The sequence below is a fragment of the Halobacillus sp. A1-3 genome (assembly GCF_050971765.1).
In the GTDB taxonomy this organism is placed as follows: Bacteria; Bacillota; Bacilli; order Bacillales; family Halobacillaceae; genus Halobacillus; species Halobacillus mangrovi_B.
The window spans coordinates 115,344-173,014 of sequence record NZ_JBPCEO010000004.1; the positions used below are offsets into that span (position 1 = coordinate 115,344).

54 protein-coding genes (2 of these 54 cut by a window edge) are annotated in these 57,671 nt (G+C 41.0%); 52 read left to right on the forward strand and 2 right to left on the reverse strand.

Annotation, left to right across the window (positions count from 1 at the left end):
• The 49 genes from dxr to mutL all read left to right on the forward strand — a co-directional run.
• Window positions 1-71, forward strand: the 3' end of a protein-coding gene (dxr, locus tag ACRYKC_RS08420) for a 1-deoxy-D-xylulose-5-phosphate reductoisomerase (RefSeq protein WP_433806293.1). Its footprint begins 1,075 nt before the window's first position; 71 of the gene's 1,146 nt are visible here — the last part of the coding sequence; the start codon falls outside the window, past its left edge; its stop codon occupies window positions 69-71.
• A gap of 16 nt (window positions 72-87) precedes the next feature.
• Window positions 88-1,344 carry an RIP metalloprotease RseP gene (gene rseP / locus ACRYKC_RS08425; RefSeq protein WP_433806294.1) on the forward strand — a complete coding sequence of 419 codons (1,257 nt, stop codon included), beginning with the start codon at window positions 88-90 and terminating at the stop codon, window positions 1,342-1,344.
• A gap of 91 nt (window positions 1,345-1,435) precedes the next feature.
• Window positions 1,436-3,139 carry a proline--tRNA ligase gene (locus tag ACRYKC_RS08430; protein ID WP_433806295.1) on the forward strand — a complete coding sequence of 568 codons (1,704 nt, stop codon included), beginning with the start codon at window positions 1,436-1,438 and terminating at the stop codon, window positions 3,137-3,139.
• A gap of 90 nt (window positions 3,140-3,229) precedes the next feature.
• On the forward strand, window positions 3,230-7,522 hold the full coding sequence (locus ACRYKC_RS08435; RefSeq protein ID WP_433806296.1) for a PolC-type DNA polymerase III: 4,293 nt from the start codon (window positions 3,230-3,232) through the stop codon (window positions 7,520-7,522).
• A gap of 378 nt (window positions 7,523-7,900) precedes the next feature.
• Window positions 7,901-8,374, forward strand: a complete 474-nt coding sequence (rimP, locus tag ACRYKC_RS08440) for a ribosome maturation factor RimP (RefSeq protein WP_433806297.1) — start codon at window positions 7,901-7,903, stop codon at window positions 8,372-8,374.
• Between the two features lie 14 nt (window positions 8,375-8,388).
• Window positions 8,389-9,495, forward strand: a complete 1,107-nt coding sequence (gene nusA, locus ACRYKC_RS08445; RefSeq protein WP_433806298.1) for a transcription termination factor NusA — start codon at window positions 8,389-8,391, stop codon at window positions 9,493-9,495.
• 15 nt (window positions 9,496-9,510) lie between these two features.
• On the forward strand, window positions 9,511-9,786 hold the full coding sequence (rnpM, locus tag ACRYKC_RS08450) for an RNase P modulator RnpM (protein ID WP_433806299.1): 276 nt from the start codon (window positions 9,511-9,513) through the stop codon (window positions 9,784-9,786).
• Complete coding sequence (locus ACRYKC_RS08455; protein WP_433806300.1) at window positions 9,783-10,097, forward strand: YlxQ family RNA-binding protein; 315 nt, start codon at window positions 9,783-9,785, stop codon at window positions 10,095-10,097. Before rnpM ends, ACRYKC_RS08455 begins: the two co-directional genes overlap by 4 nt.
• Before the next feature lie 4 nt (window positions 10,098-10,101).
• Window positions 10,102-12,162, forward strand: a complete 2,061-nt coding sequence (infB, locus tag ACRYKC_RS08460) for a translation initiation factor IF-2 (RefSeq protein WP_433806301.1) — start codon at window positions 10,102-10,104, stop codon at window positions 12,160-12,162.
• Window positions 12,159-12,437 (forward strand): DUF503 domain-containing protein, encoded by a 279-nt coding sequence (locus ACRYKC_RS08465; protein ID WP_433806302.1) that lies wholly within the window; start codon window positions 12,159-12,161, stop codon window positions 12,435-12,437. Before infB ends, ACRYKC_RS08465 begins: the two co-directional genes overlap by 4 nt.
• Window positions 12,438-12,598: 161 nt before the next feature.
• Window positions 12,599-12,952, forward strand: a complete 354-nt coding sequence (gene rbfA, locus ACRYKC_RS08470) for a 30S ribosome-binding factor RbfA (RefSeq protein WP_085029931.1) — start codon at window positions 12,599-12,601, stop codon at window positions 12,950-12,952.
• A gap of 72 nt (window positions 12,953-13,024) precedes the next feature.
• The gene (gene truB, locus ACRYKC_RS08475; protein ID WP_433806588.1) at window positions 13,025-13,921 is read left to right on the forward strand and encodes a tRNA pseudouridine(55) synthase TruB; all 897 of its coding nucleotides are present in this window, start codon (window positions 13,025-13,027) and stop codon (window positions 13,919-13,921) included.
• Between the two features lie 27 nt (window positions 13,922-13,948).
• Window positions 13,949-14,890, forward strand: a complete 942-nt coding sequence (gene ribF / locus ACRYKC_RS08480; RefSeq protein WP_433806303.1) for a riboflavin biosynthesis protein RibF — start codon at window positions 13,949-13,951, stop codon at window positions 14,888-14,890.
• Window positions 14,891-15,017: 127 nt separating this feature from the next.
• Window positions 15,018-15,287 (forward strand): 30S ribosomal protein S15, encoded by a 270-nt coding sequence (gene rpsO / locus ACRYKC_RS08485; RefSeq protein WP_433806304.1) that lies wholly within the window; start codon window positions 15,018-15,020, stop codon window positions 15,285-15,287.
• A gap of 120 nt (window positions 15,288-15,407) precedes the next feature.
• Window positions 15,408-17,531: a polyribonucleotide nucleotidyltransferase gene (pnp, locus tag ACRYKC_RS08490; protein ID WP_433806305.1), complete on the forward strand. Its 2,124-nt coding sequence runs from the start codon at window positions 15,408-15,410 to the stop codon at window positions 17,529-17,531.
• A gap of 141 nt (window positions 17,532-17,672) precedes the next feature.
• Window positions 17,673-18,599, forward strand: coding sequence for a polysaccharide deacetylase family protein (locus ACRYKC_RS08495; protein WP_433806306.1), 927 nt, complete (start codon window positions 17,673-17,675; stop codon window positions 18,597-18,599).
• A 15-nt stretch (window positions 18,600-18,614) separates the two neighbouring features.
• A complete protein-coding gene (locus tag ACRYKC_RS08500; RefSeq protein WP_433806307.1) occupies window positions 18,615-18,848 on the forward strand; it encodes a YlmC/YmxH family sporulation protein in 234 nt (77 codons plus the stop codon).
• Between the two features lie 113 nt (window positions 18,849-18,961).
• On the forward strand, window positions 18,962-19,861 hold the full coding sequence (gene dpaA / locus ACRYKC_RS08505; protein ID WP_433806308.1) for a dipicolinic acid synthetase subunit A: 900 nt from the start codon (window positions 18,962-18,964) through the stop codon (window positions 19,859-19,861).
• Window positions 19,854-20,450: a dipicolinate synthase subunit B gene (locus ACRYKC_RS08510; RefSeq protein ID WP_433806309.1), complete on the forward strand. Its 597-nt coding sequence runs from the start codon at window positions 19,854-19,856 to the stop codon at window positions 20,448-20,450. The genes dpaA and ACRYKC_RS08510 overlap by 8 nt, the downstream gene beginning before the upstream one ends.
• Before the next feature lie 104 nt (window positions 20,451-20,554).
• Window positions 20,555-21,601, forward strand: a complete 1,047-nt coding sequence (asd, locus tag ACRYKC_RS08515) for an aspartate-semialdehyde dehydrogenase (protein WP_433806310.1) — start codon at window positions 20,555-20,557, stop codon at window positions 21,599-21,601.
• Between the two features lie 25 nt (window positions 21,602-21,626).
• Entirely contained in the window at window positions 21,627-22,868 is a 1,242-nt protein-coding gene (gene dapG, locus ACRYKC_RS08520) for an aspartate kinase (protein ID WP_433806311.1), read from the forward strand.
• Window positions 22,865-23,737 carry a 4-hydroxy-tetrahydrodipicolinate synthase gene (gene dapA, locus ACRYKC_RS08525; RefSeq protein ID WP_433806312.1) on the forward strand — a complete coding sequence of 291 codons (873 nt, stop codon included), beginning with the start codon at window positions 22,865-22,867 and terminating at the stop codon, window positions 23,735-23,737. The genes dapG and dapA overlap by 4 nt, the downstream gene beginning before the upstream one ends.
• A gap of 186 nt (window positions 23,738-23,923) precedes the next feature.
• On the forward strand, window positions 23,924-24,658 hold the full coding sequence (locus ACRYKC_RS08530; protein ID WP_433806313.1) for a ClpP family protease: 735 nt from the start codon (window positions 23,924-23,926) through the stop codon (window positions 24,656-24,658).
• Window positions 24,655-24,858 (forward strand): YlzJ-like family protein, encoded by a 204-nt coding sequence (locus ACRYKC_RS08535; RefSeq protein WP_433806314.1) that lies wholly within the window; start codon window positions 24,655-24,657, stop codon window positions 24,856-24,858. The genes ACRYKC_RS08530 and ACRYKC_RS08535 overlap by 4 nt, the downstream gene beginning before the upstream one ends.
• Before the next feature lie 160 nt (window positions 24,859-25,018).
• Window positions 25,019-27,328 (forward strand): DNA translocase FtsK, encoded by a 2,310-nt coding sequence (locus ACRYKC_RS08540; protein ID WP_433806315.1) that lies wholly within the window; start codon window positions 25,019-25,021, stop codon window positions 27,326-27,328.
• A gap of 289 nt (window positions 27,329-27,617) precedes the next feature.
• The gene (locus ACRYKC_RS08545; protein ID WP_433806316.1) at window positions 27,618-28,343 is read left to right on the forward strand and encodes a GntR family transcriptional regulator; all 726 of its coding nucleotides are present in this window, start codon (window positions 27,618-27,620) and stop codon (window positions 28,341-28,343) included.
• A gap of 105 nt (window positions 28,344-28,448) precedes the next feature.
• Window positions 28,449-29,582, forward strand: coding sequence for a BMP family lipoprotein (locus tag ACRYKC_RS08550; protein WP_433806317.1), 1,134 nt, complete (start codon window positions 28,449-28,451; stop codon window positions 29,580-29,582).
• 154 nt (window positions 29,583-29,736) lie between these two features.
• Window positions 29,737-31,263 carry an ABC transporter ATP-binding protein gene (locus ACRYKC_RS08555; protein WP_433806318.1) on the forward strand — a complete coding sequence of 509 codons (1,527 nt, stop codon included), beginning with the start codon at window positions 29,737-29,739 and terminating at the stop codon, window positions 31,261-31,263.
• Window positions 31,264-32,310: an ABC transporter permease gene (locus ACRYKC_RS08560; RefSeq protein ID WP_433806319.1), complete on the forward strand. Its 1,047-nt coding sequence runs from the start codon at window positions 31,264-31,266 to the stop codon at window positions 32,308-32,310.
• The gene (locus ACRYKC_RS08565; RefSeq protein WP_433806320.1) at window positions 32,311-33,270 is read left to right on the forward strand and encodes an ABC transporter permease; all 960 of its coding nucleotides are present in this window, start codon (window positions 32,311-32,313) and stop codon (window positions 33,268-33,270) included.
• Window positions 33,271-33,411: 141 nt separating this feature from the next.
• Complete coding sequence (yfmF, locus tag ACRYKC_RS08570; protein ID WP_433806321.1) at window positions 33,412-34,695, forward strand: EF-P 5-aminopentanol modification-associated protein YfmF; 1,284 nt, start codon at window positions 33,412-33,414, stop codon at window positions 34,693-34,695.
• A 2-nt stretch (window positions 34,696-34,697) separates the two neighbouring features.
• Window positions 34,698-35,987, forward strand: coding sequence for an EF-P 5-aminopentanol modification-associated protein YfmH (gene yfmH / locus ACRYKC_RS08575; protein WP_433806322.1), 1,290 nt, complete (start codon window positions 34,698-34,700; stop codon window positions 35,985-35,987).
• A complete protein-coding gene (ymfI, locus tag ACRYKC_RS08580) occupies window positions 35,984-36,700 on the forward strand; it encodes an elongation factor P 5-aminopentanone reductase (RefSeq protein WP_433806323.1) in 717 nt (238 codons plus the stop codon). Before yfmH ends, ymfI begins: the two co-directional genes overlap by 4 nt.
• 71 nt (window positions 36,701-36,771) lie before the next feature.
• On the forward strand, window positions 36,772-37,032 hold the full coding sequence (locus ACRYKC_RS08585) for a DUF3243 domain-containing protein (protein WP_433806324.1): 261 nt from the start codon (window positions 36,772-36,774) through the stop codon (window positions 37,030-37,032).
• Window positions 37,033-37,224: 192 nt separating this feature from the next.
• Window positions 37,225-38,016 (forward strand): DUF3388 domain-containing protein, encoded by a 792-nt coding sequence (locus tag ACRYKC_RS08590; protein WP_433806325.1) that lies wholly within the window; start codon window positions 37,225-37,227, stop codon window positions 38,014-38,016.
• Between the two features lie 8 nt (window positions 38,017-38,024).
• A complete protein-coding gene (locus ACRYKC_RS08595; protein ID WP_433806326.1) occupies window positions 38,025-38,954 on the forward strand; it encodes a helix-turn-helix domain-containing protein in 930 nt (309 codons plus the stop codon).
• A 101-nt stretch (window positions 38,955-39,055) separates the two neighbouring features.
• The gene (gene pgsA / locus ACRYKC_RS08600) at window positions 39,056-39,634 is read left to right on the forward strand and encodes a CDP-diacylglycerol--glycerol-3-phosphate 3-phosphatidyltransferase (protein ID WP_433806327.1); all 579 of its coding nucleotides are present in this window, start codon (window positions 39,056-39,058) and stop codon (window positions 39,632-39,634) included.
• Window positions 39,631-40,878, forward strand: coding sequence for a competence/damage-inducible protein A (locus ACRYKC_RS08605; protein WP_433806328.1), 1,248 nt, complete (start codon window positions 39,631-39,633; stop codon window positions 40,876-40,878). The genes pgsA and ACRYKC_RS08605 overlap by 4 nt, the downstream gene beginning before the upstream one ends.
• Before the next feature lie 155 nt (window positions 40,879-41,033).
• Window positions 41,034-42,074 carry a recombinase RecA gene (gene recA / locus ACRYKC_RS08610; protein WP_433806329.1) on the forward strand — a complete coding sequence of 347 codons (1,041 nt, stop codon included), beginning with the start codon at window positions 41,034-41,036 and terminating at the stop codon, window positions 42,072-42,074.
• A 296-nt stretch (window positions 42,075-42,370) separates the two neighbouring features.
• On the forward strand, window positions 42,371-43,933 hold the full coding sequence (rny, locus tag ACRYKC_RS08615; RefSeq protein WP_433806330.1) for a ribonuclease Y: 1,563 nt from the start codon (window positions 42,371-42,373) through the stop codon (window positions 43,931-43,933).
• A gap of 94 nt (window positions 43,934-44,027) precedes the next feature.
• Window positions 44,028-44,825, forward strand: coding sequence for a TIGR00282 family metallophosphoesterase (locus ACRYKC_RS08620; RefSeq protein ID WP_433806331.1), 798 nt, complete (start codon window positions 44,028-44,030; stop codon window positions 44,823-44,825).
• Between the two features lie 110 nt (window positions 44,826-44,935).
• Window positions 44,936-45,196 (forward strand): stage V sporulation protein S, encoded by a 261-nt coding sequence (locus ACRYKC_RS08625; protein WP_008640081.1) that lies wholly within the window; start codon window positions 44,936-44,938, stop codon window positions 45,194-45,196.
• 250 nt (window positions 45,197-45,446) lie between these two features.
• Window positions 45,447-46,487, forward strand: a complete 1,041-nt coding sequence (tdh, locus tag ACRYKC_RS08630) for an L-threonine 3-dehydrogenase (protein WP_433806332.1) — start codon at window positions 45,447-45,449, stop codon at window positions 46,485-46,487.
• Window positions 46,488-46,508: 21 nt separating this feature from the next.
• On the forward strand, window positions 46,509-47,684 hold the full coding sequence (locus ACRYKC_RS08635) for a glycine C-acetyltransferase (RefSeq protein ID WP_433806333.1): 1,176 nt from the start codon (window positions 46,509-46,511) through the stop codon (window positions 47,682-47,684).
• Window positions 47,685-47,837: 153 nt separating this feature from the next.
• Window positions 47,838-49,409 carry a tRNA (N6-isopentenyl adenosine(37)-C2)-methylthiotransferase MiaB gene (gene miaB / locus ACRYKC_RS08640; protein WP_433806334.1) on the forward strand — a complete coding sequence of 524 codons (1,572 nt, stop codon included), beginning with the start codon at window positions 47,838-47,840 and terminating at the stop codon, window positions 49,407-49,409.
• 1 nt (window position 49,410) lies between these two features.
• Window positions 49,411-49,833 carry a YlbF/YmcA family competence regulator gene (locus tag ACRYKC_RS08645; RefSeq protein ID WP_433806335.1) on the forward strand — a complete coding sequence of 141 codons (423 nt, stop codon included), beginning with the start codon at window positions 49,411-49,413 and terminating at the stop codon, window positions 49,831-49,833.
• A 205-nt stretch (window positions 49,834-50,038) separates the two neighbouring features.
• Window positions 50,039-50,614, forward strand: coding sequence for an outer spore coat protein CotE (locus tag ACRYKC_RS08650; RefSeq protein WP_433806336.1), 576 nt, complete (start codon window positions 50,039-50,041; stop codon window positions 50,612-50,614).
• Window positions 50,615-50,767: 153 nt separating this feature from the next.
• Entirely contained in the window at window positions 50,768-53,347 is a 2,580-nt protein-coding gene (gene mutS, locus ACRYKC_RS08655; RefSeq protein ID WP_433806337.1) for a DNA mismatch repair protein MutS, read from the forward strand.
• Between the two features lie 21 nt (window positions 53,348-53,368).
• Window positions 53,369-55,222 carry a DNA mismatch repair endonuclease MutL gene (gene mutL, locus ACRYKC_RS08660; protein ID WP_433806338.1) on the forward strand — a complete coding sequence of 618 codons (1,854 nt, stop codon included), beginning with the start codon at window positions 53,369-53,371 and terminating at the stop codon, window positions 55,220-55,222.
• A 55-nt stretch (window positions 55,223-55,277) separates the two neighbouring features.
• Here the strand turns inward: mutL and ACRYKC_RS08665 are convergent, their stop codons facing one another.
• Window positions 55,278-55,490, reverse strand: coding sequence for a hypothetical protein (locus ACRYKC_RS08665; protein WP_433806339.1), 213 nt, complete (start codon window positions 55,488-55,490; stop codon window positions 55,278-55,280).
• A 182-nt stretch (window positions 55,491-55,672) separates the two neighbouring features.
• Window positions 55,673-56,032 (reverse strand): helix-turn-helix domain-containing protein, encoded by a 360-nt coding sequence (locus ACRYKC_RS08670; protein ID WP_433806340.1) that lies wholly within the window; start codon window positions 56,030-56,032, stop codon window positions 55,673-55,675.
• 188 nt (window positions 56,033-56,220) lie between these two features.
• On the opposite strand from ACRYKC_RS08670, the gene miaA reads away from it, so the two are divergent.
• From miaA to ACRYKC_RS08685, 3 genes are all read left to right on the forward strand, one after another.
• Window positions 56,221-57,153: a tRNA (adenosine(37)-N6)-dimethylallyltransferase MiaA gene (miaA, locus tag ACRYKC_RS08675; RefSeq protein WP_433806341.1), complete on the forward strand. Its 933-nt coding sequence runs from the start codon at window positions 56,221-56,223 to the stop codon at window positions 57,151-57,153.
• 45 nt (window positions 57,154-57,198) lie between these two features.
• The gene (gene hfq / locus ACRYKC_RS08680) at window positions 57,199-57,423 is read left to right on the forward strand and encodes an RNA chaperone Hfq (protein WP_085029892.1); all 225 of its coding nucleotides are present in this window, start codon (window positions 57,199-57,201) and stop codon (window positions 57,421-57,423) included.
• Between the two features lie 152 nt (window positions 57,424-57,575).
• Window positions 57,576-57,671 carry the 5' portion of an AAA family ATPase gene (locus ACRYKC_RS08685; RefSeq protein WP_433806589.1) on the forward strand. Its footprint extends 846 nt past the window's final position, so only the first 96 of its 942 coding nucleotides appear in the window; it begins with the start codon at window positions 57,576-57,578; its stop codon lies beyond the right edge, outside the window.

Here is a 57,671-nt window from a genome sequence, read left to right on the forward strand (position 1 = left end):
ACCCAGACTTGTCTACCATACTTTCTATTGATGAGGAAACTAGAAAACGCGTCCGTTTCCATTTAACCTAAAAGGAAGGTGCTTCATTTGACTACAGTGATTGCATTTATACTCATGTTCGGCCTTTTGGTGTTTGTCCATGAGTGGGGGCATCTCATTTTTGCCAAACGAGCAGGTATGCTTGCTCGTGAATTTGCAATTGGTTTCGGGCCAAAAATATTTGCTTTCACAAAAAATGAAACATTGTACACGATCCGATTGTTGCCGATTGGAGGCTATGTACGAGTAGCTGGAGAAGATCCAGAAATCATTGAACTGAAAGCAGGCCACCACATTGGATTAGAATTCAATGACGAAGGAAAAGTTAACCGCATTATTGTCAATAATAAGTCTAAACACCCCCATGCTCGTGTTATAGAAGTTGAGCGAGCAGATTTGGATCATAGACTCTTTATTGAAGGATATGAGATTGACGAAGATGAAAAGCTATTTTTTGAAGTTGATCCTAAAGCGATGTTCGTCATGGACGAAAAAGAAACACAAATTGCACCCTATGATCGACAGTTTGCATCGAAGTCTGTCCCTCAAAGAGCCATGCAGCTTTTTGCAGGACCCTTGATGAACTTTTTATTAGCTATTCTCTTATTTATGATATTAGGTTTTATTCAAGGTGTACCGGCTGATGAAGCCAAACTGGGCGAAATTCAAGAGAACTCTCCAGCTGAAAAATCTGGTCTGATGGCAGGAGATGAAGTAGTAGCTGTAGATGGAGAATCTGTCAGCTCCTGGGAAGAGTTCACGATGATCGTTCAGAAACACCCTAATGAAGAAATTACACTGACTGTCGACCGTAATGGTCAGACAGAACAAATTCAAGTGACACCAGCATCGATTGAAGATCGCGAGCGTACGATTGGCCAGGTCGGAGTTGCCCGTGCATTTGAAGATTCATTCGCCAAAAAGTTAACCTTCGGATTTACGCAAACTTATGAATGGTCAGCATTGATCCTTACGAACTTAGGTAAACTTGTTACTGGGCAGTTCTCATTAGACATGCTCTCTGGACCTGTCGGTATTTATGACGCAACAGATAAAGTCGTTCAGACAGGTTTAACGAACTTTATGATGTGGACGGCAATTTTGAGTATTAACTTAGGAATCGTCAATTTACTTCCTCTGCCAGCACTAGATGGTGGAAGATTATTATTTGTCGGTCTCGAGGGGGTACGAGGAAAGCCGATCGATCCACAAAAAGAAGGAATTGTTCATTTTATTGGCTTTGCATTACTTATGTTACTAATGCTCGTCGTTACTTGGAACGATATCCAACGATTATTCTTGTAAGATATTTGGGCTGGAAGCCGATTGAGACAACAGCTCTCCCTAGGCTTCCGGCTTGTTTTATTAAAAACTAAAAGAACTGAGGTGCTTGATTATGAAACAAAGTCAAATGCTAATTCCTACGTTGAAAGAAAATCCTGCCGATGCAGAAATAAAAAGTCACCAGCTCCTCGTTCGTGCTGGTTACATACGCCAAATTGCTTCAGGTATTTATAGCTTCCTGCCGATTGGAAGAAGAGTACTGAATAAAGTTGAAAATATTGTACGTGAAGAAATGGAGAAGATCGGTGCTCACGAAATGATTATGCCAGCACTTGAACCATCAGAATTGTGGAAAGAAACAGGCCGGTGGACAACGTTTGGTTCTGAATTGATGAGAATTAATGACCGACATCAGAGAGAATTTGCTTTAGGTGCTACTCATGAAGAAGTTATCACAAGCATTGTTCGTAACGAAGTGAAAAGCTATAAGCAGCTTCCACTAACGGTTTTCCAAATTCAAAATAAGTTCCGTGATGAAGCACGTCCGCGTTTCGGATTACTTCGTGGTAGGGAGTTTTTAATGAAAGATGCTTATTCATTTAATGATTCTTATGAAAGTCTTGATGAAACCTATCAAAAGATGTTCGATGCGTACTCAAACGTTTTCCGCCGCTGCGGATTGAACTTCCGTGCTGTTATTGCAGATTCCGGAGCAATGGGAGGAAAAGACACTCATGAGTTTATGGTGCTATCAGAGGTCGGAGAAGATGTAATAGCATACTCTGACACTTCACGTTATGCGGCAAACGTTGAGATGGCTCCTGTCGTAACCACATATGAAAAGTCATCAGAAGAACCAAAACCATTGGAAAAGGTTGAAACCCCAGATCAAAAAACTATGAAAGACGTAGCAGATTTCTTAGGTCATGAGCTGCATAAAGGTTTGAAATCTATTCTATTTAAAGTGGACGATCGTTTCGTAATGGTAGTCACACGAGGAGATCATGAAGTGAATGACGTTAAACTGAAAAATCTTTATGACGCAGACATGGTAGAATTGGCTACAGAAGAAGATTCAAGACGTTTGATCGGAGCAGGATTTGGTTCACTTGGACCAGTTAATGTACCAGACGAGGTCGATGTTGTAGCCGACTTTGCAGTTGAGGCCTTAGTGAATGTATCCTGTGGAGCAAATGAAGAAGGCTATCACTTTACTAATGCGACACCTGAAAGAGACTTTAAAGTTAATCAATACGCTGATCTACGGTTTATTCAAGAAGGAGATCCATCACCAGATGGAGAAGGAGAAATCGTCTTTGCCAGAGGTATTGAAGTTGGACATGTTTTCAAATTAGGAGAGTTTTATTCCGAAAGAATGAATGCCACTTTCCTCAACGATCAAGGAAAAGCGAAAACGATGATTATGGGATCTTATGGAATTGGAGTATCTAGGACATTGGCTGCGATTGTCGAGCAGTTCCATGATGAGCGTGGTATTACTTGGCCTGCAAATATTGCGCCTTTCCAAGTTCACCTGCTGTCTCTAAATCCGAAAAAAGCAGAACAGAAAGAGTTAGCAGATCAGTTATATGAAACATTGAAGCAAGCTGGTATTGATGTTTTATATGACGACCGTAAAGAAAGAGCTGGGGTGAAATTTGCTGATAGTGATCTATTCGGAGTCCCAATGCGAATTACTGTTGGAAAACGTGCTTCAGAAGGAATTGTCGAAGTAAAAGAACGTGCTACTGGAGATCAGAAAGATATAGACCAAAATGATATTGTAAAGTACGTTCGAGATTGGTACCAAGGCTAACTGTTTGTTCATAGATGAAATACCCTTGCTATAATAAAATAAGCAAGGGTATATTCATGACCAGGGATTGATTATAGAGGAGGAATCACATTGGGTGTAAGCAATCAGGAAAAAATGCATTATCTTTTGGAACAAATTCAGTTCCCCCAAGATCTGATTGAACCTCATTTTAAAGACAGCAGCATGAAAAAGCTAATAGTATTCAAGGAAAAGAAGTTGTGGCATTTCCATTTTCTCTTTCCAAAGCCGCTGCCGCCGTCTGTGTATGAGTTGTTTACAGCAAAGTTGACCTCTACGTTTCGTTCGATCGCAGAGGTCAACTGGACGATAGAAACAGATAAGAAAACATTGACTCCAGAGGAAATCGTTGAATATTGGCAAGGGTTTATTAAAACGATGACAAACTTAACCCCGAGCTACAAGGATTTACTCATGGAGCAAAAACCAGAAGTTAACGGAAATAAGATTATGTTAACTTGCAGAAACTTGGCAGAGAGTCACGCAGTCAAGAAGAAGTTAGAAGCACCTCTTCAGCAATTTTGTTCAAACGTAGGCTTGCCTGCACTGATGCTTTCCACTCAAGTGAAAGAAGAACAGGATCAGATTAAGAAGTTTCAGGAGGAAAGGCAAAAAGAGGATAAACTTCTTGTCCAACAAGCTGTGAAAGAGCAAGAAGAACGAGCGAAAGAAAAAGAAGATGATTCACCTAAAGGCCCCCTTGAAATTGGTTATAAAATTCAAGAGGATCCTGAGCCAATGGAGACAATTGAAGAAGAAGAACGTCGTAAGGTTGTTCAAGGGTACGTATTTGATGTTGAAGTAAAAGAACTGCGTTCCGGCAGGCATTTGCTTTTGTTAAAAGTAACGGATTATACCGACTCCTTCTCCATTAAGATGTTTTCTCGTGGTGATGATCATGCTGAGATGTTCAAGCATATGAAAAAAGGCATGTGGATCAAAGCCCGTGGCGGAATTCAAACGGATAACTTTACTAATGAACTTACAATGATGGCGAATGACATCAATGAAATTAAACCGAAGCTCCGCATGGATGAAGCCCCTGAGGGTGAAAGACGAATCGAACTTCACTCCCATACGACTATGAGCCAAATGGATGCGCCTGTTTCAGCGTCAAAACTGATCAGTAAAGCTGCCGAATGGGGTCATGAAGCCATCGCCATAACCGATCATGCAGTGGCTCAAGCCTATCCTGAAGCTCACTCTGCAGGGGAAAAGAACGGCATTAAGATAATTTATGGAGTTGAAGCAAATCTGGTTGATGACGGAGTGCCTATTGCGTACGAAGAGCAGGATAGAGTCTTAGAAGACGATGTTTATGTTGTATTCGACGTAGAAACCACTGGTTTGTCAGCAGTATATGATAAGATTATTGAGCTTGCGGCTGTAAAGGTAAAAGGTGGAGAAATTATAGATCGTTTTGAATCATTTGCTAATCCTCATCAGCCGTTATCTCAAACAACAATCGATCTTACTGGTATTACGGATGATATGGTAAAGGATGCTCCTGAGATTGAAGATGTATTAAAAGATTTCCATAGCTGGATGGAAAACGATATTCTTGTAGCTCACAACGCCAGCTTTGATATGGGGTTCTTGAATGCTGGTTTTCAAGCAATCGGTTATGAAAAATCTACGAACCCTGTTATTGATACTTTAGAATTAGCTCGGCTGCTAGTACCTGAGCTGAAGAATCATCGTTTAAATACACTTTGTAAGAAGTTTGATATCGAACTTACTCAGCACCACCGTGCGATTTATGATGCTGAAGCTACGGGGTATTTGTTATGGAAATTATTAAAGAAAGCTATTGAACGTGGCATTACGAACCATAAGAATCTTAATGATTACATGGGGGAAGGCAAAGCGTACCAGCGTTCGAGACCTTCCCACTGCACTCTATTAGCCGCGGATAGCACGGGGTTGAAAAATATTTACAAGTTAATCTCTGAGTCGCATGTGAATTATTTTTACAGAGTTCCAAGGATTCCGCGTTCACTTCTAAGTAAGCTTAGAGAAGGGATACTTGTTGGTTCCGGCTGCGATAAAGGTGAAGTATTTGAAACCATGATGCAAAAATCAGAGGAAGAAGCTGAAAAAGTTGCTGAATTCTATGATTATATCGAAATACAGCCTCCCGGAAATTATTATCATTTGATGGAAAAAGATCTAGTGCAAAATGAAGCGCAAATTTACGATATTTTAAAAAGATTAGTTGCCATGGGTGAACGGCTAGGTAAAACCGTCGTTGCTACAGGAAATACCCATTATGTAGAGAAGCACGAGCGTCAGTATCGTCAAATATTGATTTCCTCTCAGAATGGAAACCCGTTGAACCGGCAAACGTTACCTCAGGTTCATTTTAAAACGACAAATGAAATGATCGAAGAGCTATCTTTCCTTGGAAAGGATAAAGCGAAGGAGCTTGTGGTCACGAACACCCATAAGGTTGCTAATCAAATCGGTGCAGTGACACCGGTTAAAGAAGACCTCTTCACTCCTAATATTGAAGGTGCTGATCAGGAGATACGTGAGATGTCTTACAGCAAAGCGAAGAGTATTTATGGAGATCCGCTGCCGGAGCTTGTGGAAAAACGGTTGGAAAAAGAACTGGACAGTATTATAGGACATGGATTCGCGGTTATTTACCTGATCTCTCAAAAACTTGTAACGAAATCACTTGAAGATGGCTATTTAGTTGGTTCTCGAGGTTCAGTCGGTTCGTCTTTCGTCGCTACAATGACCGATATTACGGAAGTGAATCCGCTGCCTCCTCACTACGTTTGCCCATCCTGCCAATATCATGAGTTTTTTGATGATGGATCCGTAGGAAGCGGGTTTGACTTAAAAGAAAAAGAGTGCCCTGAATGCGGCACTGCGCTAAAAAAAGACGGGCAGGACATTCCGTTTGAAACTTTCCTGGGTTTTAAAGGGGATAAGGTTCCTGATATTGACTTGAACTTCTCAGGCGAATACCAGCCAAGAGCTCACAATTATACGAAGGCCTTGTTCGGAGAGGATAATGTCTTTCGTGCAGGAACCATTGGTACGATTGCGGAGAAGACGGCTTATGGTTATGTGAAAGGGTATGCCGGAGACAATCAGCTGCAATATAAAAATGCTGAAATTGACCGTTTGGTACAAGGTTGTACAGGAGTCAAGCGAACAACCGGTCAGCACCCTGGGGGCATTATTGTAGTTCCTGATGATATGGAGATCTTTGATTTCTCTCCGATTCAATTTCCGGCAGATGATACGAAATCAGAATGGCGTACTACGCACTTTGATTTTCATTCTATCCATGATAACTTGCTGAAACTTGATATTCTGGGACACGATGATCCTACTGTTATCCGTATGCTCCAAGACTTAAGTGGTATCGACCAAAAAGAGATTCCGGTTGACGACCCTGAAGTCATGAAGATCTTCAGTGGGCCAGAAGCTCTTGGAGTAACAGCTGATCAGATCATGTGTAAAACAGGGACCCTTGGCGTTCCTGAATTTGGGACACGGTTCGTAAGACAAATGCTTGAAGATACAAAACCAAGTACATTTGCTGAGCTTGTTATCATTTCAGGACTCTCTCACGGAACCGATGTATGGCTTGGAAATGCTGATCAATTAATTAATGATGGAATTTGTACGCTTCCGGAAGTAATCGGATGTCGTGACGATATTATGGTTTATCTTCTCCATAAAGGACTGGAACCTTCTCTAGCTTTTAAGATCATGGAATTTGTTCGTAAAGGTCGTGGCCTTCAGGATGAATGGATTGAAGAAATGAAAAAGCATGGAGTTCCGGATTGGTATATTGATTCATGTAAAAAGATCAAATATATGTTCCCGAAAGCTCACGCAGCTGCTTATGTCTTGATGGCCGTAAGGATAGCTTATTTCAAAGTCCATTATCCAATTTATTTTTACGCGGCTTACTTCACTGTTCGTGCTAGCGACTTTGAGCTTGAAACGATGGTGAAAGGCTCTGATGCGATCCGCAGTCGTTTAGAAGAGATTCAATCTAAGGGCCTTGATGCTACTCCTAAAGAAAAAAGTTTAATGACGGTCCTAGAACTTTCACTTGAGATGTGCGAACGTGGGTATAACTTTAAGAATGTTGACCTTTATGAATCCAGTGCTACGGACTTCCTTGTTGAGGGAAATGCACTCATTCCTCCTTTTAACGCAGTAGATGGGCTAGGTACGAACGCTGCCATTAACATTGTAAAAGCCCGTGAAGAAGGAGAATTTCTTTCCAAACAGGATTTAAGAGAGCGAAGCCGTATCTCAAAAACTGTACTGGAGTATCTTGATAATTTCGGCTGCCTTGAGGGAATGCCGGACGAAAACCAGCTCTCACTCTTTTAACCAAATGGTAAATTGTTATTTGAGTTTAGTCCCAATAATGAATAGGTATGACTCGTTACGTTTTTCATTTGTTGCATAATTAAAGCAACTATGGTATATTTTTTATGGTGACAAGAGCGATACGGAAGGCGGAAAGAGTGGGGCAACCCACTCTTTCGTCATATTCTACGCTGTATTTGGCAACGAAACTTTGATTCATGAGTGGCCTTTATGGCCTGAGGAACGAACCGCTATGATACTTGTCATAGCGGTTTCTCTTGGACTCTCAATAAAATGAAGATCCCTCTATAAGAAAAATACTTAAAATTAAATCCTTATCTGTATGTCATACTAAAACAACGATTAAATGGAGAAAATCGTAAAAAAGGAGGGAAGAGCATGAGTAATCATGTCGTTTCCGTTACGGAAAAGTTAGTTCAACCAATACTGGATGAAATGAATTTGGAACTTGTAGACGTTGAATACAAGAATGAAGGAAGTAACTGGTATTTACGCGTGTTTATTGACAAGCCAGGCGGAGTAGATATTGAAGAATGCGGTCAAGTGTCAGAACAGTTGAGTGAAAAGCTGGATGATGAAGATCCAATTGAAATTCCATACTTTTTGGAAGTCTCCTCTCCGGGAGCTGAGAGACCTCTAAAAAATCAGAAAGACTTTGAGAAATACGTAGGCGAATATGTATATATGAAGCTTTATGAGCCGGTTGATGGCGAGAAAGAATTTGAAGGTACGCTCGTTTCGTTCGAGAACGAGACGGCTGTTGTTGAGATAAAAATTAAAACACGTAAAAAACAATTAGAAGTTCCTTACAACAAAATTGCAAAAGCAAATCTAGCTGTCACGTTTAACTAAGGGGGAGAAAACTGTTGAGTAGTGAACTATTTGATGCCATGGATTATTTAGAAAAGGAAAAAGGCATCGACAAAAACTTGTTATTGGAAGCATTGGAAGCTGCATTGATTAGTGCTTACAAGAAAAACTTTAATTCGGCGACTAATGTACGGGTGGATATCAATGAAGACGAAGGAAGCATGAAGGTCTTTGCAAGAAAAACGATCGTAGAAGAGGTCATGGATCCTCAACAGGAGATTTCTTTGGAAGCTGCAAAAGAAGTTGATCCGAACTACGAAATCGAGGATGTTATTGAAGTAGAAGTAACACCGATGGACTTCGGAAGAATTGCTGCTCAAGCAGCAAAGCAAGTAGTAACTCAAAGGGTTCGGGAAGCTGAACGTGGAATTATTTATGGGGAGTATGTAGACCGCGAAGAAGATGTTATGACTGGAATTATCCAGCGTAAGGATCCAAGGTTTGTGTATGTAAACTTAGGAAAAATTGAAGCTAGGCTTCCTGAAGGTGAACAAATGCCTACAGAAACGTATGAAGTTCATGATCGTTTGAAAGTATTTGTTACAAAAGTTGAAAACAGTAATAAAGGTCCTCATATTTATGTGTCACGTACACACCCAGGGCTATTGAAGCGGTTATTTGAAATGGAAGTTCCTGAGATTTTTGATGGAACAGTAGAAGTGATGTCCGTGGCCCGTGAGGCGGGTGACCGTTCCAAGATTTCCGTATTTGCAGAGGACCAAGAGATCGATCCTGTAGGTTCATGTGTGGGACAGCGCGGTCAACGAGTGCAAGCGATCGTTAACGAATTAAAAGGTGAAAAGATCGATATCGTACAGTGGTCTGAGGATCCAGTTGAATACGTTTCTAATGCTTTGAGCCCATCAAAAGTGGTGGAAGTCCTAGTCAATGAGGAAGAAAAGGCCACTACAGTTATTGTTCCAGATTATCAATTATCATTGGCTATCGGTAAACGCGGACAGAATGCCCGTCTTGCCGCTAAGCTGACGGGCTGGAAAATCGATATCAAAAGTGAAAGCGAAGCCCGTGAGCAAGGCCTTCTAAATGAAGAGGAACCCATTGAGGAAGAGTATGAGTCTGACGAAGAATGGTCTGAAGAGTAAGGAGGGGGGAGAAAAATGTCCCGTTCTAAAAAGCAACCATTAAGAAAGTGTGTAGTTACTCAAGAAATGCTGCCTAAGAAACAATTAATCCGTGTCGTACGAAACAAAGAGGGAGAGGTTTTCGTAGATGAGACAGGGAAGAAAAATGGCAGAGGGGCTTACCTCACTAAAGATTTGGAAGTCATTGAAAAAGCTGAAAAACAACAGCTTCTTAATCGTCATCTGAATGCTCAGGTGGATACATCCATTTATGACGAGCTTAAGTCTAAAATTAAGGCAGAAAAAGCATGAGTGGGAGTTATTTAAATCTCATCGGTTTAGCGCTGAGAGCTGGAAAGTGTACGCTCGGAGAAGAAGCGATCGTCCGTGATATCCAAAAAAAGAAGGCTAAACTCGTACTCATTGCTGAAGACACAGGTAAACAAACAAAAAAGAAGCTAACAGATAAGTGTAGCTTTTATGATATACCTTGCTATATGGTTGATGATCGTGAAACGCTATCACAAGCCATCGGAAAGGCGGGGAGAGTCGCGATCGCAGTTCTTGACCAAGGATTTGCGAAAAAGTTGCAATCGCTACTCGATGAATCTATTCGGGGGTGAACATATGAGTAAATTACGCGTATATGAATATGCAAAGAAAAATGAACTAACAAGTAAACAAGTGATCAATAAATTGAATGAAATGAATGTTGAGGTATCCAACCATATGTCAACATTAGAAGAGGATGTAGCGACTAAATTGGACCAAGCATTCGGTAAAGGTAAGCAAACTTCTGAGAAATCACAGGCTAAGCCTAAAAAAGAAAACAAGCCTAAACAAAAGCAAAACAACTCAAAAAGTAAAAACCAAAAACAAAATCCAAAAAACACACAGAAGAACCAGCCTGCTCCAAAGAAACAGAAAAACCAAACACCAGAGAAGATCACTTATTCTGGTTCATTAACAGTGGGAGAGTTAGCTGAAAAACTGAACAAAGATTCTTCGGAGATCATTAAAAAACTCATGTTTCTTGGGGTTATGGCTACTAAAAACCAAGATCTTGATGCGGACTCCATTGAATTGATTTGTGAGGAGTTTGGCGTCGAAGTAGAAGAAGAAGTTGTTGTTGATGACACAGACATTGAAAACATGACCTTCGATGACGATCCTGAAGACTTGAAAGAACGACCAGCAGTTGTAACGATTATGGGCCACGTTGACCATGGTAAAACTACGCTTTTAGACCGGATTCGTGATACGAAGGTTACAGAAGGTGAAGCTGGTGGAATTACTCAGCACATTGGTGCGTACCAGGTTGAAGAAGATGGCAAGAAAATTACATTCCTTGATACTCCAGGACACGCAGCCTTCACTAGTATGCGTTCTCGCGGAGCACAGGTCACAGACATTGCTATCCTTGTAGTAGCGGCTGACGACGGAGTTATGCCTCAAACAAAAGAAGCAATCAGTCACGCAAAAGCAGCTGGAGTACCAATTATCGTTGCTGTCAATAAAATGGATAAAGAGGGTGCGAACCCAGATCGTGTCATGCAAGAATTGATGGAGTATGAATTAATTGCTGAAGATTACGGCGGGGAAACCATTTTTGTTAAAATGTCCGCTGTAAAAGGAGAAGGAATCGATGAGCTTCTTGAGATGATTGTATTAATATCAGAAATGGAAGAATTCAAAGCGAATCCTGATCGTCCTGCCTATGGTACTGTCATTGAAGCAGAACTAGACAAAGGACGTGGCCCAGTTGCCACGTTACTCGTTCAAAACGGTACGCTGAATGTCAGCGACTCCATAGTCGTAGGAAATACTTTTGGGCGTGTTCGTGCGATGGTAAATGACCTCGGACGCCGCGTGAAAGTAGCTGGACCGTCAACACCTGTAGAGATTACAGGACTCAATAATGTACCACAGGCTGGGGATCGTTTCTTAGTATTTGAAGATGAGAAGAAAGCTCGATCTGTAGGTGAGGCCCGTGCTCAAAAACAACTGGAGGAAAACCGTAGTGCTACGGCTAAAGTCAGCCTTGATGACCTGTTTGAACAAATCAAACAAGGAGATATTAAAGATATCAACTTGATTGTAAAAGCAGACGTACAAGGATCAGTTGAGGCTTTAGCAGGGTCTCTTGAAAAGATCGATGTGGAAGGTGTTAAAGTTAAAATCATCCACACTGGTGTAGGTGCGATTACAGAATCTGACGTTACTTTAGCTTCTGCTTCGAATGCTATAATCATTGGGTTTAACGTTCGACCAGATGGAAATGCTCGAAAAGCAGCGGAGTCAGAAGATGTAGAAATCCGTCTTCACAATATCATTTATAAAGTCATGGAAGAGATTGAAGCAGCTATGAAAGGAATGCTTGACCCAGAATATGAAGAGAAAATCATTGGTCAGGTTGAGGTTCGTGAAACCTTCAAAGTTTCTAAAATTGGTACCATCGCCGGTTCTTACGTTACAGAAGGCCGAGTAACTCGTAACGCTGGAATTCGCGTCATTCGTGAAGGTGTCGTGATTTATGAAGGTGAAATCGACGTTCTGAAACGTTTCAAAGACGATGTTAAAGAAGTTCAGCAGGGTTACGAGTGCGGAATTACGATTAAGAACTTCAATGATATTAAAATTGGAGATATTATTGAGCCATTTGAAATGCAGGAAGTTGAGCGTAAGTGATTCTCAGCGCAGAGGTGGAATGTATGATCTATGACGCCCAGTCGCTAAAAGAAAAACGCTCAGTTATTAAACGGGTGATTACGAGAATTCAAAACGATTTTAATGTATCTATTAGTGAATTAGACTATCAAAATTTATGGCAGCGTACGTGTTTCGGATTGGTGGTCGTTGCCAGTGATAAAGTCATAGCTGAACAAACCATTCAAAGAACACTGGCGTTCATTGATTCCTTTCCTGAACTTGAACGTACCGAGACAGTTTTAGAATGGCTATGATGGGATAAAGATGTTAAGTAAGAGCAAATAGAGCTGGACATTTTATGTCCGGCACCAGTGTCTGGCTTCGTCGCTTTGCGCTGCCGAGTTTGTATATCGGCTTATATAATAGTCTGCAGCGATGGGCTGGGCGCTTCTGCTTTTTAGAAGAGGTGAGAAACATGAATGATTTACGTGCTAATCGTGTCGGAGAGCAGATGAAAAAAGAGCTTAGTGATATCATCAGTAAAAAAATCAAAGATCCTCGTGTAGGCTTTGTCACAGTGACTGAAGTAAAAGTGACAGGTGACTTGCAACAGGCGAAGGTTTACATCTCTGTACTTGGTGATGATAAACAAAAACATGATACGCTTGTTGGTCTTGCAAAAGCTAAAGGTTTCATCCGTTCCGAAATTGGTCAGCGTATCCGCCTTCGTAAGACTCCTGAAATTATGTTCGAGTTTGATGAGGCGGTTGAAAGAGGAAATCGTATCGAGACGATTCTTCGTGACCTCAATGATACCGACACTGAATAGGATTAGAATCCGTGTCCATAGGGCACGGATTCTATCTGTGTTAAACTAATGATCAGTTTTGAGGTGAATGATATGGATGGTATTCTTCCTTTATGGAAACCTAAAGGGTTTACATCTCATGATTGTGTCAGTAAAACTCGAGGGATGTTAAGGACGAAAAAAGTGGGCCATACAGGAACTCTTGATCCAGATGTAGAAGGGGTTCTGCCACTTTGTGTAGGAAAGGCAACAAAAATTGTACCTTTCTTAACCGACACTGATAAAGTTTATGAAGCTACAGTCTCTCTCGGACATTCTACAACAACAGAGGATGCGACTGGGGAAATTGTTGATTTTAAAGAAGTGGATCGTAAGATTTCCATACATGAAGTAGAGAAATGCTTAGCTTCTTTTCAAGGTGAGGTTACTCAGGTCCCCCCTATGTACTCTGCGGTTAAGGTTAATGGAAAAAAACTGTATGAGTATGCACGAGAAGGAAAAGAAGTAGAACGACCAACTCGTCAAGTGATGATTAAAGAGATCGAATTAATGGATGAAGAAATTACTTTTCAAGATCCATCCGCTTCTTTCTCTATTCGTGTCGTATGTTCAAAGGGTACATATATACGTACATTGTGTGTTGATATAGGAAAGGCTTTAGGGTACCCTGCTCATATGTCTTTTCTTATCCGAACAAAAACTGGAGACATTTCAAAAGAAGATTGCTATACATTTGATGAGATCCAGAAAACTGTGGATGAAGGCAAACCCGATAGTTTGCTGTTACCGATTAGCAGAGGTTTAAATCATTTGAGCAGTTGGGAAATTGATGAAAAGATGAAGTCTTTAATTAAACATGGTCAGGTTCTCGAAACTCCAGACGAGATTTCCTACGCTCTATTTACAGTAAACTGCCAAGGTGAAGTCTTGGCAATTTATCAGAAACATCCTAACAAACCTGGATACATTAAACCCGTACGTGTGTTTTAATATTATGCAATAAAGCAGGTGAGTGAAGTGAAAACGTTCCGTCTATCGAGTAATTCGATAACTGAAGAGCTTAATCTTGATCCTAGCGTTACAGCTGTAGGGTTTTTCGACGGTATCCATAAGGGGCATCAGAAAGTTATTCAAACGGCCAAAGACAAAGCGGAGGAGTTAGAGCTGAAATGCGCTGTAATGACGTTTGACCCTCACCCTTCAGTCGTATTGAAAAAAAGTAAACAGCAAGCTTATTACATTACACCTTTATCCCAAAAAGAAGAACTACTAGAAAGAATAGGAGTAGATTACCTCTTTGTTGTTACTTTTGATACTTCCCTGGCCAACCTATCCCCCCAGCAATTTGTCGATGACTTTTTTGTAAGACTCAACGTCAGTCACGTTGTCGCTGGGTTTGATTTTAGCTATGGACATATGGGGAAAGGCAATATGTCTGATCTTCCTGAGTACGCAAAGGGGCGTTTTGGACAGACGGTGATTTCAAAAGTGGAAAAAGACGAAGAAAAGGTGAGCTCTACAAGAATCCGTAGTTTGTTGGATGACGGTGAGGTAGCTGAAGTCAATGAATTATTAGGGCGAAGTTATTCAGTTAAAGGCTCCGTGGTAAAAGGAGACCAACGAGGAAGAACCATCGGTTATCCAACAGCTAATATAGAAGTGAATGAAAACTATTATCTTCCTAAAGTTGGCGTCTATGCTGTGAGTGTCCAGTTTGATGGGGAAGTCTATTATGGAATGGCTAATTTAGGCTATAAACCAACATTTATTGAACAAGCGGATACGCCTTCCCTGGAGGTTCACTTATTTGATGTATCGCAAGACCTCTATGGCAGATCTATGACTGTTTACTTTCACCAGATGATTAGAGAAGAAAGAAAGTTTAGTGGGGTTGAAGAAGTAAAGCAGCAATTGGAAAAGGATGAAACTCATATTCGTGAATTTTTTCGCATAGGATAAAGGTTCCCCTTGCATTTTCCCTCTAAAAATTGTACGCTTTAATATGGAACCTTCGCTTGGCGGAACGAGACTCCGGCGTCCGCTAGGGGAAAGGGAATTCTAAATTTTATTAGGAGGTGTAGCTATAATGGCTATCACACAAGAACGTAAACAAGAATTAATTAATGAGTACAAAACTCATGAGAATGACACTGGTTCTCCAGAAGTACAGATCGCTGTACTAACTGAGCAAATCACTTCTTTGAATGAACACCTGCGTGCACACAAGCAGGATCACCATTCTCGTCGTGGATTGCTTAAAATGGTAGGTAAGCGTCGTAACCTATTGAACTACCTTCGTAATAAAGACATTACACGTTACCGTGAGTTAATTAAAAGCCTTGGCTTGCGTCGTTAATGTATGTGAAAAAGCGGGAGTATTCCCGCTTTTTCTGTATGTTTACATACATAAGGGTGTAAACTGAATATAGACCCTTGGATTGTACAAGAGAGTTATTTGAGAGGAGTTAGGTTCTTTATGGCAGAAGAAAAACAAGTGTTTTCAATTGATGTTGCCGGGCGCACATTTTCTGTTGAAATCGGTGAACTAGCTAAACAGGCAAATGGAGCAGCCCTTATTCATTATGGAGATACAACCGTCCTATCGACCGCTACCGGTTCGAAGGAACCAAAGGATTTGCCATTTTTTCCTTTGACAGTAAATTATGAAGAGCGTCTATACGCTGTAGGTAAAATTCCAGGTGGCTTTATTAAACGTGAAGGCCGTCCAAGCGATAAGGCGGTGCTTGCATCCCGTTTGATTGACCGTCCAATTCGTCCTTTATTCCCTGAAGGGTTCAGGAATGATGTCCAAGTGATTAGCTCAGTAATGAGTGTGGATCAAGATTGTTCTTCAGAAATGGCAGCAATGCTAGGATCTTCGATTTCATTAGGAGTTTCCGACATTCCTTTTGACGGGCCAATTGCAGGTGTGATTGTTGGACGAGTTGATGGAGAATTTGTAATCAACCCTACGATCGAGCAAGAGGAAAAAAGTGATATTGACTTAACGGTTGCAGGAACTAAAGATGCTATTAACATGGTGGAAGCTGGTGCTCAGGAAGTATCTGAAGCTGATATGCTTGAAGCCATTATGTTTGGTCACGAGGAAATTAAGCGTCTAGTTGCATTCCAAGAAGAAATCATTGAAGCAGTTGGTCGTGAAAAAATGGAAGTAAAACTGTTCGACCTTGATAAGGAATTGAAAGAGAAGGTTGAAGCTGAAGCTCTAGATACTATTGTCTCCGCAATTAAGACCGAAGAAAAGAAAGCTCGTGAAGCAGCAATTGATGAAGCGAAACAAGGAATTATCACTTCCTATGAAGAAATGGAAGCGGACGAGGAGACATTGAAGCAAGTAGGGGCGATTCTAGATGACATCGTCAAAGCTGAAGTTCGTCGACTCATAACAAAAGAGAACATTCGTCCAGATGGACGCGGCGTGGATGAAATTCGTCCATTAACGTCACGTGTAGGACTCCTTCCAAGGACGCATGGTTCTGGACTTTTCACACGAGGACAGACGCAGGCTCTAAGTGTTTGTACATTAGGAGCACTAGGAGATGTCCAAATCCTTGATGGATTAGACTTAGAGGAATCTAAGCGCTTTATGCACCACTACAATTTCCCGAAATTCTCTGTTGGGGAAACAGGCCCGATCCGTGGACCTGGACGTCGTGAAATTGGTCACGGAGCTTTAGGAGAACGTGCACTAGAAGTGGTTGTTCCATCTGAAACTGAGTTCCCATATACCATCCGTCTTGTATCTGAAGTATTGGAATCAAATGGATCTACATCACAAGCAAGTATTTGTGCAAGTACACTTGCTATGATGGATGCTGGAGTTCCAATTAAAGCTCCTGTTGCTGGTATTGCTATGGGTCTAGTCAAATCAGGTAATGATTACACGATCCTTACAGATATCCAAGGGATGGAAGATGCACTTGGAGACATGGACTTTAAAGTAGCGGGAACAGAAAAAGGCATTACTGCCCTTCAAATGGACATTAAGATTGAAGGTTTATCACGTGAAATTCTAGAAGAAGCTTTAGACCAAGCTAAAAAAGGCCGGATGGAAATCTTAGGTCACATGCTTGGGACACTGCCAGAAACGCGTAATGAACTTTCACGTTATGCACCAAAGATTATGACAATGAAGATCAACCCAGACAAGATTCGCGATGTTATCGGACCTAGCGGTAAACAAATCAATCAAATCATTGATGACACTGGGGTTAAGATTGACATTGAACAAGACGGAACAGTCTTTATCTCTTCAACTGACGCTGCTATGAATGCTTCTGCACAAAAGATAATTGAAGATATTGTACGAGAAGTAGAAGTTGGAGAAGTCTATGATGGCAAGGTGAAACGCATTGAGAAGTTTGGAGCTTTCGTTGAGCTGTTTAAAGGAAAAGAAGGTCTTGTTCATATTTCAGAGATGGCAGAAGAGCGTATCGGAAAAGTTGAAGATATTGTTTCCATCGGAGATTCGTTGAGAGTCAAGGTTAAGGAAATTGATAACCAGGGTCGTATCAACCTTTCTCGTAAAGCTGTCCTTATCGATGAAAAGAAGAAGGAAGAGGCGAATACTGAGCAATAATGGTACTTTCAGATCGATGCTGAGGTAAAGGATCGATCTGATCCTCAAGAAAAGAAACTGGCTTGCCAGTCTCTTTTTTTTGCCTGAAAATGGTCTACTGCCTTCGATCCACCCATACACTTTGCTTAGGGGTGGATTTCTATGAAGCTAAGAACAGTACTGATCATTTCAATGAGCTTTTTTTTCTTTTTAGGAATTGGACTTGCTTACCTGGTTCAAAAACCTGCCGATTTTACGGCAAGTCAAAATAAAGATCCTCTATACTTGAAAATCCTTGAAGAAAAGGACGAATATGAATGGGAAGCTCAAAATGCTCGCATTGATTCCGTGTGGAAGAAAACGCCGGGTATTGTAGGGCGAAAAGTTGATGTAGACGCATCTTATAAGAAGATGAAGAAAAAAGGAAACTTCGATGAAAATCTTTTCGTGTACAAGCTGATTCAACCTAAAGTATCCCTTAACGACCTTCCTGCCTCTCCAATTTACCGTGGACACCCCGATAAAGAAATGGTTGCCTTTTTAATTAACGTCTCCTGGGGAGAAGAGTATTTGCCTGGGATGATTGAAACGCTGGCCAAACACCAGGTCAAGGCTACTTTCTTTATAGACGGTGCGTTTGCTAATGACTTTACTGACCTTGTGCAAATCATTGAGGAACAAGGTCACACGCTAGGCAGTCATGGATACCAACACAAAGACATGGGGAAAATGTCCAAGTCCGAAGCTAAACTAAATCTTGAACAGGCAGATGAGATGTTATTTGCCCTCACTAAAACGAAAATTAAATACTTTGCCCCTCCGTCTGGTAGTTACAATCAGATGACAGTAGAAGCGGCTTCGGATTTAGGGATGGAAACCATTCTTTGGACTGTAGATACCATTGACTGGCAGAAGCCGACTAAAGAAGTACTCCTGCAACGAGTAATGAGTAAACTTCATAACGGGGCGACTATTCTGATGCATCCGACTGAAGTGACTGAATCAAGCTTGTCTGACTTAATCAAGCAAATTAAGAAAGAAGGGTATAGAATTGGTTCTCTTCCTATCTTATTAAGTGAAGAACGTTAATGAGGAGATGGGTGAATGAGACTAAAATCATTGGCCAAAAAAGAAGTCATTGATGTGGAGAGTGGTGCAAAGTTAGGTGTTCTCGGGAAAGCTGATTTAATCATAGAACCAGAAAGCGGACAAATAAAATCCCTTGTCATCCTGAACCATAGCCTTATGGGGATTGGTTCTATGAGGAAGGAAATGGTTATCAATTGGGAGCAAATCACAACCATTGGAGAAGATATCATTCTACTAAGAAAGACTTAGATCAACCACAGCGACTGCTGTGGTTTTTTATTTTGCTTTCAAAATCACTAACTGTGCTTTACGGCATAGGATACAAAGAGATATATGATCATAGAAAAAAGGAGACATCCGGCATGTTAACAGGTTATCACGTAGCAGTAATAGGGGGAGATGCCCGGCAAATCGAAATCATCCGTCGTCTTAACGAATGGAATGCCAACGTTTATTTAGCCGGTTTCGATCAACTGAACGAAAGCTTCACAGAAGCGATCGATCTGGATGTTGAATCCAAGCAAGTGGAGAAGTTAGATGCCATCATTCTTCCGGTAGCCGGGACGGATGATCAAGGAAGAATCGATGGGATATTTACCAATCGACTAATCCAGCTTGATGAAAGTTGGCTGAAAAACACCCCAGAGCATTGCACGATTTTTACTGGCATTACCAATCCATATTTAAATGAGTTGACCGATAAAGTTAACCGTACACTGATTCCTTTAATGGATCGTGACGATGTTGCTATTTATAATTCGATTCCCACTGTTGAAGGTACTTTATTATTAATTATTCAACACACTGATTTTACGATTCACGGTTCTCAAGTTATTATCCTTGGGCTAGGCCGTGTTGGAATGGGGCTTGCGAGAACATTTCATCAGCTTGGAGCAGAGGTTTCCGTCGGAGTTCGATCTACAAAAAGTGCAGCAAGAGTTTATGAAATGGGATTAACCCCGATCAATATGAATGACGTCAAAAATGAAAATATGGAATGCGATATTTTGATTAACACTGTTCCTCACTTAGTTGTCGACTCTTTAATCATTAAGCAGCTGCCTTCACATGCTTTAATAGTTGATTTAGCATCAAAACCTGGTGGAACGGATTTCAAATTTGCTGAGAAGCGGGGTATTAAAGCCATTCTTGCTCCAGGATTACCAGGCATTGTCGCTCCAAAAACTGCAGGTAGAATAATAGCTGATGTTGTTTCTCATTTATTGGTAAGCCAAGTTAGAAAGGAGACCGAAGATGAGTAAATTAAAAGGTAAAGTAGTAGGTTTTGGACTTACGGGATCCCATTGTACCTATGATGAAGTGTTTCCTGTGATGCAGGAACTGGTTGATATGGGGGCAAAAGTTATTCCAGTTTTGTCATATACCGTCCAAAAAACGGATACACGATTTGGTGATGCTGCTGATCATTTAGTAAGGATCAAAGAAATCACTGGTGAAGAACCGATCATGACGATTCCTGATGCTGAACCATTAGGTCCAAAACGACCGCTTGACTGTATGGTAATTGCACCGATGACAGGCAACTCAACGAGTAAATTTGCCAATGCTCTTACAGACTCACCTGTTCTGATGGCAGCTAAAGCTACTCTCCGAAATGGAAGTCCAGTTGTAGTAGCTGTTTCTACTAATGATGCTCTAGGGTTAAACGGAGTCAACATCATGAGGTTAATGGCTACAAAGAACATTTATTTCGTCCCACTTGGGCAGGATCATCCTTATAAAAAGCCAAATTCACTTGTTGCCGATATGACACTCATCCCTAAAACCATCGAGTCCGCTATTCAAGGAATTCAGTTACAACCTGTTCTAATTGAACGTTATCAAAGTTAATTCACTTTTTCATACCAGAAGATTGGCGAAGTATGATAGAATAACGAAAATAGTGACATATCTTACTATTCTAACAACAATCAGATGAGAAAGGGGATACTCAAATGAGTCAAAAAAACACTTATAACGTTGCTGTAGTCGGTGCTACAGGAGCTGTTGGGCAGAAAATGCTAGAAACTTTAGAAGATCGTAACTTTCCTATCAATGAATTGAAACTACTCTCCTCCAGTCGTTCCGCTGGTTCGAAATTGAGATTTAAGAGTCAGGAGCTTGTGGTGGAGGAAGCTACACCGGATAGCTTCGAAGGAATTGATATTGCTCTCTTTTCCGCTGGAGGATCTGTTTCTAAGAAGTTTGCTCCAGAGGCAGTAAAACGTGGCGCAGTAGTTATTGATAATACGAGTGCTTACCGTATGGCTCAGGATGTACCCCTGGTCGTTCCGGAAGTCAACGAAGCAGATATTCAAAACCATCAAGGAATTATCGCTAATCCGAACTGTTCTACAATCCAAATGGTTGCGGCTCTGGAACCTTTAAGAGATGCATTAGGACTTTCACGAGTGCTTGTATCTACTTATCAAGCAGTTTCAGGAGCAGGGAACGAGGCAGCAGATGAGCTTAGAGAGCAGTCTCAGGCATTTCTTGATGGAGAAGAATTGAATGCGAACATTCTCCCTGTTAAAGGAGATGAGAAGCATTATCCAATCGCATTCAATGCCCTTCCTCAAATCGATGTATTTCAAGAAAATGGATATACATTTGAGGAAATGAAAATGATTAATGAAACGAAAAAAATTATGCACATGCCAAATCTATCTGTTGCAGCCACTTGCGTTCGTCTGCCTTTCTTTACCTCTCACGCAGAGAGTGTTTATATCGAAGTAGAAAAAGATGGAGTTACTGTGGAAGAAGTGAAGCAATTGCTATCACAGGCACCTGGGATCGTTCTCGAAGATGATCCTGATAGTCAAAAGTATCCGACACCTCTTAGTTCAGCAGGCAAGAGAGATATATTTGTCGGCCGTGTCCGCAGAGATTTGGATAACGAACATGGATTCCATCTATGGGTAGTTTCAGATAATTTATTAAAGGGTGCTGCCTGGAATTCTGTCCAAATCGCAGAACGAATTATCGCAAATCAGTGGCTTTAATTTTACGATAAGCTGAGGTGGCCTAATGAAACTTCTTGTTCAAAAGTTTGGAGGAACCTCCGTCCGGGATACTGAAAGCAGATCTCGGGCGATTACTCATGTAAAAAAAGCTTTGAATGATGGTTACAAAGTCGTCGTCACTGTTTCTGCTATGGGAAGAAAAGGGAGTCCATATGCAACAGATACGCTGCTAGGGCTCATTGATTTTCCAAATATGAACGTCTCACCAAGAGAACAGGACCTCCTGATGTCCTGTGGTGAGACGATTTCATCTATTGTTTTTTCTCATGAGCTTTCAAAAGAAGGAATCCCTTCGGTATCGCTTACAGGAGCTCAAGCAGGTTTTCTAACTACAGATGATTTTACGAAGGCAAAGATAATTCATATGAATCCTTCAAGAATCCTTCAGGAGCTTGAAACGTATGATGTCGTCGTAGTTGCTGGTTTCCAGGGTCAGACACAAAAAGGAGAAACCACAACAATCGGCCGTGGAGGTAGTGATACGACAGCCGCTGCTTTAGGAGCAGCTCTGTCAGCCGAGTATATAGACATTTTCACTGATGTAGAGGGAATTATGACAGCGGACCCGCGATTAGTCGAGTCCGCACGTCCCCTCAATGTTATAACGTATAATGAAATTTGCAATTTGGCTTACCAGGGAGCGAAAGTGATTCATCCGCGTGCTGTAGAGATCGCAATGTACGCTAAAGTTCCGATAAGGGTGCGTTCCACCTATTCTGATCTGCCTGGTACCCTCGTTTCAGGAACGAAAGACGGCAATCTCGGAAAAGATATTTCCGACAGGACCGTTACAGGTATTGCACACATTTTAGGTCTAACTCAAATAAAGGTTCAGTCAAAAGAAGATCCTTCAAAACTGCAATCTGATGTATTTAAATCTATGGCATCTGCCAATATATCAGTCGACTTCATCAACATTTCTCCTAGTGGGGTCGTTTATACCATTGACTCTATATTTACTGAAAAGGCTACCCGCATTTTAAAAGACCTCGGATATGAACCTGAAATAAAAGAAGGATGTGCGAAAGTATCCACCGTAGGAGCAGGGATTACCGGATTACCTGGGGTAACCGCCACAATTGTTCAATCCTTAACCGACTCAGGAATACAAATTCTTCAATCAGCTGATTCACACACCACCATATGGGTGCTGATAAAGGAAACGGACCTTGTTCAGGCAGTTAACGCCCTTCATGATGCATTCAAATTGAATAAGGAAGTTCTGAAAGGGGAAACACTTAAATGAATTTCGGGAAAGTCTTAACAGCCATGGTTACCCCTTTTGACCACCATGGAAACGTCGATTTTAATAAGACGACGGTTTTAGTTGAGTATTTACTTGCCAATGGATCTGACGGTTTAGTGGTTACAGGAACAACAGGAGAATCCCCCACGCTTTTGGTGGAAGAAAAAGTGGCCTTATGGAAGCACGTTGTCAAAACGGTGAATGGTCGTGTGCCAGTTATTGCAGGTGCGGGAAGCAACAGTACGGAAGACTCCATCACACTTGCAAATAAAGCAGAGGATGCAGGGGTAGACGCAGTTATGCTCGTAGCCCCTTATTATAATAAACCTAGTCAAAAAGGTTTGTATGAACATTTTAGGACGATAGCCGCTTCCTTGCGGATACCAGTCATGATTTACAATGTACCTGGACGTTCGGTTGTTCGCATTGAATCTAAAACCATTATCGAGTTATCTAAAATTCCAAATGTTGTTTCTGTAAAAGAAGCCACAGGTGACCTCGACAGTATGGCGGAAATCATCCAGCAAACAGATGAGCATTTTAGCTTGTATAGCGGTGATGATAACCTCACTCTTCCAGCCTATGTGATCGGAGCAAACGGTATCGTATCTGTTTCCGCACACGTGATTGGAAATGAAATGCAGGAAATGCTTACTCTATATGAAGCAGGAAAAGTAAAAGAGGCCGCTATTCTCCATCGCAAATTACTCCCTATTTTCAACGGAATGTTCAGCGCTCCATCACCCACCCCGGTAAAAGCCGCCCTGAAATTGAAAGGTCTTGATACAGGAGGCGTACGTTTACCGCTCGTATCATTAACTGAAGATGAAGAAGCATTTATTCAAAACTTAATGGATGATCTATCATAAAGATTAACCGGTGATAACTCACCGGTTTTGTTTTTTTCCATTCTGGAACACACAATTTAGAGATCTTCCTTGCGGAGAAAGTGGCAAACTTCCTTGGACTGGTAATAAAGTGCTTTGGTAAATCTTTGTATGATACATCCTTCGCTGAGTCATACTACGATAAAAGAGCGAAAGGAGTTCTCACCTATGAAAGACGATTCTTCTCAAGGGCAAGATAAAGGACAAGAAAAAGATCCGTCAAAGTCCTCTTTAGTTGATAAGATTCAACAATTAGGACAAACAAATGTCCCACAGCCTGCAGATTCAAATATTCATGTATTACCTGTGATCGGACAAGTGGAGGGACACGTGCAGCTTCCTTCCCAAAACAAAACGACCAAATATGAACATCTCATTCCTCAACTGATCGCAATCGAGCAAAACCCTAAAATTGAAGGGTTAGTTGTCCTATTAAATACGGTTGGAGGAGATGTAGAGGCTGGATTGGCTATCTCTGAGATGATTGCTTCGCTTTCGAAGCCTACAGTATCCATCGTACTTGGAGGAGGACATTCGATAGGGGTTCCTATCGCTGTTTCAGCAGACTATTCATTCATCGTCGAAACAGCAACAATGACAATCCATCCAATCCGCATGACAGGGCTTGTTATAGGGGTACCCCAAACGTTCGAATATATGGATAAGATGCAAGAGCGTGTCGTCAATTTTGTAACAAGACATTCGGATGTAGAAGAAGAAAAGTTCAAAGAGCTTATGTTTGCAAAAGGGAATCTAACAAGAGATATAGGAACGAACGTCGTTGGTCAACAGGCTGTCGATCATGGATTGATCGATGCAGTTGGAGGCGTGAAGGAAGCGATGGAAAAATTAAACGAAATGATTAAAACAAACAAAGGTAATGAGAATCAGGTGGTCCAATGATTTTATATACCCCACTCAGTGAACATGATATATTTCCTTCTCAAGATAGTGGAGAAGTTACTTATCAACAGCACAAAAATTGTCCGATAAAATGCAGGGATATGGGGGATGGGCGAAAACAGATTGTTCAAGTCCTTTCTACAGATCCTTCACACTATATGGATCCTCAATTACAACCGGGACAATGGTTGGACTCGTAACACCTCAGTAAGCTGTGGTATAATAAAGATAACTGTCAGTCAGGATGTCGAGTTTGTTTTCTTCTGAATAGGAAGAGGCAATCGGCATCCTTCTGTTTTCAGTTCAACTATTGATCAGATTGATTGACTGTAATTCTTTATTACGGAGGTGTTTACTTATATGGCTAGAAAGCGCAAATCCAAGTCGAAGTCGAATAAGAAAAAGTCAGGATTCAAGGAGCAAGTGAAGTTTGAATTATTTGGACTTTTCTTTTTATTCATAGCTGTTTTCGGAAGCGGGGCTTCTGCCATAAGCGATGGCGCGATTCCAGGTGGTCTCGAACGATTGTGGCAGTTTTTATTTGGAGTCTGGTACTTTATTGCTTCAATTTTCTTTCTCGTACTTGGTATTTATCTAATGGTGAAAAGGAAATGGCCAACATTCCTACATAAGAAGCTTATTGGTATTTATATTATCATCACGGCCTTGCTCCTTTTTACACACTTAGAGACGCTATCGGAGGAGTTAGTTGCTGGAAATGGCTCTATTCTCGGCCTTACATGGGACAGAATCACGACTATGATGAGAGGGGAAACTTCTTTTTACAGCATAGGCGGAGGGCTTTCAGGAGCTGTTTTGCTTTCGATCACTTACTATCTCTTTTCAGGGGTAGGAGCGGCCATCGTCTCCTTTTTCCTCTTCATCGTTGGTATAATCTTTGTCAGTGAGTGGTCGATTGGAGAGTTGTTTTCCAAACTCGGAGTGAGATTTAAAGCACTTGGTAAAGAGCAGCTTGAACGAATGAAGGAGAAGAAAACACAACGAAGAAAAGACATAACAGAAGACGCAGAGGAAACGACTGTCCTCGAAATCAGCGATTCCACTGAACCAGAAGATTCATATGATACTGCAGAGCCGATCATTCAGGATTTCACTGACCATGCATACTCGAGCGAAGGACCACTTGGAATAACTTCTTCACAAAAGAGTGATGATAGTTCTAGTGATTCAGATGAGGAAACCAGCTTAGAGAAGTCGATGCCAACAGCTGAACTTGAGAACTTTGATTATCAACTCCCAGGGTTCGAATTATTGGATGAACCAACCTCAAGCCCTCAGAGTCAAGGGAGGTCTCACATTCAAGCGACCGTTAGAAAGCTTGAGAAGACGTTTCAAAGTTTCGGTGTAAAAGCAAAAGTCACAAAAGTTCACGTAGGACCCGCGGTTACGAAATACGAAGTTTATCCAGACGTAGGGGTAAAGGTTAGTAAAATCGTTAATTTGAATGACGATTTGGCACTTGCTTTAGCTGCAAAAGACATACGGATTGAAGCTCCGATTCCTGGGAAGTCTGCAGTAGGTATTGAAGTTCCAAATCAGGAAGTCTCAATGGTTTCGCTTAGGGAAGTGTTGGAAACAGGTAAATCAAATCCTGAATCTAAATTAAGCTTCGCCCTGGGTCGGGATATTTCCGGAGAGGCTGTAATGTCTGAACTGAACAAGATGCCACACCTTCTGGTTGCTGGTGCGACCGGAAGTGGTAAAAGTGTGTGTATCAATGGAATTATCACGAGTATTTTAATGCGCGCAAAGCCCCATGAAGTGAAAATGATGATGATAGATCCCAAAAAAGTCGAGTTGAACGTTTATAACGGTATTCCTCATCTTCTTGCCCCTGTGGTGACGGATCCAAAAAAAGCATCGCGTGCACTGAAAAAAGTCGTTTCAGAAATGGAGCGTAGATATGATCTATTTTCAGACACAGGGACAAGGAATATCGAAAGCTATAACGAGTACGTGAAGAAACATAATAAGGAAAATGAGGATACGCAGCCTCAGCTTCCTTATATTGTTGTATTAGTAGACGAGTTAGCTGACCTTATGATGGTAGCTTCTAACGAAGTGGAAGATGCGATCACTAGACTGGCACAAATGGCCCGAGCTGCTGGTATTCACTTGATAATTGCAACTCAAAGACCTTCAGTAGACGTAATCACAGGTGTTATTAAGGCAAATATTCCGTCAAGAATTGCCTTCAGTGTTTCCTCGCAGACAGATTCTAGAACTATTTTAGATTCTGGAGGAGCTGAGAAGCTTCTTGGGAGAGGGGACATGCTGTTTACTCCTGTTGGTGCTAACAAACCAACGCGCGTTCAGGGAGCCTTTTTGAGTGATGATGAGGTCGAAAGGGTCGTTAACTTCTGTGTTGAGCAACAGCGTGCACAATATCAGGAGGAAATGATTCCTGAGGAAGAAAGCGAAGTGAAGCAGGAAGTTGACGATGATCTATACCCAGAAGCTGTTCAAATGGTCATAGAAATGCAAAGCGCTAGTGTATCTATGATTCAGAGAAGGTTTCGGGTTGGGTACACAAGAGCAGCCAGATTGATCGATGCAATGGAGGATAATGGAATTGTAGGTCCATACGAAGGAAGTAAACCAAGGTCTGTTCTTGTATCTCAGGTTACAGAAGAGCAGTCTTCTGGTTAGTATCTGTATAGGGTTTTAATGATAGAGGCTACTGTTTGGGCAGTAGTCTCTTCTTTTTGAGTCTAAGTATCCATTTCATAATCCTTAGCCGTACGTTTCGGGGTCTCAGGTCCTTCTATTTGTAAATATTCCTGTAATACTTTTAACACTGTTGTAATAAAAAACAGAAAAATGTCCTAATTCTATTTATTTATTCACCGAATAGTGTTATATTATTCTCGAAATGTGATGTGTCGAACGTCAGATGTCAGATCTCTGATGATAGCTTAATAGAGTTGGAGTGAACGAAATGTCGATTAGACAAGATACTCGTCACCTATATTTACAGGTGATTGAGCAGATAAAACGTGATATTGAAAACGGTATCTATTTGGAAAAGCAGAAACTGCCTTCCGAATTTCAACTTTCAAAATCCCTAGGAGTTTCTAGAGCTACCCTAAGAGAGGCTTTGAGAATATTAGAGGAAGAAGGGGTAGTTACTCGTAGACATGGTGTAGGTACATTTGTAAACCCTAAACCACTGTTTACTTCTGGCATTGAAGAGCTTGATAGTGTTACCGGAATGATATTAAGTTCTGGAATGACGCCTGGATCACAGTATCTTTCTGCTGACCTAGTAGAGCCAACGGAAGAAGACAGAAGAAGGTTCTCTGATGAACATCTGCATAGGTTGGCAAAGCTTGAAAGGGTAAGGACAGCGGATGATCAGCCTGTTGTCTACTGTGTAGATAAAATTCCAGAAGGTCTCATCCCGCTTGATCATGTAAAAGAGGCCGATTCACTTTTTCAGATATTTGAAAGCTATACCGGGGAGACGATCAGCTATGCTGTCACCCATATTGAACCGATTGGCTACCACGAAAGAATTTCCCCTATCTTAAATTGCGAACCTGAGCAAGCCTTGCTTTTATTAAAGCAGATGCACTATACACAAGATGATGTTCCGGTCATTTTTTCAAATAACTATTTTCGGGCTGATAAATTCAGCTTTCATGTTTTAAGAAAAAGAGTGTAAGGGCTTACATTTGTGGGAGGATATTTTTAGGAGGTGAGGCCGGTCACATTAGAGGCGAATGGTTAGTTGCTGGAAACACCTGATATTCAACAAACTTAGGGGGTAATGGTTTTGTTAAAAAATCGTCGTTTTCTTTTAGTTTTTGCATTACTTTTAACTATTGGTTTGGTGTTAGGAGCTTGCGGATCTTCTGATGATGGAGGAGAAACAAGTGGAGGTTCAAATGATTCAGGCAACAACGATCAAAATGCTGAAGAGGGCGGTAACGGCGACTTTTCAGTAGCCATGGTAACAGACGTTGGTGGAGTGGATGACAAATCCTTCAACCAATCTGCATGGGAAGGGCTGCAAGCCTTCGGTGAGGAAAACGGCCTTAGCAAGGGAGAAGGATTCGATTACGCTCAATCAGAAAGTGATGCTGATTATACAACGAACCTAAACCGTTTAGTCCGTCAAGACTATAACTTAATTTTTGGAATTGGATACTTACTACAGCCGGCAATTGAAGAGGTTGCAGGTCAATACCCTGAAACTAACTTCGCGATTGTTGACTCTGTAGCAGAAGGCGATAATGTTGCCAGTATCACGTTTAAAGAACACCAGGGATCTTTCCTTGCTGGTGTTGCTGCTGCTAAGAAAACGAAATCCAATCAGGTTGGATTTGTCGGCGGAGTTGAAGGCGACTTGATTAAGAAGTTTGAATCAGGATTTGTGGCAGGTGTTAAGTCTGTGAATGCTGATATTCAAGTGGATGTCCAATATGCTGAAAGTTTTGCTGCTGCTGATAAAGGAAAATTGATCGCTTCTAATATGTATTCTAAAGGGATCGATGTCATTTACCATGCATCTGGTGCAACTGGTAACGGTGTATTTGCTCAAGCAAAAGACCTTAAAAAGAACAACCCTGATGAAAATGTTTGGGTAATCGGTGTAGACCGAGATCAATATGAAGAAGGTGCCATTGGTGATACAAACGTTACTCTTACTTCTATGGTCAAACGTGTAGACGTTGCGGTAAAAGACGTAGCGACACAGGCAATGAACGGAGAGTTCCCTGGTGGGGAAGTTCTTGAGTACGGTCTAGATGATGATGCGATCAGCATCGCTCGTACAAATGAAGAGGCTCTAAATGAAGATATTATTGGTGCGGTTGAAGAATGGAAGCAAAAAATCGTTAACGGTGATATCGATGTGCCAAGTACTAGAGAAGATCTTGATGGGTATTTAGACTCTCTATAAGTTTATTAGAAGGCTGGTACAAAGCCGGCCTTCTTTTACACTATAAGAAAATCATCAAATGAAGAGCTTATCTTCCGGCCCTCTTCATTTGATGATTTTTTCAAGAGTACGGATATATGGAAAAAGAAGACAACCAGGGGAGTGTGGGAGACGAATGGATTATGTGATTGAGATGCTCAATATTCGTAAGGAATTTCCGGGTATTGTGGCAAATGACAACATCAATCTTCAGGTGAAAAAGGGAGAAATTCATGCCTTGCTCGGGGAAAATGGAGCAGGGAAATCAACCTTGATGAACGTATTGTTTGGCCTCTATCAGCCGGAAAAAGGAGAAATAAGAGTTAGAGGTGAAAAAGCAAACATTACCGATCCTAATGTCGCAAACGCGCTAGGTATCGGGATGGTTCACCAACACTTTATGCTCGTGGATACGTTCACTGTTACAGAGAATATTGTTCTTGGAAGTGAACCCAAAAAAGGGATGACAGTCGATATTAAGCGAGCAGAGAAAGAAGTAAAAGAACTTTCTGAACGCTACGGATTAAATGTAGACCCGAGAGCAAAAATTCGTGATATCTCAGTTGGAATGCAACAAAGAGTGGAAATTTTGAAAACGCTGTACCGTGGTGCGGAAATCCTTATTTTTGATGAGCCTACCGCTGTCTTAACTCCACAAGAGATTAAAGAACTGATTGACATTATGAAAAGTTTAGTTAAAGAAGGAAAATCTATCATCCTGATTACTCATAAATTGAAGGAAATCATGGAAGTTTGTGATCGCTGTACAGTTATTCGTAAGGGGCAAGGCATTGGCACATTGGATGTAGCTGAAACGAATCCAACTGAACTTGCTTCTTTGATGGTCGGCCGCGAAGTCAGCTTCTCTACAGAGAAAACACCGGCAGTTCCTAAAGAAACCTACTTGACCATTAAAGACCTTCGTGTGAAGGATGTGCGGGGAGTGGAAATGGTTAAAGGGTTGAACCTTGAAGTGCGTGCGGGTGAAATCGTAGGGATTGCAGGTGTAGACGGAAATGGTCAGTCCGAACTGATTGAAGCAATTACAGGACTTAGAAAAACCGATTCAGGCACCATACAACTTCATGATAAGGTCATCACTAACTTGACTCCGAGAAAAGTTACCCAGGCAGGGGTTTCCCATATTCCTCAAGATCGCCATAAATTCGGTCTTGTGCTTGATTTTCCTATTGGGGAGAATATGGTGCTTCAAAGTTATTATCAGGAACCATTTTCTAAAAAAGGTGTAATGAACTTTAAAAACATCTATAAAAAAGCCAAGGAACTGATAGACGAATATGATGTGCGAACGCCAGACGTTTATACAAAGGCACGATCGCTGTCAGGAGGAAACCAGCAGAAGGCGATTATCGGACGAGAAGTAGATCGCTCTCCAGACTTGATTATTGCGGCTCAGCCTACACGTGGATTAGATGTAGGTGCTATTGAATTTATTCATAAAAAGCTGATTGAAGAACGTGATAAAGGCCGTGCAGTTCTTCTGCTTTCTTTTGAGCTGGAAGAAATCATGAATCTTAGTGACCGTATTGCTGTGATGTTTGATGGGAAAATTGTAGCTCAAGTGAAGCCTGAAGAAACCAATGAGCAAGACTTAGGTTTATTGATGGCTGGAAATACAGACCAGAAAGCAGGTGGCCAGTAGATGTTTGCCAATCGTACAGTAAATATTCTTATTCCGGTCATTTCGGTTGTATTAGGCTTGCTTTCTGGAGCAATCATTATGGTCGCTTTTGGATATAACCCTGTTGAAGGGTATGCCGCACTATGGAACGGCGCTTTTGGAGATGCTTATTTCTTTGGAGAAACCTTAAGACAAGTCACTCCCTATATCCTTTCAGGTTTAGCTGTAGCATTTGCCTTAAGGACTGGGCTTTTAAACATTGGAGTAGAAGGACAAGTATTTGTGGGCTGGCTCGCTTCCGTGTGGGTTGGAGTAGCCTTTGATTTACCTGGGATTATTCACCTGCCGCTGGCGATTCTTGTTGCAGCGCTTGCAGGAGCTTTCTGGGGATTTATCCCTGGGATTTTGAAAGCTAAACTTGGAGTTCATGAGGTTATTGTTACCATTATGATGAACTACATTGCGCTTTATGTTTCGAATGAAATTGTTCGAAATGTAATTACGGATGGAGAGGATCAGACGGAAAGAATTCCAGCGTCTGCTTCTCTTGCCTCAGAGTGGTTGGCTGGAATGACGTTCTATTCGAGACTCCATTGGGGCTTGCTTGTAGCTTTGTTCATGGCCCTTCTTATGTGGTTTTTCCTTAATAAGACAACGAGAGGGTTTGAACTGCGCTCAGTAGGATTCAACCAACATGCCTCCGAATACGCAGGTATGAGTGTGGGTAAAAACATCGTTTTAGCTATGGTTATTTCAGGAGCATTTGCCGGTCTTGCTGGAGCAATGGAAGGACTGGGCACATTTGGATATATGTCTGTTAAATCTGGTTTTACAAATATAGGCTTTGATGGGATTGCTGTAGCCCTGTTAGGCGCGAACACTGCTCTGGGTGTCGTTTTGGCTGCTTTCTTGTTTGGTACTCTTAAAATAGGTGCATTAAACATGCCTACAGCAGCAGGTGTTCCAACAGAGCTCGTTGAGATCGTAATTGCACTAATCATATTCTTTGTGGCCTCTAGTTATATGATTCGTTGGATTATTTTGCGTTTCAAAAAGGAGGGGAAATAAATGGGGTTTATTGACGTTTTAGCATCCATCATTCCACAGGCACTGTTTTTTGCATCCCCTCTGATTTTTACAGCCTTAGGAGGTGTGTTCAGTGAGCGGTCTGGAATCATTAATATTGGACTTGAGGGTCTTATGGTTATGGGAGCGTTCATTGGGATCGTCTTTAATTTGACCTTCTACGAGACTTTTGGAAGTGCAACTCCATGGGTATCCATTTTGGTCGCAATGGCTTTATCAGCTATTTTTGCGCTCGTCCATGCTGTAGCTTCTATTACATTTCGAGCAGACCAAGTAGTAAGTGGAGTGGCGATTAACTTTTTGGCTTTGGGCATTGGTTTATTCTTAACTAAACAATGGTACGATAAGGGCCAAACGGATATGGTAGAGCGTCCTTTTTACACCACGGACATCCCTGTACTGAGCAAAATCCCTATCCTGGGTGATTTATTCTTCTCAGGAATGTACATCACGTCTTACCTGGCCATCGCTTTTGCGTTCATTGCCTGGTTCATCATTTATAAAACTTCCTTCGGCCTGAGGCTGCGTTCCGTTGGAGAGCATCCGATGGCAGCAGATACGAACGGAATAAATGTTTATGGAATGAGATATGTTGCTGTCATGATCTCAGGTGCACTTGGAGGTCTTGGCGGATCTGTGTTTGCACTGACTATTGCGCTGAATTTTTCCCATGCGACAATTGTCGGTCAAGGGTTTATGTCTCTTGCCGCCGTCATTTTTGGGAAATGGCATCCACTTGGAGCTCTTGGTGCAGCCATTTTCTTTGGCTTCGCACAGAGCTTGAGTATTGTCGGGTCAAGCATTCCGCTATTAGAGGATGTACCGCAAATTTTCTTATTGATTGCTCCATACGTGCTGACGATTCTAGCTTTAGCTGGGTTTATTGGCCGTGCCGAGGCTCCTAAGTCTTTAGGGGAAGCTTATGTAAAAGGAAACCGTTAATCAACAAGACCCGGTGCTATAAAACCGGGTCTAATTTTTTTACTTTTTGAAACATATACCTTAGCATAAGATGTAGCTCATATGGATGAATACACCAATGTGGGTCTATAATAGAAAATAAATAGACAAGGAGGATGGAAGATGAAGATTACCGAAGAGAAATTACTCGATAAACAAGGATATCGATTACATATTCTACCTAGTAAAAAATATAAAACAATTTCAATCGTAGCGAAATTTAAGGCGCCATTGAAACGGGAAGGGATTACAGAAAGGGCTCTTTTACCTCACGTCCTTCAGAAAGCGACAAATAACCATCCCAATGTCCGCTCTTTACAGTCTGCTCTTGAAAACCTATACGGAACGGCTTTGTCTAGCGATGGCTCCAAAAAAGGGGAAAATCATGTCATTAGTTTCAGGATGGAAGTAGTGAATGAAGCTTATCTAAACGATCAGGAACCCATTTTAGAAGAGGCTTTGAAACTTTTCAATGAAGTGTTGTTCGATCCTAAGGTGGATGGTAATGGCTTTGACTCTGAAATTGTCAGCCGAGAAAAGCAAACGCTTGAGCAAAAAATCACATCTATTAAAGACGATAAGATGAGTTATGCAAACCTTAGATTAATGGATCATATGTGTCAAGGGGAACCTTATTCCCTTCATGTACATGGATACCTTGAAGACATGAAAGCGATTACGCCAGAGAATTTATACGATTATTATCGTTCTATGATTGCAAAAGATATGCTTGATGTATATGTAATAGGGGATGTTGATGAAGCATTCATCGAAAAAATGGCGGATCAATTTTTCACTAGAAAAGAAAGCGGAAACGCAGATAATGATCAAGTCTCCGTAGTGAAAGATGTAGACAAAGTCAATGAAATCGTAGAAAAAGAAGAAGTCAATCAAGGGAAGCTTCATATAGGATATCGAACTTATACGAAATTTGGAGATACCGATTATTATGCCCTACAGATTTTTAACGGTATCTTCGGAGGCTTTCCTAGTTCGAAGCTGTTTATGAACGTTCGGGAAAAGCACAGCCTTGCCTATTATGCCGCTTCCCGTTTTGAAAGCCACAAGGGGTTATTACTTGTTTTCAGCGGTATCGACCCTAACGACTTCGATCAAGCCAAATCCATCATTTTAGAACAAATGGAAGCCATGAAAAATGGAGATTTTACAGAAGAACAAGTTAATGAAACAAAAGAACAGGTCATAAATCAGCTTCAAGAAACGATGGATAATGCTAATGGTCTAATTGAAGTACTTTATCATCAGATGATTTCAGGTGCGGAGATGCCAGCTGGAGACCTCATCGATCACATTCGAAAAGTTAACAAACAAGACGTAATTAATATTGCGAATAAGATAGAACTGGATACGATCTACTTCTTAACGAGCAAAGAAGGAGGGGAATAAGAGTGGAAGAATTAGTTTATCAACAATTAAACGAGAAAGTATATCAGGAAACGATGGATAATGGATTGAAAGTTTTCTTATTATCAAAGCCTGAAATGGCAAAGACATTCGGAATCTTCACAACCAACTATGGCTCGATCGATCAGACTTTTACACCTATTGGTAAAGATGAAAAAGTGTCGGTGCCTGAAGGTATTGCTCACTTTCTTGAGCATAAGCTGTTTGAAAAAGAAGATAGAGATGTGTTTCAGGACTTTACAAAGCTTGGGGCATCAGCAAATGCTTTTACTTCATTTACAAAAACCGCTTATTTGTTTTCTGCGACGAGTCAAATAGATAAAAATGTAGAAACACTGCTTAACTTTGTTCAAAATCCATACTTTAGTGAAGAATCCGTTGAAAAAGAAAAAGGAATTATTGCTCAAGAAATCCGCATGTATGATGATCAGCCGGATTGGCGTTCTTTCTTTGGAACGATTCAAAGTTTGTATCATAACCATCCTGTAAAAGTCGATATTGCTGGCACTGTTGATTCGATTCAGAAGATCACGAAGGATGATTTATACACTTGCTACGAGACATTTTACCATCCGTCTAATATGGTATTATTCGTTGCAGGTAATTTTGAGCCTGAAGCGATGATGAATCTAATTCGAGAAAACCAGGCAGGAAAAGAGTTCCCTGAAGCACCTGAGATCAATCGGTCATATCCTGATGAACCAACTGATGTTTCAAAAAAAGAAAATTCTATAACGATGCCCGTCACTACGGCCAAGGCAATGGTAGGGGTAAAAGAAAATGTTGGTGAACTTTCAGGTGAAGAATTGCTGCGTGCAGAGCTGTTATCAGGAATGATTCTTGATTATTACTTCTCTAGAAGCGGTAAGTTTTATGAAGAACTATACAAAGAAGACTTAATTGATGACAGCTTCCAATTTGAAACTGAACTTGATCGGCAATTTGGTTTTACAATCATTGGAGGAGACTCTAGAAAGCCTGACGAAATGGCAAAACGTGTGAAAGAAATGCTGCATGAATTGAAAGCTGAAAGTATCTCAGAAGAAGATTTTACTCGCATGAAACGGAAAAAAATTGGTCAATTCATGCGCGCTTTAAATTCACTCGAGTTTATAGCCAACCAATTTACTCATTATCATACATTAGGTGTCGATCTGTTTGATGTTCTTCCTGTCATCGAATCATTAAGTACGAAAGACGCTGATGAGTATTTGCAGCATTGGATTAAAGAAGAAGCTATTTCGGTCTTTCAGGTGAAACCACAGGCCTCATGAGTAAACGTTGTTTAGTCATTGGAGCAAGTGGGGAAATTGGAGCGGCCATTGTGAAAAGGCTAGTGGAAGCTGGTTATCGTGTTGGCGTACAATATCATTCCAATCATCTTGCTATTGAAAATCTTAAAAATCAAGTTCCAACTGAACAGTGGGAAGGGGCCTATCAAGCTGATCTTGGCTCTTCAGAAGGAATTCGTGAGTTCTTATCTTTTCTTCCAAATTCTTGGGATGCTGTCGTTTTTTCAGGAGGTCACCTGTGGAAAGGGTTGTTTCAGGATATGACTGAGGAAGACATGGATGCTTTGTATCATGTGCATACGAAAGCGCCTTGGATGATTACTCGTCATCTACTTCCATCCATGATTAAAATGAAACGAGGAACTATTGTAGTGGTTTCTTCCATTTTCGGTGAAGAAGGTGCGAGCATGGAAGTTGCCTATAGCTCTGTAAAGGCTTCTCAGCTAGGATTTGTTAAAGGATTAGCAAAAGAAGTTGCTCCTAGTGGAATCCGTGTCAATGCAATCACCCCAGGATTAATTAATACAAAAATGAACCTTAAGCTGGATAAAGAGGATTTATGCGCACTTGAAGAAGAGATACCGCTTGGGCGTTCGGGTACAACCACGGAGGTCGCAGATGCTGTCTACTTTTTATTAAGTGAGCAATCCAGCTATATTACAGGCCACTCATTAAAAGTTAATGGCGGCTGGTGATAAATTTGTTGTATAGAAATGACAACCTCCTCAAATACTAAGCATGAATAAAATTCAGAGGAGGAAACAGAATGTCAGTTCTTGACAATTTTGATTCTTGGAAATCTTTTCTAGGTGATCGTTTGCATCAGGCACAAGGACAAGGAATGGATCAAAGCGCAGTTTCAGACCTTGCTTACGAAATTGGAAATTACTTAGCAACTTCTGTCGATGCGAAAAATGATCAGGAAGCTGTTCTTCGCGATCTTTGGAACGTTGCTGATGAGAAAGAGCAGCACGCCATTGCAAACATGATGGTGAAACTTGTAAAAAACGAAGGTAACCAGCCTTAATCGACAAACTCCGCACGGTTTCATCTGTGCGGAGTTTTCGTTTATGATTACATTTTTCTTACTTTTTTGACTCGATATTGATTTCCAACCTTTCCTATTCCACAAAAATCATTTATGATAGATGAAGAGTTACTTTTCGAAGTGTCGAAGTATGTAGATATGAAGCATCATTTTTTCCAGAGGAGTTGTGTTATGGAAAAAAAAGAGTGGTACTTAGAATATGAAATTCAATATAACCGCCCTGGTTTATTAGGGGACATTTCTTCGTTATTAGGTATGATGTCCATAAATATCGTGACCATCAACGGTGTAGAAAACTCACATCGCGGCATGCTCTTGCTATGTAACGATGAAGAGCAGATTACCCGTTTGAAATCCATTTTAAATACAATGGACACAATTAAAGTGACGAAATTGCGCAAGCCAAAATTAAGGGATCGTTTAGCTGTAAGACACGGCCGTTATATACATAGTGATGTTGATGATCGGAAAACGTTCCGTTTCAACAGAGAAGATTTAGGTCTCTTAGTCGATTTTATGGCGGAGCTTTTTATGAAAGAAGGCCACAAATTAGTTGGGATTCGAGGAATGCCACGTGTAGGAAAAACAGAGTCTGTTGTAGCGGCAAGTGTGTGTGCCAATAAACGTTGGTTATTTGTATCCAGTACGTTACTGAAGCAGACGGTACGTAATCAGCTTATCGAAGATGAATATAGCGAAGACAATTTATATATCATTGATGGAATTGTTTCAGCAAGACGTGCAACTGAGAAACATTGGCAGCTTGTAAGGGAAATCATGAGGCTTCCTGCTACAAAAGTGATAGAGCATCCAGATATTTTTGTTCAAGAAACTGAATATAAAATGGATGATTTTGATTACATCATCGAGCTTCGCAATAACGAAGATGAGGAAATAACATATGAGACTGTGGAAAAACCAGACATGTCCATGAATGATGGTTTTTCCATGTTTGATTTTTAATACGATGGATGGTGTTATACATGGAGATGGATATTGGCTCTAGAATGAAAGAAGCACGTGAGTCTAAGGGACTTTCTTTAGAAGAAGTTCAGGAAAATACCAAGATACAAAAGCGTTATCTACAAGCCATTGAGAACAACGAGTTTAAAATTCTTCCTGGTAAATTTTATACGAGAGCTTTTATAAGAGAATATGCCGCCGCCGTCGGCCTGGATCCTGAACAAGTGATGGAGGAGCATAAAGGAGAACTCCCTACTTATGAAGATGAAGAGGCGATCCAATACAGCCGTGTGCAAAAAACAAGAAAAGAACCGACTGCAACAGTATCCGGCGGCTCCAGGGTATTTCCTGGCGTGCTTACGGTACTTGTAATCGTTGGTACTTTATTTATGGTATGGTTTTTCCTTTTGAACAATGATTCATCTGAAAATGGTAAAGCCCAGGACACTTCAGAATCTAGTGATGAAGTTTTTGTGCCTTCAGATTCCGAAGATGCTTCTTCAGATAATGGAAAGCAGGAAGAAGATACAGCTTCTGAGGGAACAACTGATGAAGATCAAACTGCTGAAAAAGAGCAAGAAAATAACCAGGCTGAAGAAAAGCCAGAAGTTGAAATGAATCTTGTAGAGGAAGGATCAGGAGGTTTTCCTGAACATGTATATGAAGTTTCAGGTGTGAAAGAAGGTACTCTTACCATTGAATTAACAGGAACAAGTTACCTTGAAGTTCATGCGCCAAAAAATGGCGAAAATCTGATTCAACCGATAGAATATACAGTAGACAAATCGCCAATCACAGTACAACTGAGTGGTAAAGAACAGCTCTACATTAAGACCGGTAATGCCCCTGGTACAACGGTTAAAGTTAATGATCAAGAAGTGGAATTTCCAGATAAGGAACTTTCTACGCAAAAACTCTTGCTCAACTTCAAGGAATAAGATTATGATAAGGCTGTCCGGGCATGGGATGACAGAAGAACTGTTTTCTTCTATGTCTCTTTGGACAGCCTTTACGTATTTGATTTCAGGAGTGTGAAATTATGAATTTGCCAAACAAAATTACGATATCTAGAATTCTTCTCATCCCGATTTTTATTATTTTGATGAGTGTCCCGTTCAACTGGGGAACATTCCAAATGGGAGAAGCTGAACTGCCTGTTTCCCACCTTGCTGGAGCAATTCTGTTCATTATTGCTTCTACAACGGACTGGATTGATGGGTACATTGCAAGAAAATATAACCTTGTAACAAATTTGGGTAAGTTTCTCGATCCTCTAGCTGATAAGCTGCTTGTCAGCGCAGCTTTAATTCTGCTTGTAGAAATAGGGCTCGCCCCTGCATGGATCGTTATCGCGATTATCAGCCGCGAATTTGCTGTAACTGGGCTTCGACTTGTAGCAGCTGGGGAAGGTTCAGTACTCGCTGCAAGCCAAATGGGTAAATTAAAAACTTGGATTCAGATTATCGCTATATCTTTATTGCTGCTCCACAACTGGCCGTTTGCTTTTGTAGGGTTCCCACTAGGAACGATTGCTTTGTATTTGGCACTTATCATTACCGTCTATTCTGGATATGAATATTTCCAGAAAAATTGGCACGTTATGAGAGATTCGAAATGAATGCAGAAATCGTAGCAGTAGGAACAGAGCTATTACTCGGTCAAATTCCTAATACTAACGCCCAATGGATCTCACAAAAGCTAGCCTCCATTGGGATTCCTGTTTATCGCCACAGTGTAGTAGGAGATAACTTAGAACGTGTTAAAGATACTTTCCAACTTGCCCAAAGTCGATCTGATGTCATAGTAGTTACAGGTGGGCTTGGACCAACGGAAGATGATTTGACAAGAGATGCAGCAAAAGACGTTTTAAAACACGACCTTACGGAAGATACAGCTTCGATGGAAAGAATCCAAAAGTATTACGAAAAAAACAATAAATCTATGACAGAAAATAATAAAAAGCAGGCGCTTGTCTTATCAGGTGCGAGTGTACTTCAAAATGATGAAGGGATGGCTCCCGGCCAGATCGTTGAGGAAGCTGGTAAGGTGTGGGTGTTTTTACCTGGTGTGCCCTCAGAGATGAAAATGTTGATGCAGGAGCGGGTTCTCCCTTATTTTCGTAATGGTTTCGACCTTAAATCGGAAATCGTCTCAGAAATGATGCGATTTATCGGTATTGGGGAATCGGCACTTGAAGATGAATTGTCTGACCTGATTTACGAGCAGAAAAATCCTACACTTGCGCCCCTCGCTAGTGAAGGGGAAGTATCACTGCGGATAACAGCTACTGGGGAATCTGATCAGGACGCCCGTCAAAAAATTGCGTCTATAAAAGCGGCTGTGCTTCAAAGAGTGGGAAGTTATTATTATGGAAGTGATGAAGTAACGATAGAAACAAAGGTGCGAGACCTCCTCAAAGAGCAAGGACTTACAGTCGGTGCTGCAGAGAGTCTGACAGGAGGAAGGTTCATTGAAAAAATGATCTCTCTTCCAGGGGCTTCCTCTGTCTGTCAAGGAAGCCTGGTTGCTTATACTCCCGAGACAAAAGAGCAGGTTCTTCAAGTTCCACATTTTATTATTAAAGAATTTGGAACGATTAGCTATGAGTGTGCGGAGGTGATGGCCCTGAATGTACAGCATTTACTTCAGGCGGATATTACTATCAGTTTTACAGGTGTAGCCGGTCCTGATTCGAGCGAAGGCCATCAGCCGGGAAGTGTTTTCATTGGTCTTCAATATTGTGATGAAAAGCCGGTTGTAGAGCATTACTATTTTGATGGAAGTCGTGATAAAATCCGCAACAGGGCAGTCAAGAAAGGGTATGAACTGCTTTTCCACAAGCTTAAAAAAGCAAAATCATAGTATAAGTCCATGCGGTATTTCAAGTTTCTTATAGGGAAATTTGAAGTATCGCATATTTGTTTTATAAAAAAAGGGAACATTTATTCGCTTTTTTAGTTGGCAAACCGAAAAAAACAAGTTATGATAGGAGTAGAAATTTTGAAAGGCGGTATAGTATGAGTGATCGTAAACAAGCATTAGATATGGCATTACGTCAGATAGAGAAGCAATTCGGCAAAGGTTCCATCATGAAATTGGGAGAAAACGCTGAACAGAAAGTTAATACCGTTCCGAGTGGGTCGCTCGCGCTAGATGTGGCGTTAGGTGTGGGAGGATATCCTCGTGGCAGAATCGTAGAAATTTACGGACCTGAATCTTCCGGTAAAACAACGGTAGCCCTGCACGCCATTGCGGAAGCACAACGTAAAGGTGGTCAAGCAGCATTTATCGACGCTGAACACGCATTGGATCCTGTTTATGCTCGAAACTTAGGGGTAAATATAGATGAACTTTTACTATCTCAACCAGATACTGGTGAACAAGCTCTAGAGATTGCAGAAGCTCTAGTTCGCAGCGGTGCAGTGGATATGGTCGTTATCGATTCCGTAGCTGCACTAGTGCCTAAAGCCGAGATTGAAGGAGAAATGGGAGATGCCCACGTTGGACTTCAAGCACGTTTAATGTCCCAAGCTCTTCGTAAGCTTTCCGGTGCAATCAATAAGTCTAAGACGACTGCGATTTTCATTAACCAAATTCGCGAAAAAGTTGGCGTCATGTTTGGTAATCCAGAAACGACTCCGGGCGGCCGTGCGCTTAAATTCTATTCTTCCGTCCGTCTCGAAGTCCGTCGTGCTGAAACTTTGAAACAAGGAAACGAAATGGTTGGAAATAAAACGAGATTGAAAGTTGTTAAAAACAAAGTGGCTCCTCCATTCAAACAGGCTGAAGTTGATATTATGTATGGAGAAGGAATTTCAAGAGAAGGTGAACTTCTTGATATCGGTACGGATCTTGATCTAATCCAGAAGAGCGGTTCGTGGTATTCCTACAATGATGAACGCCTGGGGCAAGGCCGAGAGAATGCTAAACAGTTCTTGAAAGAAAATACGGAAGTGTATGATGAAGTTAAACGCTTGGTCCGTGAACATTACGGCATGGAGTATGATGAAGACGGAAATGCGTCCAATGCGGAAAGTCAAGAAACCCTCGACGTATAATCCTATAATAAAAAGAGCAGATCCAGATAATGGCTCTGCTCTTTTTGCTATCTTAATAGGTTATCTCTACCATTGAACCTCTTTATTAGGAACAGGAAAAGACTGATAGTTTTAAATATTTCAAAATAGTCGAAGGATAGATTTGACGATTCCTTGACATTACGCATAGTCAAGCATAAAATGAATGTGTATCATTTTCATCTTTATACCCTTATTTTAACTAAAATGAAACTGAAAATGAAACGTTTGTAACTACCGACAAACGGACCAAGTTCATAGCAAGAGGAGGTGAAAATATGGATTTAATATCCTCGCTCATCTTCATTTTGCTTGCCCTTATCGTCGGTTCTGTTGTTGGTTATCTTATTCGGAAATCGATTGCGGAGGCGAAAATTTCCAGCGCTGAAGAGCTTGCCAAACAGATTGTGGAAGAAGGTCGGCGCAATGCTGAATCAGCGAAAAAAGAAGCTCTTCTTGAAGCCAAAGAAGAGAATCAGAAATTTCGTCAAGAAGCGGAGAACGAAATCCGTGAACGCCGCATGGAACTGCAGAAAACTGAAAATCGTTTAACACAGAAAGAAGAGAATCTTGATCGTAAGAGTGGAACGCTTGACCAGCGTGATCTTTCACTCGAAAAGAAAGAAGGAGCTCTTGCCGAGAGACAACAACAAATTGAAGAAATGGAAAGCAAAGTGAAAGCTATGCTTCAAGAACAGCAAACCGAGCTTGAACGCATTTCAGGCTTGACATCAGACCAGGCGAAACAAATCATACTCGAACGAGTGGAGCAGGAAGTATCGCATGAGTCAGCTCTAATGATTAAAGAAGCAGAAAATCGTGCGAAAGAAGAAGCAGATAAGAAAGCGAAAAGCATTCTTTCACTTGCCCTGCAACGATGTGCTGCTGATCATGTTGCAGAAACGACGGTTTCTGTTGTTAACCTTCCAAACGATGAGATGAAAGGCCGAATCATTGGACGTGAGGGCCGTAACATCCGCACGTTGGAAACGTTGACAGGGATTGATTTAATTATCGACGATACGCCGGAAGCTGTCATTCTCTCAGGGTTTGATCCAATTCGCAGAGAAACAGCTCGAATGGCTCTCGAAAAACTTGTCCAGGACGGAAGAATTCACCCAGCTCGAATTGAGGAGATGGTGGATAAATCACGTCGTGAGGTAGATGACTACATTCGCGAAGTTGGCGAACAAACTACTTTCGAAGTGGGAGTTCACGGACTTCACCCGGACCTAGTCAAAATCCTTGGTCGCTTGAAATATCGTACAAGCTACGGCCAGAACGTCTTAAAACACTCTACAGAGGTAGCTTATTTATCGGGTTTATTAGCTGCAGAGTTAGGGGAGGACGAAATGCTCGCACGTCGAGCAGGCTTGCTGCATGATATTGGAAAAGCTATCGACCATGAGGTTGAAGGCAGCCACGTTGAGATTGGTAAAGAACTAGCAACGAAATACAAAGAAAATGACACCGTCATCAATGCGATTGCTTCCCACCACGGTGATGAGGAACCAACTTCTATCATATCCGTATTAGTTGCGGCGGCTGATGCTCTATCAGCGGCACGCCCAGGAGCAAGAAGTGAGACGCTTGAGAATTATATTAAGCGCCTTGAAAAACTTGAAGAAATCTCCGAATCCTATGATGGAGTTGAAAAGTCCTTTGCTATTCAGGCAGGTCGTGAAGTGAGAATTATGGTTCGCCCTGATGAAATTGATGATCTTGAAGCTACTAGATTGGCACGAGATATTCGAAACCGAATCGAGGGAGAACTCGATTATCCAGGTCATATTAAAGTAACAGTGATTCGTGAAACACGTTCTGTGGAGTACGCGAAATAATATGATGAAGCGGCCTTAGGCCGCTTCATTTCTGTTTAAGGAGAAATCCTTTTGCAAATGACTATATAGTAAAAGACATAGAAAGGAATCGATTATGAGAATTTTATTTATTGGAGACGTTGTAGGTTCTCCAGGTAGAGATATGATAGACGAATATGTACCGAAACTTAAGCAAAAGTATCAACCGGCAGTAACGATCGTCAATGGCGAAAATGCTGCTTCAGGGAAAGGGATTACTGAGAAAATTTATCGAAGATTTCTCGAAAAAGGAGCTCAGGCCGTAACCCTAGGGAATCATGCGTGGGATAAAAAAGAAATTTTTGATTTTATAGATGATGCTGATTACCTTGTCCGTCCAGCCAATTTTCCTGAAGGCACGCCAGGAAAGGGAATGACTTTTGTGAAAACTCCTAAGGGAGAGGTCGCTGTTATCAATCTCCAAGGACGCACGTTCTTAGCCCCCAATGATGATCCCTTCAGAAAAGTAGATGAATTGATAGAAGAAGCTAAAAAACGAACCTCTATCATCTTCCTTGATTTTCATGCTGAGACTACGAGTGAAAAGCAGGCTATGGGCTGGTACGTGGATGGACGAGTTAGCGCAAATGTGGGAACGCATACCCATGTTCAAACCGCTGATGAGAGAATTCTACCGGGAGGTACCGCTTATATAACAGATGTAGGTATGACCGGTCCTTATGATGAAATTTTAGGTATGGATCGAGAATCAGTAATTAAGCGCTTCCTTACAAATCTACCAGTACGTTTTGAAGTTCCAAAAAAGGGAAGAGCACAACTAAGCGGATTTTTGGTAGATGTAGATGAGAAGTCGGGGCATGCAAAAAAAGTTCAGCGTATATTAATCAATGATGATCATCCCTTCTTCGAATGATTATTTGAATTTTGTGACAAATTGATTCATAATGGAAAAAGGTAATATTCTACATCTCCAGGAATATAGTAGTTATGGAACAACTATAGTGATTGAAGGAGGAGCTAGTAATGGAAGTATTAAAAGTATCAGCTAAATCCGTACCTAATTCAGTAGCAGGAGCTTTGGCAAACGTAGTAAGAGAACGCGGTACTGCTGAAATTCAAGCGATAGGTGCAGGAGCACTTAATCAAGCAGTCAAAGCGGTTGCGATAGCCAGAGGATTTGTAGCCCCTAGTGGGATGGATTTAATTTGTATTCCTGCCTTTACCGACATTATGATTGATGAGGAGGAACGCACGGCAATTAAGTTGATTGTCGAACCTCGGTAGTTAATTAGTCGCCCTACCTTCATACAAGCAAGCCGTACTCTAAAATAGAGTGCGGTTTTTTTGATGGCTCAAATAAGAAATTTAACGAATGGATTGGGTCTCTCTTAAATCCATACAAAAGTACATATCCATGAGAGTGAAATCAGACAGCCTAATGTCCTTTCACAGTGGACAAGTTAACTTGATATAATCTATATTCATGTTAGTATTGTTTATATAGAGGTTTTATACTAGATTAGGAGTGTTCACTGTGAATGGAACAATGAAAGCAATCGTTAAGCATCATAGAGGAGTTGGAGCAGAATTAAAGGAAGTTGACATTCCTTCTATCAAAGAAGATGAAGTGCTGATTCGAGTTAGGGCTACTTCCATATGTGGAACGGATGTACACATTTATAACTGGGATGAGTGGTCCGCAAGTCGCGTCCAGCCTCCATACGTATTTGGACATGAATTTGCAGGAGAAATTGTAGAAGTTGGCGAAAAAGTTAACAACTTTTCTATAGGGGATTATGTCAGTGCAGAAACTCATTTGGTTTGTGGGCATTGTCCACAGTGTTTAATGGGTAAATTTCATATCTGCGAAAATACTAAGATTATCGGTGTCGACACGCAAGGATGTTTTGCAGAATATGTGGCACTTCCAGCAAGCAACCTTTGGAAAAATCCTGCTAACATGCCGACAGATATCGCTTCTATCCAGGAACCGATGGGGAATGCTGTACATACAGTCCTTAACGGTGATGTAGCTGGAAAATCTGTCGCGATTATTGGGTGCGGTCCGATCGGACTTATGGCAGTTGGTGTTGCTAAAGCAGCTGGAGCTTCTCAAGTGTTAGCATTTGATCTAAACTCATATCGCTTGCAACTGGCTGAAGAAATGGGAGCGACGGCTGCCATTCATTCAGGAGAAGAAGATCCTGTAGAAAAAGCTAGAAGTCTGACAAACGGACATGGAGTAGATGTCGTTTGTGAAATGAGCGGACATCCTGTTGCTATGGATCAAGGCTTTAAAATGATCACAAATGGAGGAAGGGTTTCCATACTCAGCCTACCGACAAAACGAGTGAGCCTTGATGTAACGAACGATATCGTATTTAAAGGCGTAGAAGTGCAGGGAATTACTGGTCGTAAAATGTATGAAACCTGGCAGCAAGTGTCAAGACTCCTACATTCCGGCCAAGTTGACGTTAAACCTATGATTACTCATCATTTGAAGCTGGAGGAGTTTGAAAAAGGCTTTGAATTGATGAATCAAGGAAAATGTGGAAAAGTTGTGTTACACCCATAAAACTGGAGGAGGATTTCTTTTATGAAAGGCTTTGAATATTTACAAGAACAATTAGATGAAATGAAAAACGAAGGAACGTTTAGACAACTGATCCCTTTAGAATCAGCACAGGGATCAAAAGTGAAGATCAAAGGAAAAGAAGTCATCCAGCTATCTTCCAACAACTATTTAGGACTCACTTCTCACCCTAAAATGAAAGAAGCAGCAGATCAAGCGAATAAGGAGTATGGGGTCGGAACAGGATCTGTTCGTACGATCGCGGGTACGCTTAAGATGCATGAAGATTTTGAGGAGAAGCTTGCAAAATTTAAGCATACAGAAGCGGCACTTGTTTTCCAATCTGGCTTCACAACGAACCAGGGTGTCTTATCCTCTATTCTTGGAAAAGAGGACGTGGTCATTTCAGATGAATTGAACCACGCTTCCATAATTGATGGGATTCGCTTAACGAAGGCAGATCGTAAAATCTATAAACATGTTGACATGGAGTCTCTTGAAGAAGCATTAAAAGCAAGTTCAGATTATCGTACACGTCTTGTTGTTACTGACGGTGTCTTCTCTATGGACGGCAACATCGCCCCTCTGCCTGAAATCGTAGAACTTGCCGAGAAGTACAATGCGCTAATCATGGTTGATGATGCCCATGCAAGTGGAGTACTTGGTGATAATGGCCGCGGTACAGTAAATCATTTTAATCTAGATGGGCGTGTGCACATCCAAGTTGGTACGTTAAGTAAGGCGATAGGAGTACTCGGAGGTTACGTGGCTAGTACGAAAACGTTAAGAGATTACTTAATTCACAAAGGGCGTCCGTTCTTGTTTAGTACTTCTCATCCGCCTGCAGTTACAGCTGCTAACGATGCTGCCATTGACGTCCTTTTAAACGAACCAGAGTTGATCGAAAAACTTTGGGATAACACTAAATTCTTCAAGGATGGATTAAGTGCCCTTGGGTTTGATACAGGAATTAGTGAAACCCCTGTAACTCCAGTCATGATTGGAGACGACGCACTTACACACAAATTCTCTGATGAACTTTTCGATGAAGGTGTTTTTGCACAAGGGATTGTCTTTCCAACCGTTCCACGAGGGAAAGGAAGAATTCGAACGATTGTAACAGCCGAACATTCAAAAGAAGAATTGCAAGAAGCCCTTGATGCTTTTGAAAAAGTCGGGAAGAAGTTGAACATACTGTAATGTCTGAAAGCCACTATGATGTTGTTCATCATAGTGGCTTTTTCTATGTGAAACTGGTACGATTTGTGAGAATGCTTTAAGTTATACTTAAAATTTTGTCTAATCATTGATATAATAGTACAGTTAGAAGGCACGGTTTGAAAGGAGATCGAAATGAACGAACAACAGCGAAAGGAAATGTCGCAAATTCGTGAAGAAAAACCTGAAAAAAAGGTGTCTGAACAAGACAATCTGAATCGTATAAAGCAGAAAACTAGTGAAGATTTCATGAAATATTTTGAAACCACTTACCAACCTCCAAATATGAGGGATGCGCAGCGCAGAAAGAGAAAAGAAACCGATGTACTGTATGATTTTGAGATCCCTGAAGATATGGATCAATCTGGAAAAGATAAGAAATACATGATCCGTACTTACGGCTGTCAAATGAATGAGCATGATACTGAAGTTATGGCCGGTATATTTGAAGAGATGGGCTATGAGTCCACTTCAGATACGAAAGAAGCGGATATCATTCTTCTAAATACATGCGCAATACGGGAAAACGCAGAAAATAAAGTCTTCGGCGAAATCGGCCATTTGAAACCATTGAAAATGGAGAATCCGAACTTGATTATTGGTGTGTGCGGTTGTATGTCTCAAGAGGAATCCGTCGTTAATCGCATACTTAAAAAACATCCGTTTATTGACTTAATTTTCGGAACACATAACATTCACAGACTCCCTCAATTAGTAAAGGAAGCCATGTTCGGCAAGGAAATGGTCATTGATGTATGGTCGAAAGAAGGAGACATCATTGAAAATCTGCCGAGGTCTCGTAAAGGAAAAATTAAAGCATGGGTCAATATTATGTATGGTTGCGATAAATTCTGTACGTATTGTATTGTCCCTTATACAAGAGGTAAAGAACGAAGCCGGCTTCCTAAAGACATTATCCAGGAAGTGCGCCACCTAGCTGCTCAAGGGTATAAAGAAATCACACTTCTCGGGCAGAATGTGAATGCGTACGGAAAAGACTTGGACATAGAATACGGTCTAGGGGATTTAATGGACGAGCTTCGAAGTATCGACATTCCTCGAGTTCGTTTCACAACATCGCATCCTCGTGATTTTGATGATCGTCTGATTGAAGTTTTAGCTAAGGGCGGCAATATGCTTGACCATATTCATTTGCCGGTCCAATCCGGAAACTCGGATATTTTGAAAATCATGGGACGTAAGTACACTAGAGAGGAATATTTAGAGCTTGTTCGAAAAATTCGTGAAGCCATGCCTGAAGCGACGTTGACTACTGATATTATTGTAGGGTTCCCGAATGAGACAGAAGAACAGTTCCAAGACACTCTTTCTCTAGTAGAAGCGGTTGGATTTGAAGCGGCTTATACGTTTATCTACAGCCCGCGTGATAATACCCCAGCTGCGAAAATGAAAGATAATGTATCTATGGAAGAAAAGAAAGAGCGGCTGCAGAGATTGAATAAATTAGTCAATGCTCAATCGGCTGAAGCGATGAAACAATATGAAGGTGAAATCGTAAATGTGCTGGTTGAGGGAGAAAGTAAGAATAACCCGGATGTTCTCGCAGGCTATACAAAACGTAACAAACTCGTGAACTTCAGAGCACCAAGAACAACTATTGGAAACATCATTCCCGTCAAAATAACAAAAGCGAAGACCTGGTCCTTAGATGGCGAAATGGTTGAAGCAAGCGTAGAGGTGAAATAAAATGGCACAATATACACGTAAACAAGTCGTTGAGGAAGCTCATAAACTTGCCAAAATGATGGCAGATATCGAAGAGATCGATCGCTTTAAGCAGTTGGAATCTAAGTTGAACGACAATCAGAAGGTTCAGTCTCATATCAAAAAGATCAAAGCTTTACAAAAACAAGCGGTCAACTTCCAGGCTTATGGAAAACAGGAAGCCTTGCAAAAAGTAGAGGGTGAAATCGATCGTCTGCAAAATGAGCTTGATGAAATTCCTGTCGTAGCTGAGTTTAAAGAGTCGCAAGTTGTCATCAATGATATTCTCCAAATGATTTCAAGCACCATTTCCCGTGAAGTGACGAATGAAATTATTCGATCTACCGGAGGAAACTTGCTTAAAGGAGAAACAGGTTCAAAAACACAAAATAGTGGGTGCCACTAAGTTTTTTTGAACAAAAAATAAATATTTTTTGTTGATATAGACACGTCCGTCAAGAGGTTTTCCCTTTTGACGGATTTTTTTCGTACAATTTTTTGGGCTTTTGCATAGAATGAATTAAACACGTCCTTAGGCCTTTATCCTGTTAGTCACCATTCGCCCAACCCCTGCATAGGATGGGTGGTAGAATAAGGAGGAGAGAAACCATATGTCTTTTTTTGAGCGTGATTACAGAGAAATCATCACAAAAGCTGTAATCGGAAAAGGTAAAAAGTTCACGGAATCGACACACACGATCAGTCCCTCACACCGTCCAACAAGTATCCTAGGCTGTTGGGTAATCAATCATATTTACAATGCGAAGAAAAAAGGGGACTATGTAGAAATATCCGGCGGCTATGATACGAACGTCTGGTATTCCTACAATGACAACACTAAAACAGAAGTTGTGACTGAACGCGTAAGCTATTGTGACCATGTTCGATTAGCTGTCAAAGATGAAAACTGTATCCACGATGATGTTGAAGTGATTGCGAAAGTGGTGCAGCAGCCAAATTGCCTTGAGGCTAACATCTCTGGAAATGGTCAAAAAATCACAGTAGAAGTAGAGAGAGAATTTACTGTTGATGTAATTGGTGAGACAAAATTGTGTGTCAAGGTTGACCCACACGGCTGCGATCATGATGATGACTATGAGTATGAGCTATCTTCTGATGATTTTTCTGCGATTGATCCTGATTTTCTTCCGTCATCATCCAGCGATGATCATGATAAAGATGATTAAACCTACATTCCTTGCTGATTCAGCGAGGATTTCTTTTTGACCCCATACCTTTGGGGTCTTTTGCAATTTCCATTTCATTTTATTCAAGGCACCTAAGGATGTGTGCTATAATTGGTAAAGTATGAATAAAGATCGTTTTGGAGGATTTACCTTATGGCAAACTATACACCCATGATGCAGCAGTATTTGAAAATTAAAGCCCAGCAAAAAGATGCTTTTCTTTTCTTTAGGTTAGGCGACTTTTACGAAATGTTCTTTGAAGATGCACTTACTGCTTCGAAAGAATTGGAAATCACTTTAACAAGCAGAGATGGGGGAACGGAAGAAAGAATTCCGATGTGCGGTGTCCCTTATCACTCTGCAGAAAATTACATAAAACAACTGGTTGAAAAAGGCTACAAGGTCGCTATCTGTGAACAAGTGGAAGACCCTAAACAGGCAAAAGGTGTAGTTAAACGTGAAGTTGTTCAAATGATTACTCCTGGGACAGTAATGGAAGGAAGCATGCTCGATGAGAAAGAAAACAATTATATCGCTTCCTTAAGTAAGTTCGAAGATGGCACCTATACAGTAAGCTATAATGACTTGACTACAGGGGAAAATAGCGTGGCTCTTGTCACGGACGGATTTGATGCCGCTATTGGGGAACTCTACAGCCGCCCAGTAAAAGAAGTTGTCGTATCCAGTGACTTTCCGGCAGAGCAACAAGAAATGTTAAAGGAACGTCTTGGTTATACCGTTTCTTATCAGGATGAGACCACTATCGAGGAAGCTTTCGTTGATCTGGTAGCTGACGTTCAACAAGATAAACTTAAAATTGGTTTTGGTCGATTACTTCAATATATTCAACAAACGCAAAAGCGTACCCTTGATCATTTACAACCTGTTAAAGTTATCGAGTTAAAGCAATATATGACTTTGGATATGTATTCAAAGCGAAATCTTGAATTACTTGAAACACTTAGAAAAGGTGGAAAATCTGGCAGTCTATTATCCATCGTCGACCAAACAATTACTTCAATGGGAGCGAGGATGCTAAAGAAATGGATGGAACGTCCTCTGCTATCCAAAAAATCGATTGAAACTCGGCACAGTCAGGTAGAAGGATTTCTTAATCAATTCCTAGAGCGTGAAACCTTAAGAGAGCAGTTAACTTCTGTTTACGATTTGGAACGTCTGGCAGGAAGAGTAGCTTACGGAAATGTAAACGCGAGAGATTTAATTCAATTAAGAAATTCTTTGCGTAAGATTCCTGAAATTTTAGAAACGTTACGTGATTTCACTCACCCATCCCTTGAAGAGCTTTATCATTCGATCGATCCGCTTCAGGAATTGAAAGAATTGCTGGAAGCGAGTATTGCTGATGATCCTCCGATGACGATTAAAGAAGGGGGTCTGATTCGTGACGGATTTCATGATCAATTGGATGAGTATAGAGACGCTTCAAAAAACGGTAAGCAGTGGATTGCAGAATTAGAGCAAAAAGAGAGAAAAACAACGGGGATCAAGTCATTAAAAGTAGGATATAACCGTGTTTTTGGCTACTATATTGAAGTCACCAAAGCTAATTTGCGTCTTTTGCCAGAGGGGATGTACGAACGAAAACAAACCCTTACTAATGCCGAGCGTTTCATAACTCCGGAATTAAAAGAAAAAGAATCGATCATTTTGGAGGCGCAAGAAAAAAGTGTTGATCTTGAATATGAATTGTTCCTCACAGTTCGTGACCAAGTAAAAACTTATGTTCAAAAATTGCAGCATTTAGCTGATCAAATTAGTAGAATCGATGTCCTTCAAGGATTTGCCCAGACGGCTGAAACAAACAGTTATGTACGGCCGACTTATAAAGAAAATACAAGAACTGTAGATATCAAACAAGGAAGACATCCCGTCGTTGAAAAAGTGTTAAAAGGAGACACGTTTGTTCCTAACGACATCTATATGAATGATGAAACGGATGTCCTTTTGATTACAGGACCTAATATGTCCGGTAAAAGTACGTATATGAGGCAACTTGCTCTTACTGCGATTTTAGGACAGATGGGAAGTTTTGTTCCGTGCGAGTCTGCTGACCTGCCAATCTTTGATCAAATATTTACCCGGATTGGAGCTGCAGATGACCTTGTCTCAGGACAAAGTACGTTCATGGTTGAAATGCTTGAAGCTAATCATGCACTTGCGCACGCAACTGAAAACAGTATGATTTTACTTGATGAGATCGGCAGGGGGACGAGTACCTACGATGGAATGGCATTAGCGCAGGCAATCGTCGAGCATATCCATGAACATATAAAAGCTAAGACCTTATTCTCAACGCACTATCACGAGCTTACTTCCCTTGAGAGCGAACTGGATCGTTTGAAAAATGTTCACGTTAGGGCGGAAGAGTACGAAGGCAATGTCGTGTTCCTTCACCAAATTAAAGAAGGACCAGCTGATGAAAGCTATGGCATCCATGTGGCCAAACTCGCGGACCTTCCAAAGCCTCTGATTAAAAGAGCTACCGATCTACTTGTTCAATTAGAAGGTGCTTCTTCACCAGCAGAAGCAGCAGCTAGTGCAGAAGAAGAGCAATTGAGTTTGTTCATTGAGGAGAAAGCTCCGAAGACACGTAATACTGAGCCATCTGACAGTCAACTTGAACAGCACATACAAGATTTAAATTTGTTAGAAATGACTCCAATGGATGCAATGAATGAACTTTATCAACTACAGAAAAAAATGAAGTCATAAAGTAATAAAGGAGGTACAGAGATGGGGCGAATCCAACTAATGCCAGATCATTTGTCCAATAAAATAGCTGCCGGGGAAGTTGTCGAGCGCCCAGCCTCTGTCGTAAAAGAGTTAGTAGAAAACAGCATTGATGCAGGGGCTACTTGGGTCAATGTTGAGCTTTTAGAAGCAGGACTTGAGAGGATTCGGATAACAGATAACGGTGCCGGTATGGATCAGGAAGATTGTGAACGGGCGTTTTACCGGCATGCCACAAGTAAAATAAGCAATGAAAATGATTTGTTTCATGTGCGAACACTTGGCTTCCGTGGCGAGGCTCTTGCCAGTATTGCCGCAGTTAGTCGGCTTACGATTCAAACCTCAACTGGAAATGAGGCAGGAACAAAGCTGGATCTCGAGGGTGGTAAACTCGTTAATGAGGGTAAAAGCGATGCAAGGCAGGGAACAGATATTACGGTTGAAGAACTATTTTTTAATACGCCTGCTCGTTTAAAATATATGAAGACCATCCACACAGAGCTTGGTCATATAACGGATGTCATGAATCGAATGGCACTGGCACATCCAGAAGTGAAGTTCACCTGCATGCATAATGAAAAGCAAATCTTTCAAACAAATGGTCGGGGAGATTTACTTCAAGTCGTAGCAAACATTTATGGAGCCAATGTTGCACGAAAGATGGTTCCAATCGAAGTAGAAACACTCGATTTTAAAGTAAAAGGGTATGTAGCAAAACCCGAAATCTATAGAGCTTCTCGTAATTATATGTCTACCATTGTTAATGGGCGGTTCATTCGGCACATCCCTTTAAACAAAGCCATTTTGCAGGGGTATCACACGTTGCTTCCGATTGGAAAAAGTCCAATTGTTGTGCTGAATATTGAAATGGATCCAATTCTCGTCGATGTCAACGTTCATCCTTCAAAACTGGAAGTTCGATTTAGTAAGGAAAAAGAATTGTTCGAGGTACTTGAAGAAACCATTCGTCAAGCATTTCGGAAAGAAACGTTAATTCCTAATGTTGAGCAGTCCAAGCCTAAGCCGAAAAAGCAAGTAAGTACCCAGGGGACATTCAACTTCGACCACAATCATAAAGAAGAAGCTCACCAAAATCGGGAAGAGTCAATGGATCATCTCATAAAAGAGACGCCGCCTCCTAAGCCAAAGGAGAATTACGCTAATCAACAAGATGAAGTCCTTAAAGAGATGACAACAAAGTTTGAACCACCTTCGGAGAAAACAGAAGAAGAAAAAGAAGAAAAAAATCATCAATATGAAGATGAAGTTGACCGAGTACCGACCATGTATCCAATCGGTCAACTTCATGGGACCTATATATTGGCTCAAAATGAAGAAGGAATGTATATTGTCGATCAGCATGCAGCTCAGGAAAGAATTAAATACGAATTTTTCCGAGACAAGCTGGCAGAAGTAGATCATGAAGTTCAGGAATTGCTCGTGCCTATGACCTTTGACTTCTCAAGACAAGAAGCTCTCCGTATTGAAGAGTACAAAGAGGAACTTGAAGAAGTCGGTCTATTCTTCGAACCATTCGGAGATAACAGTTTTATTGTAAGAAGCCATCCCCAATGGTTTCCAAAGGGATTTGAAGAAGAAGTCATTCATGAAATGATCGAGCAGCTTACAAACAAAGAGCGGATAGATATACTGAAATTAAGAGAAGAAGCTGCAATTCTGATGTCGTGTAAACGTTCAATTAAAGCAAACCATTATTTAAATCAATCAGATATGTTTCAGCTGCTTGAAGATCTCAGAAAATCGACGGATCCCTTTACTTGTCCTCATGGCAGACCGATTATCGTTTTCTTCTCGGAATATGAGATGGAGAAAATGTTTAAGAGAGTAATGTCGTGAAACACCAAAAAAGCTCAACACCTATACCCAAGGTGTTGAGCTTATTTTTGTGGCATTAAGACTTGGTCCATTTTTTAAGCCCTTTCCATTGTTTTTCTAACTTACTTAATGCTTGAGAGTTTTGAAGATGAATTTCCGAGTCACAGTGAGGGCAGTTCACATGATTCGTATCCTCAAAAATTGCTGCAGCTCCTGCTTCTACTTTATTCCCGCAGTTGGGACAATTAAATTCAACTTTTTGTCCCTTCAACCTTTCTTTTGCATCCATAGACATATCGCCTCCCTATACACACATATTCGAGAAAAAGGCTGCCATTTCCTGTTACTCCCAGAAGATTAGACATAATTAAACCGCTCTAAGTTGACATAATCGTATTACAGTCAAACACAGAGCGGTATGTAAATGTTGAATCAAGACAATCTATCCCATCGTTCGGAGTAGGGGAGGGGTCAAGATATATTTTTTTGTTGCAATAAAAAACGGAAATAATTATCGATCTGTTTGATTTCATCCGGCTGAATACCGAACCATGCTTTTTTATCAAAAAATACAGGTTTATCATAACCTTTGGTTTCGAGGAGTTGTTTGATTTCACGCATTTCATCTTCCAGCTCATCACTGAGACCTAGAAGATAATCCGCAGTGGTATGAAGCGCATGAGCAATCTTCGTCAAGTCGACCAAATCTGGAGAAGTATAATTCCGTTCCCAATTTGAGACGACCTGGGCAGACACACCGACTTTTTCAGCTAACATCGTTTGTGTAAAACCTCTATCTTTCCTAAGTGAACGAATTCTTTCATGTACCACTGTGATACGCCTCCTTTTTTATACTATAACATAAACTAACGAATCTCGATAGTGAAACTAACGAATATTTTGAATTTTAATAACGGATTCCGTTAGTGTTGGTAACGAATTCCGTTAGTTAGGTTGCTGAGGTATGATTGTAGAGGGATTCATGTATAATAAGAATCAGTGCAAAGGAGGGAAGATTTATGAAAAAACCAAAAGTCATTTCTGTAGTCGGACCGACTGCGGTAGGTAAGTCAAAACTCGGCGTCCAAATCGCTAAACGCTTTGACGGAGAAGTCATCAGTGGTGATTCTATGCAAATATACAAGTCAATGGATATAGGAACAGCCAAAGTGACAAAAGAAGAAATGGAAGGAATTCCACACCACATGATTGATTTAAAGGCCCCTTCTGAAGATTTTTCAGTTGCAGAATTTCAAAATACGGTACAAGGTTTGATTTATAAAATAGATGGAAATGGTAAACTCCCTGTCATTGTGGGAGGTACAGGGCTCTACATACAAGCAACCCTCTATGACTTCAATTTTTCTGAAACGAAAAAAGATGATGAAGTGATCAAGAGGTTAGAAGAGGAAGCAAGAGAAAGAGGAATGAAGCACATGTATGACCGCTTAACATTAGTCGATCCTGAACAAGCAAACAGAGTTCATCCTAATAACAAACGGCGTGTATTAAGAGCACTCGAAGTCTACGAAACAACAGGTAAGGTGATGAGTGATTATCAGGGAGAGCAGCCGGATGAGTCTCCTTTTCAACCTATTATCATTGGTCTGGAAATGGATCGTGAGAAGCTATATGAACGGATTAACAAAAGGGTCGACAAAATGGTAGATGAAGGGCTGGTAGACGAAGTAAGAAGCCTGTATGACAAGGGGTTGGAAGATCAACAATCCATGAAAGCCATTGGATACAAAGAGTTGATTCCATACTTTAAAGGGGAATATAGCTTGAATGATGCGATTGAACTTTTAAAACGCAATTCCCGACGCTACGCTAAACGACAATACACCTACTTTAGAAACAAAATGGATGTAAACTGGTATGAAGTGACAGAAAATAATTACGAAGAGAAATTTGCAACAATTTTGGACGATCTTGCAGGAATGCTGAAGTAAAACATAGAATGGTAGTATTACAGATAGAAAAGAGGAGGAAGATCCATGGCTCAATCCGTAAATATTCAAGACAACTATTTAAATCAATTAAGAAAAGAACGTATGCAGGTGACTTGTTTTCTACTGAACGGCTTCCAATTACGCGGTGTCGTTAAGGCGTTTGATAACTTTACCGTGCTCCTTGAAACAGAAGGGAAGCAGCAGTTAATTTTCAAACATGCGATTTCAACTTTTGCACCGATGAAAAACGTTTCATTGGATAAGGAATAAAAGTAAGAATTTCACTCTTTAAATTGAATCAATATGGTGAGGACGGAAAAAAACGGGAGCTTCTGACAGCTTCCGTTTTTTTCGTTGTCTGGGCGTTTGTCACAGGTGATATCCCTTTTGCGTATGATGAAGGGAAACGAGGAGGGATCCATGTGCAATCGCAGGCAAAGGCAGTCAAACCTGGTACGATCAATATTGTACTAAACGAATCGAAAGGGAAAGCAACTCCGGTTCAACAAGTCCAATCC

Coding starts and splice junctions, on each gene's coding strand:
- rnpM (WP_433806299.1), top strand. CDS start 9,511: ATGTCCCGTTCTAAAAAGCAACCATTAAGAAAGTGTGTAGTTACTCAA.
- ACRYKC_RS08645 (WP_433806335.1), top strand. CDS start 49,411: ATGGCACAATATACACGTAAACAAGTCGTTGAGGAAGCTCATAAACTT.
- miaA (WP_433806341.1), top strand. CDS start 56,221: ATGAAAAAACCAAAAGTCATTTCTGTAGTCGGACCGACTGCGGTAGGT.
- rpsO (WP_433806304.1), top strand. CDS start 15,018: ATGGCTATCACACAAGAACGTAAACAAGAATTAATTAATGAGTACAAA.
- ACRYKC_RS08510 (WP_433806309.1), top strand. CDS start 19,854: ATGAGTAAATTAAAAGGTAAAGTAGTAGGTTTTGGACTTACGGGATCC.
- ACRYKC_RS08650 (WP_433806336.1), top strand. CDS start 50,039: ATGTCTTTTTTTGAGCGTGATTACAGAGAAATCATCACAAAAGCTGTA.
- infB (WP_433806301.1), top strand. CDS start 10,102: ATGAGTAAATTACGCGTATATGAATATGCAAAGAAAAATGAACTAACA.
- mutS (WP_433806337.1), top strand. CDS start 50,768: ATGGCAAACTATACACCCATGATGCAGCAGTATTTGAAAATTAAAGCC.
- ACRYKC_RS08665 (WP_433806339.1), bottom strand. CDS start 55,490: ATGGATGCAAAAGAAAGGTTGAAGGGACAAAAAGTTGAATTTAATTGT.
- ACRYKC_RS08620 (WP_433806331.1), top strand. CDS start 44,028: ATGAGAATTTTATTTATTGGAGACGTTGTAGGTTCTCCAGGTAGAGAT.
- ACRYKC_RS08540 (WP_433806315.1), top strand. CDS start 25,019: ATGGCTAGAAAGCGCAAATCCAAGTCGAAGTCGAATAAGAAAAAGTCA.
- miaB (WP_433806334.1), top strand. CDS start 47,838: ATGAACGAACAACAGCGAAAGGAAATGTCGCAAATTCGTGAAGAAAAA.
- hfq (WP_085029892.1), top strand. CDS start 57,199: ATGGCTCAATCCGTAAATATTCAAGACAACTATTTAAATCAATTAAGA.
- ACRYKC_RS08595 (WP_433806326.1), top strand. CDS start 38,025: ATGGTGTTATACATGGAGATGGATATTGGCTCTAGAATGAAAGAAGCA.
- yfmF (WP_433806321.1), top strand. CDS start 33,412: ATGAAGATTACCGAAGAGAAATTACTCGATAAACAAGGATATCGATTA.
- rimP (WP_433806297.1), top strand. CDS start 7,901: ATGAGTAATCATGTCGTTTCCGTTACGGAAAAGTTAGTTCAACCAATA.
- ACRYKC_RS08430 (WP_433806295.1), top strand. CDS start 1,436: ATGAAACAAAGTCAAATGCTAATTCCTACGTTGAAAGAAAATCCTGCC.
- rbfA (WP_085029931.1), top strand. CDS start 12,599: ATGAATGATTTACGTGCTAATCGTGTCGGAGAGCAGATGAAAAAAGAG.
- ACRYKC_RS08605 (WP_433806328.1), top strand. CDS start 39,631: ATGAATGCAGAAATCGTAGCAGTAGGAACAGAGCTATTACTCGGTCAA.
- ACRYKC_RS08495 (WP_433806306.1), top strand. CDS start 17,673: ATGAAGCTAAGAACAGTACTGATCATTTCAATGAGCTTTTTTTTCTTT.
- ACRYKC_RS08455 (WP_433806300.1), top strand. CDS start 9,783: ATGAGTGGGAGTTATTTAAATCTCATCGGTTTAGCGCTGAGAGCTGGA.
- asd (WP_433806310.1), top strand. CDS start 20,555: ATGAGTCAAAAAAACACTTATAACGTTGCTGTAGTCGGTGCTACAGGA.
- pnp (WP_433806305.1), top strand. CDS start 15,408: ATGGCAGAAGAAAAACAAGTGTTTTCAATTGATGTTGCCGGGCGCACA.
- dapA (WP_433806312.1), top strand. CDS start 22,865: ATGAATTTCGGGAAAGTCTTAACAGCCATGGTTACCCCTTTTGACCAC.
- ACRYKC_RS08585 (WP_433806324.1), top strand. CDS start 36,772: ATGTCAGTTCTTGACAATTTTGATTCTTGGAAATCTTTTCTAGGTGAT.
- ACRYKC_RS08555 (WP_433806318.1), top strand. CDS start 29,737: ATGGATTATGTGATTGAGATGCTCAATATTCGTAAGGAATTTCCGGGT.
- dapG (WP_433806311.1), top strand. CDS start 21,627: ATGAAACTTCTTGTTCAAAAGTTTGGAGGAACCTCCGTCCGGGATACT.
- ymfI (WP_433806323.1), top strand. CDS start 35,984: ATGAGTAAACGTTGTTTAGTCATTGGAGCAAGTGGGGAAATTGGAGCG.
- ACRYKC_RS08545 (WP_433806316.1), top strand. CDS start 27,618: ATGTCGATTAGACAAGATACTCGTCACCTATATTTACAGGTGATTGAG.
- ACRYKC_RS08530 (WP_433806313.1), top strand. CDS start 23,924: ATGAAAGACGATTCTTCTCAAGGGCAAGATAAAGGACAAGAAAAAGAT.
- mutL (WP_433806338.1), top strand. CDS start 53,369: ATGGGGCGAATCCAACTAATGCCAGATCATTTGTCCAATAAAATAGCT.
- ACRYKC_RS08500 (WP_433806307.1), top strand. CDS start 18,615: ATGAGACTAAAATCATTGGCCAAAAAAGAAGTCATTGATGTGGAGAGT.
- pgsA (WP_433806327.1), top strand. CDS start 39,056: ATGAATTTGCCAAACAAAATTACGATATCTAGAATTCTTCTCATCCCG.
- truB (WP_433806588.1), top strand. CDS start 13,025: ATGGATGGTATTCTTCCTTTATGGAAACCTAAAGGGTTTACATCTCAT.
- ACRYKC_RS08625 (WP_008640081.1), top strand. CDS start 44,936: ATGGAAGTATTAAAAGTATCAGCTAAATCCGTACCTAATTCAGTAGCA.
- ACRYKC_RS08565 (WP_433806320.1), top strand. CDS start 32,311: ATGGGGTTTATTGACGTTTTAGCATCCATCATTCCACAGGCACTGTTT.
- ACRYKC_RS08590 (WP_433806325.1), top strand. CDS start 37,225: ATGGAAAAAAAAGAGTGGTACTTAGAATATGAAATTCAATATAACCGC.
- dpaA (WP_433806308.1), top strand. CDS start 18,962: ATGTTAACAGGTTATCACGTAGCAGTAATAGGGGGAGATGCCCGGCAA.
- ACRYKC_RS08550 (WP_433806317.1), top strand. CDS start 28,449: ATGGTTTTGTTAAAAAATCGTCGTTTTCTTTTAGTTTTTGCATTACTT.
- recA (WP_433806329.1), top strand. CDS start 41,034: ATGAGTGATCGTAAACAAGCATTAGATATGGCATTACGTCAGATAGAG.
- ACRYKC_RS08635 (WP_433806333.1), top strand. CDS start 46,509: ATGAAAGGCTTTGAATATTTACAAGAACAATTAGATGAAATGAAAAAC.
- rny (WP_433806330.1), top strand. CDS start 42,371: ATGGATTTAATATCCTCGCTCATCTTCATTTTGCTTGCCCTTATCGTC.
- ACRYKC_RS08535 (WP_433806314.1), top strand. CDS start 24,655: ATGATTTTATATACCCCACTCAGTGAACATGATATATTTCCTTCTCAA.
- ACRYKC_RS08560 (WP_433806319.1), top strand. CDS start 31,264: ATGTTTGCCAATCGTACAGTAAATATTCTTATTCCGGTCATTTCGGTT.